The organism is Actinoplanes sp. NPDC051346, assembly GCF_040682215.1.
In the GTDB taxonomy this organism is placed as follows: Bacteria; Actinomycetota; Actinomycetes; order Mycobacteriales; family Micromonosporaceae; genus Actinoplanes.
In genome coordinates this window covers 1-46,123 of sequence record NZ_JBFBAJ010000027.1, presented here as the reverse complement: position 1 = coordinate 46,123, position 46,123 = coordinate 1, and the positions used below count along the sequence as shown (strand labels likewise).

37 protein-coding genes and 5 pseudogenes are annotated in these 46,123 nt (G+C 67.2%); 21 read left to right on the top strand and 21 right to left on the bottom strand.

Features of this window, described 5'->3' with window-relative positions:
* Positions 1 to 480: 480 nt before the first annotated feature.
* From AB0M36_RS37005 to AB0M36_RS36995, 3 genes and pseudogenes are all read right to left on the bottom strand, one after another.
* Positions 481 to 1,812: pseudogene (locus AB0M36_RS37005) on the bottom strand (RHS repeat-associated core domain-containing protein); the annotation flags it as partial.
* A 229-nt stretch (positions 1,813 to 2,041) separates the two neighbouring features.
* On the bottom strand, positions 2,042 to 2,689 hold the full coding sequence (locus AB0M36_RS37000) for a hypothetical protein (RefSeq protein WP_364167286.1): 648 nt from the start codon (positions 2,687 to 2,689) through the stop codon (positions 2,042 to 2,044).
* A gap of 176 nt (positions 2,690 to 2,865) precedes the next feature.
* Positions 2,866 to 3,720, bottom strand: a complete 855-nt coding sequence (locus tag AB0M36_RS36995; RefSeq protein ID WP_364167283.1) for a DUF6177 family protein — start codon at positions 3,718 to 3,720, stop codon at positions 2,866 to 2,868.
* Here AB0M36_RS36995 and AB0M36_RS36990 point away from each other — a divergent pair.
* The 3 genes and pseudogenes from AB0M36_RS36990 to AB0M36_RS36980 all read left to right on the top strand — a co-directional run.
* Positions 3,625 to 4,143: pseudogene (locus tag AB0M36_RS36990) on the top strand (class I SAM-dependent methyltransferase); the annotation flags it as partial. The gene AB0M36_RS36995 and the pseudogene AB0M36_RS36990 overlap by 96 nt on opposite strands.
* A gap of 37 nt (positions 4,144 to 4,180) precedes the next feature.
* Positions 4,181 to 4,633 (top strand): DinB family protein, encoded by a 453-nt coding sequence (locus AB0M36_RS36985; RefSeq protein ID WP_364167281.1) that lies wholly within the window; start codon positions 4,181 to 4,183, stop codon positions 4,631 to 4,633.
* Positions 4,634 to 4,699: 66 nt separating this feature from the next.
* Positions 4,700 to 5,026, top strand: coding sequence for an SRPBCC family protein (locus tag AB0M36_RS36980; RefSeq protein ID WP_364167279.1), 327 nt, complete (start codon positions 4,700 to 4,702; stop codon positions 5,024 to 5,026).
* 344 nt (positions 5,027 to 5,370) lie between these two features.
* Here the strand turns inward: AB0M36_RS36980 and AB0M36_RS36975 are convergent, their stop codons facing one another.
* Positions 5,371 to 6,282 (bottom strand): hypothetical protein, encoded by a 912-nt coding sequence (locus AB0M36_RS36975; protein WP_364167277.1) that lies wholly within the window; start codon positions 6,280 to 6,282, stop codon positions 5,371 to 5,373.
* Between the two features lie 740 nt (positions 6,283 to 7,022).
* On the opposite strand from AB0M36_RS36975, the gene AB0M36_RS36970 reads away from it, so the two are divergent.
* Positions 7,023 to 7,700 carry a hypothetical protein gene (locus AB0M36_RS36970; RefSeq protein ID WP_364167275.1) on the top strand — a complete coding sequence of 226 codons (678 nt, stop codon included), beginning with the start codon at positions 7,023 to 7,025 and terminating at the stop codon, positions 7,698 to 7,700.
* 210 nt (positions 7,701 to 7,910) lie between these two features.
* On the opposite strand, the gene AB0M36_RS36965 is transcribed toward AB0M36_RS36970, so the two are convergent.
* Both AB0M36_RS36965 and AB0M36_RS36960 read right to left on the bottom strand, forming a co-directional pair.
* Positions 7,911 to 10,544 carry a tetratricopeptide repeat protein gene (locus tag AB0M36_RS36965; protein ID WP_364167273.1) on the bottom strand — a complete coding sequence of 878 codons (2,634 nt, stop codon included), beginning with the start codon at positions 10,542 to 10,544 and terminating at the stop codon, positions 7,911 to 7,913.
* 894 nt (positions 10,545 to 11,438) lie between these two features.
* The gene (locus AB0M36_RS36960; protein WP_364167271.1) at positions 11,439 to 12,209 is read right to left on the bottom strand and encodes a hypothetical protein; all 771 of its coding nucleotides are present in this window, start codon (positions 12,207 to 12,209) and stop codon (positions 11,439 to 11,441) included.
* Positions 12,210 to 12,979: 770 nt separating this feature from the next.
* On the opposite strand from AB0M36_RS36960, the gene AB0M36_RS36955 reads away from it, so the two are divergent.
* Both AB0M36_RS36955 and AB0M36_RS36950 read left to right on the top strand, forming a co-directional pair.
* Positions 12,980 to 13,717, top strand: coding sequence for a hypothetical protein (locus AB0M36_RS36955; RefSeq protein ID WP_364167270.1), 738 nt, complete (start codon positions 12,980 to 12,982; stop codon positions 13,715 to 13,717).
* Entirely contained in the window at positions 13,653 to 14,684 is a 1,032-nt protein-coding gene (locus AB0M36_RS36950; RefSeq protein WP_364167268.1) for a hypothetical protein, read from the top strand. Before AB0M36_RS36955 ends, AB0M36_RS36950 begins: the two co-directional genes overlap by 65 nt.
* 180 nt (positions 14,685 to 14,864) lie before the next feature.
* On the opposite strand, the gene AB0M36_RS36945 is transcribed toward AB0M36_RS36950, so the two are convergent.
* A complete protein-coding gene (locus AB0M36_RS36945) occupies positions 14,865 to 15,557 on the bottom strand; it encodes a hypothetical protein (RefSeq protein ID WP_364167266.1) in 693 nt (230 codons plus the stop codon).
* 203 nt (positions 15,558 to 15,760) lie between these two features.
* A pseudogene (locus AB0M36_RS36940) lies at positions 15,761 to 16,549 on the bottom strand (ATP-binding domain-containing protein); the annotation flags it as partial.
* Between AB0M36_RS36940 and AB0M36_RS36935 the strand changes: the two are divergent.
* Positions 16,443 to 17,456, top strand: a pseudogene (locus AB0M36_RS36935) (BTAD domain-containing putative transcriptional regulator); the annotation flags it as partial. The pseudogenes AB0M36_RS36940 and AB0M36_RS36935 overlap by 107 nt on opposite strands.
* Before the next feature lie 102 nt (positions 17,457 to 17,558).
* On the opposite strand, the gene AB0M36_RS36930 reads toward AB0M36_RS36935, so the two are convergent.
* Positions 17,559 to 18,893, bottom strand: a complete 1,335-nt coding sequence (locus AB0M36_RS36930) for a Rieske 2Fe-2S domain-containing protein (RefSeq protein ID WP_364167264.1) — start codon at positions 18,891 to 18,893, stop codon at positions 17,559 to 17,561.
* Positions 18,894 to 19,400: 507 nt separating this feature from the next.
* On the opposite strand from AB0M36_RS36930, the gene AB0M36_RS36925 reads away from it, so the two are divergent.
* The 8 genes from AB0M36_RS36925 to mycP all read left to right on the top strand — a co-directional run bounded on the left by AB0M36_RS36925 (position 19,401) and on the right by mycP (position 27,461).
* Positions 19,401 to 19,775, top strand: a complete 375-nt coding sequence (locus tag AB0M36_RS36925; RefSeq protein ID WP_364167263.1) for a hypothetical protein — start codon at positions 19,401 to 19,403, stop codon at positions 19,773 to 19,775.
* A gap of 342 nt (positions 19,776 to 20,117) precedes the next feature.
* Positions 20,118 to 20,939, top strand: a complete 822-nt coding sequence (locus tag AB0M36_RS36920) for a hypothetical protein (protein WP_364167261.1) — start codon at positions 20,118 to 20,120, stop codon at positions 20,937 to 20,939.
* Positions 20,936 to 22,138, top strand: a complete 1,203-nt coding sequence (locus AB0M36_RS36915; protein ID WP_364167260.1) for a hypothetical protein — start codon at positions 20,936 to 20,938, stop codon at positions 22,136 to 22,138. Before AB0M36_RS36920 ends, AB0M36_RS36915 begins: the two co-directional genes overlap by 4 nt.
* A 7-nt stretch (positions 22,139 to 22,145) precedes the next feature.
* Entirely contained in the window at positions 22,146 to 22,799 is a 654-nt protein-coding gene (locus AB0M36_RS36910; RefSeq protein WP_364167258.1) for an ABC transporter ATP-binding protein, read from the top strand.
* Positions 22,786 to 24,015, top strand: a complete 1,230-nt coding sequence (locus AB0M36_RS36905) for an ABC transporter permease (RefSeq protein WP_364167256.1) — start codon at positions 22,786 to 22,788, stop codon at positions 24,013 to 24,015. The genes AB0M36_RS36910 and AB0M36_RS36905 overlap by 14 nt, the downstream gene beginning before the upstream one ends.
* A gap of 425 nt (positions 24,016 to 24,440) precedes the next feature.
* Positions 24,441 to 24,851 carry a hypothetical protein gene (locus tag AB0M36_RS36900; RefSeq protein WP_364167254.1) on the top strand — a complete coding sequence of 137 codons (411 nt, stop codon included), beginning with the start codon at positions 24,441 to 24,443 and terminating at the stop codon, positions 24,849 to 24,851.
* On the top strand, positions 24,844 to 26,325 hold the full coding sequence (locus tag AB0M36_RS36895) for a hypothetical protein (RefSeq protein WP_364167252.1): 1,482 nt from the start codon (positions 24,844 to 24,846) through the stop codon (positions 26,323 to 26,325). The genes AB0M36_RS36900 and AB0M36_RS36895 overlap by 8 nt, the downstream gene beginning before the upstream one ends.
* Positions 26,322 to 27,461, top strand: a complete 1,140-nt coding sequence (mycP, locus tag AB0M36_RS36890) for a type VII secretion-associated serine protease mycosin (RefSeq protein WP_364167250.1) — start codon at positions 26,322 to 26,324, stop codon at positions 27,459 to 27,461. The genes AB0M36_RS36895 and mycP overlap by 4 nt, the downstream gene beginning before the upstream one ends.
* 15 nt (positions 27,462 to 27,476) lie before the next feature.
* Here mycP and AB0M36_RS36885 read toward each other — a convergent pair whose 3' ends face one another.
* From AB0M36_RS36885 to AB0M36_RS36865, 5 genes are all read right to left on the bottom strand, one after another.
* Positions 27,477 to 27,929 (bottom strand): hypothetical protein, encoded by a 453-nt coding sequence (locus AB0M36_RS36885; RefSeq protein ID WP_364167248.1) that lies wholly within the window; start codon positions 27,927 to 27,929, stop codon positions 27,477 to 27,479.
* 251 nt (positions 27,930 to 28,180) lie between these two features.
* Positions 28,181 to 29,623: a hypothetical protein gene (locus AB0M36_RS36880; RefSeq protein WP_364167246.1), complete on the bottom strand. Its 1,443-nt coding sequence runs from the start codon at positions 29,621 to 29,623 to the stop codon at positions 28,181 to 28,183.
* Positions 29,624 to 30,525: 902 nt separating this feature from the next.
* Positions 30,526 to 31,755, bottom strand: a complete 1,230-nt coding sequence (locus AB0M36_RS36875; RefSeq protein WP_364167244.1) for an MFS transporter — start codon at positions 31,753 to 31,755, stop codon at positions 30,526 to 30,528.
* A gap of 38 nt (positions 31,756 to 31,793) precedes the next feature.
* Positions 31,794 to 32,741, bottom strand: a complete 948-nt coding sequence (locus AB0M36_RS36870) for a MerR family transcriptional regulator (RefSeq protein ID WP_364167243.1) — start codon at positions 32,739 to 32,741, stop codon at positions 31,794 to 31,796.
* Positions 32,742 to 32,803: 62 nt separating this feature from the next.
* A complete protein-coding gene (locus AB0M36_RS36865; RefSeq protein WP_364167241.1) occupies positions 32,804 to 32,974 on the bottom strand; it encodes a hypothetical protein in 171 nt (56 codons plus the stop codon).
* Positions 32,975 to 33,503: 529 nt separating this feature from the next.
* On the opposite strand from AB0M36_RS36865, the gene AB0M36_RS36860 reads away from it, so the two are divergent.
* From AB0M36_RS36860 to AB0M36_RS36845, 4 genes are all read left to right on the top strand, one after another.
* Complete coding sequence (locus AB0M36_RS36860) at positions 33,504 to 34,181, top strand: hypothetical protein (RefSeq protein WP_364167240.1); 678 nt, start codon at positions 33,504 to 33,506, stop codon at positions 34,179 to 34,181.
* A gap of 624 nt (positions 34,182 to 34,805) precedes the next feature.
* On the top strand, positions 34,806 to 36,467 hold the full coding sequence (locus tag AB0M36_RS36855) for a glycosyltransferase family 2 protein (RefSeq protein WP_364167238.1): 1,662 nt from the start codon (positions 34,806 to 34,808) through the stop codon (positions 36,465 to 36,467).
* A 26-nt stretch (positions 36,468 to 36,493) separates the two neighbouring features.
* Positions 36,494 to 37,474 (top strand): glycosyl hydrolase, encoded by a 981-nt coding sequence (locus AB0M36_RS36850; RefSeq protein ID WP_364167236.1) that lies wholly within the window; start codon positions 36,494 to 36,496, stop codon positions 37,472 to 37,474.
* Positions 37,471 to 39,006: a glycosyltransferase family 39 protein gene (locus AB0M36_RS36845; protein ID WP_364167234.1), complete on the top strand. Its 1,536-nt coding sequence runs from the start codon at positions 37,471 to 37,473 to the stop codon at positions 39,004 to 39,006. The genes AB0M36_RS36850 and AB0M36_RS36845 overlap by 4 nt, the downstream gene beginning before the upstream one ends.
* Positions 39,007 to 39,235: 229 nt before the next feature.
* Here the strand turns inward: AB0M36_RS36845 and AB0M36_RS36840 are convergent, their stop codons facing one another.
* Together AB0M36_RS36840 and AB0M36_RS36835 are read right to left on the bottom strand one after the other, a co-directional pair.
* Positions 39,236 to 39,418 carry a hypothetical protein gene (locus AB0M36_RS36840; protein WP_364167233.1) on the bottom strand — a complete coding sequence of 61 codons (183 nt, stop codon included), beginning with the start codon at positions 39,416 to 39,418 and terminating at the stop codon, positions 39,236 to 39,238.
* Between the two features lie 93 nt (positions 39,419 to 39,511).
* Positions 39,512 to 40,696 carry an Ig-like domain-containing protein gene (locus AB0M36_RS36835; protein WP_364167232.1) on the bottom strand — a complete coding sequence of 395 codons (1,185 nt, stop codon included), beginning with the start codon at positions 40,694 to 40,696 and terminating at the stop codon, positions 39,512 to 39,514.
* A gap of 217 nt (positions 40,697 to 40,913) precedes the next feature.
* Here AB0M36_RS36835 and AB0M36_RS36830 point away from each other — a divergent pair, with 217 nt between their 5' ends.
* Positions 40,914 to 41,051: a hypothetical protein gene (locus AB0M36_RS36830; protein WP_364167230.1), complete on the top strand. Its 138-nt coding sequence runs from the start codon at positions 40,914 to 40,916 to the stop codon at positions 41,049 to 41,051.
* Here AB0M36_RS36830 and AB0M36_RS36825 read toward each other — a convergent pair.
* Together AB0M36_RS36825 and AB0M36_RS36820 are read right to left on the bottom strand one after the other, a co-directional pair.
* Positions 41,044 to 41,751 (bottom strand): hypothetical protein, encoded by a 708-nt coding sequence (locus tag AB0M36_RS36825; RefSeq protein WP_364167288.1) that lies wholly within the window; start codon positions 41,749 to 41,751, stop codon positions 41,044 to 41,046. The two genes, AB0M36_RS36830 and AB0M36_RS36825, sit on opposite strands and share 8 nt — an antisense overlap.
* Positions 41,752 to 41,941: 190 nt before the next feature.
* Positions 41,942 to 42,478: pseudogene (locus AB0M36_RS36820) on the bottom strand (DEAD/DEAH box helicase); the annotation flags it as partial.
* Between the two features lie 50 nt (positions 42,479 to 42,528).
* Here AB0M36_RS36820 and AB0M36_RS36815 point away from each other — a divergent pair.
* Positions 42,529 to 42,819, top strand: a complete 291-nt coding sequence (locus AB0M36_RS36815) for a hypothetical protein (RefSeq protein ID WP_364167228.1) — start codon at positions 42,529 to 42,531, stop codon at positions 42,817 to 42,819.
* Positions 42,820 to 42,966: 147 nt separating this feature from the next.
* Here the strand turns inward: AB0M36_RS36815 and AB0M36_RS36810 are convergent, their stop codons facing one another.
* The 3 genes from AB0M36_RS36810 to AB0M36_RS36800 form a co-directional block, all read right to left on the bottom strand.
* Positions 42,967 to 44,217, bottom strand: a complete 1,251-nt coding sequence (locus AB0M36_RS36810; protein WP_364167226.1) for an MFS transporter — start codon at positions 44,215 to 44,217, stop codon at positions 42,967 to 42,969.
* Positions 44,214 to 44,801 carry a helix-turn-helix domain-containing protein gene (locus AB0M36_RS36805; RefSeq protein WP_364167225.1) on the bottom strand — a complete coding sequence of 196 codons (588 nt, stop codon included), beginning with the start codon at positions 44,799 to 44,801 and terminating at the stop codon, positions 44,214 to 44,216. The genes AB0M36_RS36810 and AB0M36_RS36805 overlap by 4 nt, the downstream gene beginning before the upstream one ends.
* A gap of 122 nt (positions 44,802 to 44,923) precedes the next feature.
* Positions 44,924 to 45,739 (bottom strand): hypothetical protein, encoded by an 816-nt coding sequence (locus AB0M36_RS36800; RefSeq protein WP_364167223.1) that lies wholly within the window; start codon positions 45,737 to 45,739, stop codon positions 44,924 to 44,926.
* Positions 45,740 to 46,123: the final 384 nt, after the last annotated feature.

Sequence of the window (46,123 nt, the reverse complement as noted above, 5' to 3'; positions counted from 1 at the left end):
TCCGCCGACGCCGCCATCAAGCCCGCGCAAGAAATAGCCACTACGCCCGACAAGCCCTCACCAAGCCGTGATCACGATCCCCGGCTGGAGTACTAGCTCACCGACTTATGTCACTGCCTGTTGTACATCTCAAAACGCCACCTAGTAGTTGCGAATGTTCCCCTTCGGGACTTCGGCGCCACCAGCCCGCAGTACATTAGCGCAGTAGGTAACACAGCTTTGCGATTCAAGATCATAGGGCCCGAATGTGTGCCCCTCGGTCGCCCTCTGGCAAGCCTGGGCACGCCGTGCATTCGGCAAGCGAATCTTAACCGGGAAGACTGGACCACTCGAAAGCTCACCGCTGAATTCAGCACCCGTCGCGGACGTCCCTTCCGAACCAATCTGCTCCGTGTGGAGCGAAGTTCCATTGTGCTCGACCTTGATTGACGCTTGGGGCGGAGAGGCACCCCTGTCAAGGTAGACCGTCGCAACACCCTCATCACAGTTGTGGACCAAGATCGGGGTGTTGCCTGCGAGTACATAGTACGTGTGTGTCGAGTCGACGGTGAGGTCGTACATGAGCTTGGCGCCGGCGTAGGGCGGAGACACTGCCGAGATCGTGAGTGATCCACCAGTGGGTGTTCGGAGGCTTTCGTCGGTATGCAGTTGTGACGCGTTCACCCATGCCTGGCGGCTATTACTCCAGAAGGGGTGGTTCGCGGTCGTCTGGAGCAGCGAGGGCTGACTTGCGGTTGTCACCGTGACATCCGTGAAGACGGTGTCCAGGTTGATGTGGGTGGCGACGACCGCCCGTACCCTGGTTCTTCCGGTGACCGGGTCGGTGGCAAGGACCTTGTCCTTGGGTTTGACCTTCTCGATGGGCTTCTTGGTGCCGTCGGCCATCAACACCAGGGTGCCCGCGGCGAAACTGTGGCAACTGCTGGCCTTGAAGAATCTCTTGAGCCCATCGACCAGGTCACCGAGCAAACCCTTGGTGCGAGACACCAGGTTGGCGAACTTCTTCCACTTCCATGGCGCCCCGTAGCGGGCGGCCAGCTTACCGATGGCGCCGCCCACGACCGAGGACAGGACGTTGATGGCGGTGCTGACGCAACCGCCCATGTCGCCCTTGGTGAAGCAGTCCAGGGCGTCCGTGATGCCCAGCTCGTCGGCGACGATCTTGCCTAGTGCTTTCGCCGCGTCAAGGATTCTCTGCTTTGCCTGTGCGATGCGGGCTTGACGTTCCTTCTCCGCCGCCGCTGCGGCCGCCTCCGCACGCGCTTCCGGTGACGCCTTCGGGTTGTTGAACTCGTTGACGCCTGGGGTGCTCGGATCGTAATCCTTCGACGCGCCGCCGCGGCCGTCGTTGTGGCCGGGGACGTTGTGGTACTTGCCGGTTGTGTCGACGAAGTCGGCGCCCGGGCCGCAGGCGTCGTCGGAGCAGAGCTTGAGGCCGTCGGGGTCCGAGAAAGAGATCGGGTTGTTGTTCGCGTACGCGTACCCGTTCATCTGCTGCGGATCGTTCACGTCGATGATCGGGTCGATCGAGATGAACCGGCCCGTCACCGTGTCGTACTCGCGGGCCCCGATGTTCACCAGGCCCGTCGTGGAGTCCTGGTTGCCGCCGACGAAGCCCTTCTCCGTCGGCCACGCGCCCTGCACCGGCGGAGTCCCACGGGTCTCCCCGTATGGGGTCGTGCGCCGGTGGGTGATCGCTCCGGTGGCGTCCACCGTTGCGGTGCCGGTGCCGTGGTGGTCGTTGGCGACGTAGTGCAGGCCGTCCTTCTTACGGACCAGAGAGGCACCACCAGGCAGCGCGTAGTAGCGCGTCGGCTCGAGCGCCGGTGGCCATTTCAACAGTGAGACGCCCGGCTGGTCGGGACGATGCGTCTCTCGGTCCGACGTAGCGGGAACGGTTAATGATCGATTGCCTTGACGGGCCATTCGACGACTAGCGGGGCCACCGCGCGAGCAGCACGGTGCGCCACGAGGCACAGGTCCCGGGCTGGCAGACCGCCGGGCGGCCCCCCCAGTAGCTTCAGAGGGGCTGCACTGACATCTATGGCTGGAGTTGAGCGCGAACCTTGGCGAACTTGTCGCGGCGGTCCTTCAGCGCCATGAACCGGACAGAGCCAACGCTGCCTGGTTCCGCCCAAACGCAGACGGTCAGCACGAGGGGCGGGTTGTAGTCACGCGACACCCCGCAACTGCCCACTCCCCCCGCAGTACCGGGATCCGCCGGCCGGACATCCTCCTGCCCGAGCGAGCCGCTCTGAAGCTGCCGCAGCGTCCACGCCGGATTGACCACCCGACCGGCCGCTGCGCCGATCTCGATCACCTCTGAGTGATCAGGAGCGACATACGCCGCGGCCAAGGAGCCGCCCGTCGGACTGAGCACATCGCGTTTGAGGGCGGTCTCCTCGCTCTTCGGGATCTTGAGCCATTTGTCGTCCGTCGACCGGGGAACTCCGTTCATCTCGGCTGGAACCACGAATCGAACGACCGGCGCCACCGAGGCGCTGGGCTTGGTGGCCGGCGTCTCGGTGGGTGTGGACGGCGAGGTGCAACCAGCCAGGATGAGCGCACCGCCGAGTAGTGCCGCCAGACCGACCGGAGCGGCGACGGAGCGGTGCGCGGCAGAAGCAGACATGAGTTCCTTTCGATCGATGATCGGCCCCACTATAGCCGTCGGCATCGTCAGGTCCACATGGGAACGCAGAAACAACTTCCGGCATTGGCCGCAACGGGGCGTTCATCTGCTCGCCAATTCAGGACCACCATTCACCGTGTCGGGATTGCCGCGTCCCTACGCGCCGCGGTCCTTGACGTTCAGTTCAGGTTGGCCCCAGCTTCTCGGGGTCTGCGGTGTCACTGAGGGGATGCTCAAGTGGGCAATGACCTGTTCCAGGCGGTTCCAGCCTTGGGCGGGGTCTTCGCCGTAGCTGTGTAGGGCGTACCAGTACGCGTTGCGGGCCCCGGATCTGAGCCGGGTGGTGGCGAGCGCGCCGATGTTGCCCAGGTCCTTCTCGGTGCGTCCGGCGATTGCTTCGGGGCCGGCGAGGAGGGCCAGTGGGTGCTGAGTCCGGTCCAGTGGCTGGCGTGGGTGGTGTCCGTCTGTCCCGGGGCCTGTTGCACGAGAAGTTGCCGGATGTCGTAGGCGGCCGAGAGGTTGCGGGCGGTGTCGGTAAGTGCGTGGGCTTCGACGGGTTCCGTGTACACGACCGTGCAGCGGATCGTTTCGAGTACGGATTCGCCGGGCCGGCTGATCACCATGGCGGCCAGCGCTGGGGCGCCGTCGCCGACTGCGCACAGCCAGGTGCGCCGGGGTGCGCGTTCACGGCACAGGTCCGTGAGGGTGTGCCGGTCCCAGGGCTGGGTAGCGGGTTCCGCGGTGCCCCACCCGGCCGGTGGCCGTTCGGTGAGCTGGGTGAACAGCTCCTCCAGAGCGCCGCCGAGCAGGAGCCGCTCGGACACCGGGTGCCGGACCTGCAGGGTGATGGTGAGGTGCCAGGCCGGCGCCTGCGGCCCGTTGGTGAAGTGCGGGGCCAGGCCCGATGGATCCAACGGTACGAACGCTGCACCGTCCCAGCCGAGAGGGCGCCCGGACTGTCCATCCGGTGCGCGCCTCCGGTGTGGATACGACCCGGTACGGCCCTGGACCTGGGCTGCGGCAACGGCGATGACGCCCTCTGGCTCGCCCGGCGAGGCTGGCAGGTCACCGCCGTGGACATCTCCCACACCGCCGTCGCACGGCTGCGAAATCGCGCCCGCGGGTGCGACAGGCGGGTCATCGCCGAGCAACACGACCTGGCCCGAAGCTTCCCGGCCGGCGCATACGACCTCATCTCCGCGCAGTACCTCCACACCCCGTTCACCCTCGACCGCGCGAACGTGTTGCGCACCGCCGCACACGCACTCGCCCCAGGCGGCCTGCTCCTGATCGTCGACCACGGCTCTACCGCGCCCTGATCATGGACTCAAGACCCCCACATCCACTACCCCACACCGCACGAGATCGCCGCCGAACTCGGCCTCGACACCGAACAGTGGCCCGTGATACGCGCCGACCTGCCCCACCGGCAGGCCACCGGACCCGGCGGCCAAAGCGCCGCAGTCACCGACAACGTCCTGCTCATCCAGCGCCGCGACAGGAACAACTGATGCCACCCACCCTCAACCGCAAGGACACCGGACCGGCGTGGACCGCCCCCGACGAGAAGGCCACCCTCGTGGATTCCTCGACTACCTGCGCACCGCGATCACGGACAAGGTCGCCGACGTGCCAGAGCCGGCGATCCGCACCGCCGGCGTACCAAGCGGCACCAACCTTCTCGGGCTGATCAAACACTTGACCGCCGTCGAACGGTTCTACTTCCTCGAAGAACCAATCACCAACATGCGCCGCACCCTCCGGCCCACCCGCGGCGAGACTGCCGACCGACTGCTCACCGAATACCGGCAGACCACGACCCAGTCGAACAACGTCATTCAGACATGGACCGACCTGGCCATGCCCGCACCGAGGCCGCCGGGCCGAGCACTGGCCCCGTCACGGCGATGGGTGCTGGTGCACATGATCGAGGAAACCGGCCTGCATGCCGGACACGCCGACATCCTCCGCGAGCAGATCGACGGCTCCACCGGCCGCTGACCCCCTGTCTCAGACGACCGAGTACTACCCCGGCATGCCCCCTCAATCCTTCGAGAAAGCCACGACATGTTGACCTATGACGCGACCGCAACCTCGACCGCACCTCCCGCCGTCGTATGGCGCCTGCTCGCCGACGCGCGCACCTGGCCCACCTGGTCGGCCGTCGACAGCCTCGTCACCGACCGCTCCAGCGGCCTCGGCCCCGACGGTCAGGACCTGGTCGGCGCGGTACGTGCGTTTCGCACCGGCAGGACAGTGACCGGAGAAAGGCTGACCGGACTGATCGAGCAGAAGCAACTGACCTACGAGGACGCCTTCAACCCGACCATCCGCGACTACCGCGCGGTTGTCGACCTCCTACCCACGCCCGACGGCGGCACCACCATCCACTGACACGGCAGCTACCGCGCCCGCTGAGGCCTGGGCTGGTTGATGAAGCGCTTCATGCCGCGAGTCATGCAGCAGATGGCCGACGGCCTCGCCCGCCACGCGGCGACACCTCCCAACCGGCCAACCAAGTGACCTTGATCGCTGTACCCGGGCGAGAGCGTGGGATCGAAATCAGGGCGCGGTGACTCACTCAGTCCGGCCCCATTGCTCGAGCCGGCCGAGGACCGGTCACTATTTAGCGACCGGCCCTCGGCGATCGGTACGGCTGAAACCCTGAGTACTGCCGTCGCCGTCGCCTACACGGCTGGCATCCAAGTCCTGGGCACGACGGCTTCGCCCAGCGCCGGTCAGGAGGGAGACGTGTACGGACGCTCGGGCATGTTGTTGAACCGTTCGAACAGAGCGACAACGGTCTTGGCGTGTAGCTTGCCCGGGTTGCCCATCAGGCCGACGTAGTCGCTGTCCTGGTAGAGGACATCCAGGATGGCTTCCCAGTCGTAGTCGGCGCTCGACTCTGGCAGCTGCTTCAACTCGTCGTCAAAGACGCCGAGTTCGAGGTCGACCTGGGCCCGGTCGGTCATCAGGTGCAGGGCGATCTCCTCGGCCATGGTGCGGGGGTGGGGTTCTACGCCATGGGCAAGATCGGCGGCGAGGTCGAGGAACGCGCTACGGAACCCGTCGACCGCGACCGCGGACAGGTGCGAGAAGAACGGTGGGAAGGCATCCCAGCCGTCCGGGTCCTCCACGGCCATGCGGATCTCATCGCTGAGGATGTCCCCTGCGGCGTGCAGCAGCAGCGCGGTCCGCGGCGTGATCACCGGTGCTATGCAGGTGCCACACCCGTCGGTGTCGCATGCCGGGCAGTCGAGACAATCGTCGCCGCAGGCGGTGCAGGTGCCGCACCCGCCTTCTGGACAGCCGGTGATCAGGAAGCTGGCGAACCCGGCAGTCTCCCGGCGTCGCAGATCCAGGGTCAGCGCGTACGGGTTGCTTTCGAGGACATCGAGGATGGCGGTGACCGATGCACGCACCGGTCCCGGTTCGGCGTCAAGCGCCGCGACCAAGCGCTCACGTGTGCCCTCGGGCGGGTATCCAGCGGCTAGCAGGTTCAACAGGTCGGTGACAGTGTTGGCGCGCTGAGCGGTCGGGAACGTGGCTAGAGCCTGCACCGTCTCGCCGTCGCCGTGGTCGACCACAGCGAAGACCCGGTGCGTGCTCGAGGTGTGCTGCGGCAGGAAGCCGCGATAAAGCGTGCTCATAGGAAGTCCTTAGGACAAGCGCGGCGTGCCCTACGTCGGCGACAGCCCCGCCAGTGAAAAGAGGGATGTGTCAGGGCTGCACATCGCGGTACGTCCACGACGCCGATGGCCGGTAGAAGATCTTGAGGCTGCCTGCCGGGGTCCAACCCCAGCCGCGTAACCGAGGTTCCTTCCTACCAGACCCAACCCCTACACGACAAGCGTGCTCCTCGCCGATGGCCGCCTCGTGGGTGTCACACCCACACCCGCCACCGCGGGAGAAGCATGATGGCCTTGCTTAGCCGACGCTTCCTCGACGCCGGCGCTGGCGCCCAGCCGGCCCGACGGAGAAGCGGCGAAGACCGCAAGCAAGCGGCCCGGCAGCGGCTCAGGTCGGTCAGGCCGACACGTCAAACGCCGCCAGCCCACGGGCTCCACGAGATGCGCCAAGCGGGCTTCGTCGCTGGCGGCGGCCCGCCGCTTAGGGCACGACTGATGGCATCTGCGGCGGCACGGCTGTGCTCATCGCGCCGCAGGTCGTATTTCGCTTCGCAGAGGTGAGACGACCATGGCCGTGACATGCGCGATCAGTTCGAGTCGGCCGTCGGGTGGCGGCTTCGGGTAATGTCTGTCCATCACCGTGAGGCAGCGCCCGCCGGTGGTGCCCACGCGGCCTCGCTGTAGCGGGTCAATCGCAGATGACGTCCCCGAGTGGCGGTCCACATCACCGTCGCTTGCCGTGACGATCTACCGTTCGCGTCATGGTGATCGATACGCTCAGGCGCGGCTGGCCGGAGCAGATCCTGACCGGGCGGTACTCGTTCCGCACCCGTCGGCGCGACGGCTTCGCCGCGATGCTGGGCTCCGGGGTGGGGCTGCTCAGCGATGAGCTGATCGAGCCGGAGAAGGCCCGGCAGCTGCACGTTCGCGCAGGCGACAGGTCGGTCATGGTGGTGATGAAGGACCCGGGCCGCGCCTGGTCACCGGCACCGCCTGGCCCGAAAGCGTGCGGTATCGATCCGCCCGGGCCGTTGCTCACCCTGCTGCCGATCACCGGTACGCAGCACTCGTGGTTCGAGCCGCGCACCTGCGACGTGCTCGACAACCGGCTCGGCACAATCATCGGGCGGCTCGTGACCACGGGCGGCTTCGTTCGGCCCGCCCGTACGGTGATTCTCGACCCCTCCGGACGGGTCGCCGGGAACATGGTGGAGCCGGTCTTCTCGTTCGTGTGCCAGTGGCTCCAGATCGGCTTCGGCTGGGGGATGCGCCGGCTCACCTTCCGGGTCGAGGGCCGGCGGGTGGCGCACATCCGGCAGGTCTCGCGGCTGTGGGCCCGGGAGTTCCGGGTCGATGTGTCGCGTGCGGGCGGCAGCCTGGATCCGCGGCTGGTGCTGGCCTGCGGCGTCCAGCAGTTCGAGGGGTTGAGCACCTACTGAAAAATGACGGCCACCGCGGCCACCTTGAACCTGCAGACGCTGCGCTACTACGAGCGCGGCGGCCTCCTCGCCGAGCCAGACTGCGGCCTGGGCGGACACCTGGCCGCTCAAGCGCCGAGCCGACCTCGACGCTGCAGGAGCGGAAGCCAGCGGCGAGCTGTAGCGCCGCGAAGCGGAGAAGCAGCTTGGTAAGCCCAGCGCAGACTGACGTCAGGCGCGGTGGGGCAGATCGGCGAAGGCTACTCGCGTTCTGAGGGTCTCCTGGTCCTCGGGGCCGAGGACGCGTTGCAGGACCGGCAGCAGGTCGGTGAGCTGGTCGCGGGCGGCCGTCGGGTTCCCGGCCCGTCCGGTCCAGCGGGCGAGGTCGAAACGGGCGCTCAGGGTGTCGCGGTGTTCGGGGCCGAGGACGCGTTGCAGGACCGGTAGCAGGTCGGTGAGCTGGTCACGGGCGGCTGCCGGGTTTCCCGCCCATCCGGTCCAGTACGCGAGGTGAGCGCGGGCGTTCAGAGTCTTGCGATGTTCCGGGCCGAGGGCTTGTTGGAAGCGCGCTGGCAGGTCGGCGAATCGGTCGCGTGCCGCCGCCGGGTCGCCGACTCTGCCGGTCCAGTAGGCAAGGTCGGAGCGGGCGCTCAGGGTGTCGTGGTGTTCGGGACCGAGGGCACGTTGCAGGACCGGCAGCAGGTCGGTGAGCTGGTCGCGGGCAGTCGCCGTGTCCCCCGCCTTGCCGGTCCAGATGGCCAGCTGTTGTTCGGCGTGCAAGGTCAAGTTGTAAATCGGGCCCAGTGTTCGTCGCATCGACGGCAGCAGCGTCAGATATTGGTCGCGTGCCCTCGTGGCGTCGCCGGCCTCGCCGGTGAAGCGGGCGAGGCTGTGCCGGATGAACAGGGTGACGAAATGCTCGTCACCCAACGCCTTCAGGGCGAGAGGCAACAGCCCTGCGCACTGGTCCCGTGCGGCTACCGCGTCGCCGACCTGGCCGGTGAACCAGGCGAGATTCGATCGGTACAGCAGGGTGTCTTTGTGCTCTGGCCCCAGAACGCGCTCGACTGTCGGGATCAGTGCGGCGTACTGGTCGCGGGCAGAGGCCTCGTCACCGGCGCCACCGGTGAACGACGCCACGTCGGCACTGCTGTTGAGTACGTCAGGGTGTTCGTCGCCGAGGACCTGTACCGCAGTGGCGCGGATTGTCCTGCCCTCGGCTGCGGCGGCCGTGAACAGGCCGATGGATGCCCGGTATTCGGTCACCAGGCTCGCCGCCTGCGTGACGTTGCTGATCACCTCCTGGCGAGGGCCGGGAGCGGCGGCGGCCTGGGCCAGCACATGGATCGGATGGGGAGCGAAGAGCCGGAAGAAGGCCCAGTTCGCAGGGTCACCGTGGGCCCCGTGGCGGTCTGCCGCGCGGAAGAGCAGCTGTGCGGCGAGGTCGAAGACCGCCGGCGTCTGCCCTGCGGCGTGCAGGTGAAACAGGCTGGTGTCGCGGATCAACGGGTGCAGCCGCAGCGTGGCCGACGCCCCGGGCTCGGGCGGGCCGAGGTCGAGCAGGCCGAAGGTCTCGAGGCCGGCGAGCAGCGACGCGAGGCGGGTGGTGTTCAGCCCGGAGAACAACGGCGATGCCGCCATCGTGGACGCGTCCAGAATCGCCTGGTACGGAATGGGCGCGTCGGCCAGCACGGACAGCAGACGCAGCAGATTCCGTGCGTGCGGGAGACTCTTTCTGGTCTCCAGAAGAGTGAGCGACAGTTCCCAGGTGTGGGCGATGACCTCCCGTGCGTGGACATCGGTCAGTTGGCCGTCGGGGTCGGGGAACACGGCGGCGATTCCCTCGGCGTCTAGCGTGGCCCGGTAGCCGGCGAAGGTGGTGATCTGGCCTTCCAGCGCAGGTCTACGGTGGGCGTCGGCGAGGTAGCGGCCGGCGAGGCGCAGCGCGAGGGGCAGTCCGCCGAGTCTGGTCGCGAGAGCGGCGGCCTGGTCGCGGGTGCCGCTGTCGGGCCCGGCGAGGTCGAGCAGGACCTGCGCGCCGTCGGCGGTGGAGAGCATCCCGACCGGGTGCAGCCGGCACCAGTCACCCCAGGTCTGCGCATCGCCGTTGCGACTGGTCACGATGATCGCGCCGCGACGCGTACCGACCGGACGGATCCAGCCGCGTTTCTGGGCGAGGCTATGCCCGTGGGGAGCGAGCAGGCTCAGGTCGTCGGCATTGTCGATAATCAGTAGCCACCGTCGCGAGTATGCCTCGAGATGCCGCCACAGCACGTCGGGCGCCCTGGCCCATCCGTCGGTGAGTTCGTACCTACTCGCCCCGAGGCTGTCGGCGAGTTGTCGCATCCCAGCGTCCAGATCGGCCTGCTCGGCGGCGGACACGAACCAGACCAGGATCCCGCGCCGGCGCAGGACGCCACCGACATGCCTGGCGATGGTGGTCTTTCCGACCCCTCCCATGCCATGCAGCACCCGGACCCGGACCATGTTCCGCGCTTCCCGCTCGTACATGCCGGTGAGTTCGGTGATCAGGCTGGCCCTACCGCGGATCTGCTCGCCCACGGTCGCCTCGGGAACGTCCAGCGAGGTCATCCCCGCCGGCGGCGCAGGGACCGGACCCGATACCGACTCCAGGGCGCGGCGGCCTTGCCGGGACTGGACGGCCAGGCCGATCACTGCGATCAACAGCGTGACGACGGCGACCGGAAGGCTGTAGACGCCGCTGTACTGGTCGCGTTCCGACAGGCCGGCATCACGGTAGGAGTCCACGGCCGAGACCAGCCAGTTCCAGACCACCGCCAGGAGCCCGACACTGCCGAGCACGATCCACGGCCAGCGTCGGCGATGTCGCAACGGTCTTCGCACCGGCATCTCCCGCCATCAGCGTGGCCAGGCCGAGGCTGAACTCGCCGTAGGGCGGCACGTATTGCCGGAACACAACGAAGCGAAAGCCTCCCGCGTACCACCCGTCAGGTCAAGACCCGGCTACAGACAGCAACCTGACACCGGTAGTGCCTTGCGGTCGCCGGCCGTCAGTGTGATGAGACGTATCGGCTTAGGACAGACCTGTCGTCCACGCGCATGCCTGATCGGCTCGCGCATCTCGAACCTTCAGGCGCAGGGGCGGGGCACCGTGTGAAATCGGCGATCAACTACGGCTACGGCACCCCAACCTACGTGCTCACTTCGGACCCGTGCCGATGTGCTCCGGCGGACCTGACCTACACGATGGCGTGACGTCAGAGCAGATGATTGATGTGCGCGTCCGTTTTCGGCTCCGTCGCGTTGCCAGGTGTGGCAAGCACGGGATAGGGACCGAGCTTGCGGGTCAGAAACTCTCCACAGGCAGGAGGAGGCCAGCCATGTTCGAGAGAATCCTGCGGGCGCTCAGCGGCACCTCGTCTGATCGCGTCAGCACCAAGACTCGGACGTCCTACCGGTGGCGCTGCTCGTGCGGCGCCCAATCTCGAAATGGCTGGAACATACCCTCGGACGCGGAGTATGCCACCCAACGGCACCAGTGGTCTGTGGGCGTTGGTCACCCGACGCCAGAGGTCTACTCGACCGGAGGAAGTCCCGGCGGACTGGCCGGACCTCGGGCGCTGAGCGTAAGCGCTTGGCATTGCGAGCCGGGCCAGGCCATGGTCAAACGTGACGCTCAAAACGGTCACTCCCCTTCCCTAGCTGCTCGAATTCCTGACGCACTGAGGGGATTCGATGCCCGCCGGGCGGGCCGGCGCTGCTGGTTGCGAGCCACAGTCATTCGGCAGGAGCGAAGCGATCGATGAGGTAGCGAGCAGCAGTTGTTAGCGCGTGGGCACGGAAATGCGCCTCACCAGCGGGCGACAGCCCCGGGTGTGAGCCGTTCGTCTGCACGATCTTCCACAGCCCACGGATGTAGGTGCCTCCGTCCTCGGCAGGCAGGGCGCCGTGGTCGATCAAGAAGCTGATCGCCCTGCCACCCGATCCCTGGCTGAGACGTGTGAAGCCTCGTTGAACGGCGAGGTGGGCGACGACTTCTTCGAACATGGCGCGCAGTTGGGCGTTGGCCGCCTCAAGCCGCCCGTCGGTCAAGCTGTCCACAGCTTGCCGGTAATGGTTGAGGGCGATGCTCATCCCGAGGCGATGGAAGTCCTGTTCGAGTGCGGATACCGCTTCCCCCATAGGGACGGCAGGCTCATCGAGCGGAAGCAGGCGAGCTTCGCCGTCTACGAAGCGAAGATCGAAGCCGGCTGATCGAGTTGCCTCACGCAGCCGACTGAACTGATCTTCGTCACAGCGTTCCGCGACCAGGGTGATGAAGCCCATCATGCCCTTGGCGACGTCCGAGTCCTTGCTGGCGGCCAGGACCGCAGCTCCGAGGGTGCTAGCGATCAACTCTGTCTTGGCGTAGCGCTGAGAGCCGGAGCGCGGCGGCGGCTGGAAGCGCTGCAGCCCGCAGCGCAGAAACCGCAACTCCAGCTCAGAACTGGTGAACACCGACGCGTACTCGCCGGCCATGCCGGCGGCTCGAGCCAACGCGAATTCCACAAGGCTGATGCTCTCATAACCCCCACTCGGCCGAGAGGATCGACGATCAGGCCGACGCGTAGCCTTTTCGCGCGCCGGCTGTGCAGATCCCGTGTTCGCCAGGGATGCACCTCGCGGTGGCGTCCCCGGCTTCGCGGTGACCACGTGCCGACACGCGATCATCCGAGGAGCGACTCAGCTCCATTGTCGACATAAGGTCGGGCGTTTCCGCAGGTAGACAGGGTTGTCGACTGCGCAGACCGAGATGAGGGAACGGATTAAAGTCCTCAGCTCTGCCATCGAGCCCGCCTCGGGAGGCGAGAGGCAGCATATCGGACGTGACGTCCGGTGGCGCCTGGTGGCGTCCGTCTACGTCCGCCCTGGTCCGGGCGCTGGGACGGCCGCATTAGCTGCATAGTTCCGTCGTTAGTCCGGCTGGGTCCGGTGGAGGTACGGAACATCCGAGCGACCACGGAGCAACCGCGCGGATCGTGAACGCAGACTGACCGGGCGCCCCGCCCGGCACGGGGGGACCGGGCGGGACGGGGTCCGAGCGTAGTTCATCGCACGATAGAGATGCGATCGCGTCCTGCGGTCACAGCGGGCGCTCAGTGGCCGAAGGATCACGGCGCATGAGTTCGCAGAGGGTTCGTTTTGTGTCCACGCCAGGGAATGAGTTGATCGGCAGATCACTGTGACTCCCGACAGGCACAGTGTCCATATGGGAGCAAGGGATCTCTCGTCGAGGGGTTGGCGGTAGGCTATCGCGGGCCACGAGGAGGTATGTGCGGATGACCCGCTATGCAGTCGACGAGACCCGAAACGCGTTGATCGCCACCTGGGACACCGGGCACGGCGCGGTCGCCGTCACCGTGGCTGACCTGCCCGCAGCCCTGCCTTCGCGGAAGCGGATGGCGCTCGCGACGGAGCTATCCGGGTTGTCGAAGGCGCTGTGGCGCTGCTACACCCACCCCGCCAGCGCCGCTGGCAGCGCGGAGGTCAACACCGAGGGCTGGCGGCGTCAGCAGACCCGCGACGGGTTCGCCGAGGTGGCCGATCACGTGCGTCGGCCGAACCTGCCGGACGACAACGGCACGATGAGCGTCTCGTACGACCCGGTCGAAGAGCGGGCGCACCGCATCGGGCGGGTCCTGCACGCCGCCGCCGACACCGACCTCAGCGCTGCGATCATCGGCGAGGTCGAGGCGGAGGTGGCCGCGGTCGAGCAGGCCGAGCTCGGCGACCTGTCCGGGCGCGCGATCCAGTGCGTGCAACTGACCCGCCAGGACGCCTCACCCGTGCAGGTCGCGGTCGCCGACGAGATCCTCGCCAAGGATCCGCTCGGCGGCGACGAGCTGTTCCTCGACCTCGACCCCACCGCAGCGTGCGTCGCCGCCGCGCACTGGCTCAAAGCGGCAGCCGACGTCGTCTCGGGCATGTCCGGTCGGCCGGCGCGAGGTCGTCATGGAGGCCGACAACATCGAGGCGATCCCGGTGACCACGCCGACGGACGTGCTGGAACTGCTTGACGACGAGAACCAGACCCCCACCGCGGTCATCACGTCGATGATCCGCGAGGCGATGGCCGTCGCGGACGGCACCGTGCCCGACCTCGACGGCCTGCGCGAGAAGCTCGACGACGCCGAGGAGCTTGCCGACGAGCACGGCAGCGACCCCGCCTCACGGGCGGCGCTGCGCACGGTCCGTCTGACCCCGCTCGACCCGCAGCGGCCCGCCCGCGACATGCTCGAAGACCTCGTCACCGGCATCCGGGGCTGCTGGCTGCTGTACCGCGAGTACGCCGACCGCTCGGACCTCGACGAGGACGCCGATGACCAGGCCTACGACGAGATGGATGACGAGATCGACACGGCGTTCTGCGACGACGTCCGCGCCGAAGCCGCCGCCCAGCGCCACCGCCTCGGCCTGGCCCCGGCACCCGACCGGACCGCCGACACGGCGCCAGGCCACACGACAGCAGACCACCACGACGATGACGACGAGGATGGAGTCCCATACACCTTCGACCTGGAGGCCGACGACATCTGCGAACAGATCACCGGCGCCGTCGTCGACACGCAGGAACCCGACCTGCCCCGACAGATCATCGAACAGATCCTGACGATCGAGGACGACGAAGCCGGCAGGGTCCTGGCGCAGATGATCGCCCGCGGGCTCGGCTACCTCGCCCACATGAAGGAAAGCCGCATGGCCACCGCCGAGTTCGACGCCGCCGTTAACTGGGTGGGCACCCAGTTCGGCGTCGACTACGCCGGCCCGGCAGCCATCATGGCAGGCGTGGCCGGGCACCGTGAGAGCCAACGGATTCTCGCGAAGCAGCTCGGAGTCAAGCACCCCACCATCGCGCAGCTTTCCGACTTCCTCGGCCCCGACCTGTTCCCCGCCACTATCTGGCTGTGCGCCGGGTTGGTCGAGACCGTCGGCGACGGCGCCGTCAGCTGGCTCCAGCAGTACCGCCCGAAATGGACCGCGTGACGCCACACGGGTACAAGGGGACTCCGTCGGATTGACCCTCCCCGGGGGAACAGGTCCCGGGCCACCGGCCGCGCACGGATCGGACCCGCCCCCGGACCCGCAGCAGCAGAGCGTCGCTGCGGGTCCGGGTCGGTAGCGCAGGGCCGGCACCGCACCGGGCGGCTTCACCCGCAGGTCAGGTCAGCGGGCGGTTCGTACCGACGCCGCTTCGTTCTTGCGCAGACGCTGGATCCATCCCTGCGCGGTGTACCGCGGGACGCCGTAATGGTCCGCGACCGCGCTCGCCGAGCCGGCCTTCTTGAACACCTTGGCCAGGTCGTCGGGAGTACGCCGGTACACCCGGCCCTTGCTCCCACTCGCGGTGCCTGCGGCAGCCTTCTTCGCCGCAGCCGCCGGGGCGGCCTTCCGGCGCCCCGCGGTGATGGCCTTCGCCGGCGCGACCGTCTCCCCTGCCGCGCCGGCGGTCGTCGCCGGTGACGCCGTCCGCCGCGCACGGGCCTTCTTGGCCGGGGCCGCCACCGGCTTTTCAGCCCGGCGCCGCCTGCCCGGTGTGGCAGGGGTTGTAGCCGGCGAGGAGGACTCGGCTGGCGTCGGCGCGGCTTCGAGCGCACGGGCGGGGGCGGGCGTGGCGATGGCGGCGGCGCGGCGGTCGGCCGGGGCCGTCTCGGACGGCGTCGGCGCAACAGCGGCAGGGTTGACGGCTTGCAGCAGCAGGCCGACGTCCACCGTGGGCATGTGCCCGCCCACCAGGCCGGCGTCCGCGTGCAAGTGCACGTCGGTGATCCGGACCTCGGTGCCGGAGGTGTCCACGATCAAGGTGGTGGTGGTTCCGCTATCGTCGTTCGGCGCGATCGTGATGGTGTACGAGGGCATGAAGGGCGTCCTTTGACAGTGCCAGTTACGAGGTCGATGCCACCTGGCCACAGCCCACAGACGACACTCAGGAACCCCCGCACCGGACATCTATGACGGTGACTCGAAGATGACGAGCGCAATGTACCGCAGCACGACTGCGGCCTTGGACAGCGCTCGATACGTCCATCAGCTCTGCATTGGCTGATGTTCGGCCGGCAGATTCAGCCGTGGAGGCGGTGGGTGAGGTTGGTGTGGCGGCGCCCGGCGCCGACGGTGCGCACGGCAGCGGCCAGGGCGCGGCGGGAGCCGACGAGGACGACGAGTTTCTTGGCGCGGGTAATCGCGGTGTAGAGCAGGTTGCGTTGCAGCATCATCCATGCGCTGGTGGTCAGCGGGATGACCACGGCGGGGTATTCGGAGCCTTGGGAGCGGTGGATGGTCATCGCGTAGGCGTGGGCGAGTTCGTCGAGCTCGTCGAAGTCGTAGTCGATGGATTCGTCTTCGTCGGTGCGTACGGTCAGACTCTGATCGTCGGTGGACAGGGCGGTGACGACGCCGACGGTGCCGTTGAACACCCCGGCCTGACCTTTGTCGTAGTTGTTGCGGATCTGGGTGACCTTGTCGCCGATGCGGAACACCCGTCCGCCGACCCGCCGTTCCGGCATCCCTTCCCGGCTTGGGGTGAGCTGTCGTTGCAGCAGGGTGTTCAAGGCGCCGGCGCCGGCGGGTCCGCGGTGCATCGGGGCGAGGACCTGCACATCGCGGCGCGGGTCCAGGCCGAAGCGGTTCGCGATGCGCTGACAGGCGACCTCCACCGTCAGGGCGGCGGTGGCTTCGGTGTCGTCGCAGGGGAACAGGAAGAAGTCGCGCATGCCCTGCAGGACCGGGGGCTTGCCGGCGTTGATGCGGTGGGCGTTGGTGACCACGCCGGAGTCCGCGGCTTGCCGGAACACCTGGGTGAGCCGCACCCGTGGGATCGTTTCGGCGGCGAGCAGGTCCCGCAGGACTTTGGGCAACCACGGATCGCTGCTGGCCGACCTTTCGGCGAGCTGCCAGGCAGCCCTCTTCGCGGAGGATCTGCACGCGGCGTGGATGATCGCCCTCTACCGCTGCGGCATGCAGTCCGACGCACTCCGGGTGTACCGGCGGATGCGCCGCAGGCTGGCCGAGGAGCTGGGCATCGACCCGGGTACGCGCCTGTCCGAGGTGCACCACGCGATCCTCAACAGCCAGGACCCGGCGCCGGCCGGACGAACCCTCGGGTCGGCGGCCCGGCTCGTGCCCCCACCGGCCACGGCCCGGCCGATCCCTCGCCAGCTCCCGGCGCCCACCCCCGACTTCGTCGGGCGGGCCACCGAGACGGCGCAGCTCTCCGCAGCCCTGACCGAGCACTCCCACGCCGTGGGGCTGGTGACCGGGCCGAGCGGCACCGGCAAGACCACGGTGGCCGCCGCAGTGGCCCGCACGGTCACCGAGCACTTTCCCGATGGCCAGCTGTGGGCCTCGCTCGACGCGTCCTCCGGGGCCCCGAAGCACGCGCATCAGGTCCTCGCCGCATTCCTGGACGCCCTCGGCGTGCCGGCCGGACAGCTGCCCAGCGGAACGCCCGAACGCGCCGCCCTCTACCGCAGCTTGCTGGCCGACCGCCGGGTCCTGGTCGTCCTCGACGACGTCGAAGACCCCGAACAGATCACCCCGCTGCTTCCCAACGCGTCCGGCAGCGCGGTACTGCTCAGCGCACGGGAGCACCCGGCGCTCGGCGTCACCGCCGCGGTCCGGCTGGAACCGCTGGCTCCCGCCGACTCCATTGCACTGATCACTTCGGTGATCGGAGCATCCCGGGCTCTCGCCGAGCCGTACGCGGTGCAGGCGCTTGCCGCCGCCTGCGGTCACCTCCCGCTCGCCCTGCGCACTGCGGCCACCCGGTTGGCCCGCCATCCGGACCTGACCGTGGCCTCGCTGGTGGCCCGGCCGGAGCGGTGCGCCCCACGGCCGGACCGCCCCGAGCCGGCGCCCCGATCACCCGGCTCCAGCAGAACCGAGAGCCGATCCGTCCACGATGCCGGCAGCCTTCTCGTACATCGTCTGGATGTGATCCGGTCGTCCGGCCTGGACCGCCAGGAAGCCACCGATGCCGAACAGCCCGCTCTTCTTCCGGGCGGCGAGCTTCTTTTCGAACTCCTCGCGGGGAACGCCCTCCGTGTAGACGAACTTCCTCGCGAGCGGGAGCGGGATCCGTACGTTCGCCGCAGGGTCGCGGACCGTTCCCGGGGGGTCCTCGCCTCTGGCGACCTGCTCGATCGCCTCCAGGTACCTGCGCCGCAGCAGCGTGATGCCCTTGTCGCTACGCCCCAGGCGCTCGGCGCTCCGATCGGTGACCGTGCCCTGGCCGATCCAGGCCGCGAAGTCCTGGTTACCGGTGTGCGAGGTGATGAGCCGGCCGCTCTCCGGTTCCGTGAGGGGGCCATACCAGTACGGCACCTCGTCCGACTCCGGCGCGCCGATCGTGACGTCGTCGGGGAGTACCGAGTATTGCCAGGTGATGTTGAGGGTTCGTTGGTCATCCATCGGCACACGGAACTCGACCGTGTTGCCCGAGGCGAGAATGTACGGCCACAGGCAGAGGATTCCGCCGTTGGCCGTGCTGCTGGACCGGGCGAACGCCCCCTCTGGCGCATTCTCGGTCTCGACCTCGCGTCCGTTGACGAAGCCGTGCTCGAACTCCAGGAAGTCGACCGCCGTGTGCCGGGGCGCATAGACGGGCGCTCCGGGATTGAGCCGCACCGCGTTGCCGTTCGAGTGCAGCCACTCGAAGTGGACCGGATCCATGCCGTTCTCGTGACACTGGAACCAGTTGCACGGTAGCTCGGTGAGGATCAGCTCGACGAAGCCGTGCTCCCAGCTAAAGGTCTCGAAGTTCGGCAACAGCGGCGCGGGCCCCGGACCCAGATACGCCCACACCAGCCCGCCGAGGGTCGCGGTCGGGTAGGACGTCACCCCGGCCTTGTCGCGGAAGCCGCCGGCCGACCCGGCTTCCTCGAACGGCTGCTCCACGCACCGTCCGTCGGAGTCGAACGCCCACCCGTGGTAAGCGCACCGCATGACGTCGCCGTCCACCCACCCCAGACTGAGATCTGTTCTCCGGTGCGGACAGACCCGGGAGATCAAACCGTGGCTCCCGTCCGGCTTCCGAAACAGGACCAAGTCCTCCCCCAGCAGCCTGACCGGCTTGACCTGCCGCTCACGAAGTTCCATGGCCGGGGCGATCGGATGCCAGTACCTGCGCAACATCTCGCCCATGGGTGTACCGGCACCCACCTGGGTCAGCATCCGATTCTTCTCAGGCGAGAGCACTCTGGAGCCTCCTTTGCATTCCAATACAGCGACCCGGAAGCCCACCCATCATTGGCAGGGTCCGACTCCCCTGCTTCCGCTTCTCTGCTCCATCTTCCGGAGCCGCGCTCTACTCCTGATCTACGTCGGCTCACCGCCGCCAGTACGGACGGATGTGGACCGTTGCAGTACCCACGAGGCATGGTTGCCGTACTGTGCGATTGATCGCATGCGATTAGGCCATTATTCGGAATCAATCGCCCTGCATCGGGCAGATCCCTCCCAAACCGGACGGTTTGATGTTCCGTCTTGGGGCCGGGTGTCGAGGTAGCGCTCGAATATCAACTGCGTAGCGCCTGAATATTCATGGACGCTACTGTCGTGTCGCTCGTCAGGACGAGCTTTGCATTACGTCCGCCTATCGACTTGACCGCACGAACCAATGCATATCTGAACTGCATCTTGTTCACGCGTAGCTCAAATCGGTGGGCCTATCACGGGAGATGCGACATGAGGGCAGCACGATCTATGGTTCTTGCGGGGGCGATCACCGCAGCGGGAGTCTTCGGAATGGCCGCACCGGCCCAAGCGGCTCCTGACCGGAACTGCTACAGCGGCTATTTCTGCGTCTGGGCGGGCGCCAACTTCAGCACGTCCCACCCGATGTACCGCATCAGCTACGAGTACGGTTCCAACCACAACTGGGCCAGCTGGCTGCCGGAGATCTACCACGCAGACAGCGCGTGGCGGAACCTCCGCTCCGAGAAGTGGCTGGTCTGCGACTACGGCCTGGTGAACGACACCAAAACCATCGTGCTGTCCAGGGGGCAGGAGATCGGCTACAGCTCGTCCGCGAACGACCGCGGCGAGGGTAACGAGTTGTACACCGATAACCAATGCTGACCTTGTGGTCGGATGTTGTCTGGGTCAATCCCAGCCGCCGGCTCGGGTTCGATGCCGGTCTTGCCTAGCGGGCGAGCAGGGGTGATCATCCGCCTTCGGCGCTGATCGAACGCTGTGCCTCCATGCTGGGCAGGTGCGGCACCCAAGGCGGCAAGAGCGTGGCATCTTGCCCGCGAACGATAGACTTCCGCGGGCAAGATGCCCATCTTAGTAGGATAAGCGTAGGGAAGACTGGTAATAGTGATGGGGCGACGTCGAGCGCTGTGCGCGGCGGCAGCGGTATTGGTAGGTCTCAGTGGGTGCAGCGGTGAAGAGTCCTCTCCGGACACGAAAGCTGCCGCCGTGCGCGCGCAGATGGCATGGGATTCCGCTCAACAGCAATATGAAGAGGTTCAGGAGATCGAGCGCAGACTTGTTCGGCGCTGCCTGACCAAACAGGGCTTCGAAACCTTCCCTGAGGAAACCCTGCCGGCGAAGAATTCGGACGACGATCAGCGGTCGCTTTCGGATCCCGTCCAGGCCGCTCGTGCCGGGTATGGTTACGACCCCCGCCGGAAATCTCAGCAGGAGGTGGTCGACACCTCCGCATACGCGCGGATGCCGACTTCCTACAAGGCCAAGCTCACTCGTGCAGAGTTCGGGCCTGATTCCGAGAGGGTCACGTTCACCACCCCGGACGGCACCACCGTCGGCGTGCCTCGCGCCGGTTGCGTCGGTGAGATACGTACGAGCCTTTACGGCGACCTCAAGGAGTACCTCCGCCTTTCTTTCACGGCGGATAATCTCGTCCGGATCGAAGGGTCCGACGACATCGAAAAGGACCCGAAAGTCGTAGCCCTTCTCGATCCATGGCGAGAATGCGTCAAGAACGCGGGCTACCCTGGAATGCAGTACCCACGGGACATGCGGGACAAAGCTCGCGACCTCTACAAGGGCATCGCCCGCGAAGACGACAAGGCGCTAGACGCCGCAGTCGCTAGCGAGATCAAAATAGCGACGACCGAGGCGACGTGCACCAAGTCCGTCGGCCTCAGCGAGGCTGTCGCGGCCGCGAAGGCCGCCGGCTCGGTAAAGTCTCTGGCCAAGTACGAGACCGACATGGTCGCGTGGAACGAGCTGGCCCGCAAGGCGCTGGTCAAGGCTCAGGAGATGTTGAAGGTATGACAGGCAGGCGCCGGCGGGCAGTCGTCGCCACGGCGATAGCGGTTGCCGTCGTCGCGGCGACGCTGTCCATGTGGCTTGTCGCGTCTCGCGCGCGGACACCGGCACAGCGGGCGGCGGAGGCGGCACCGCCTTCGCCGTCCGATCTGACCGCCGTCGTGGAGGAGGGGCCACTCTCCGATGCGTTCGCCCTCGACGGCAAGCTGACCCGCCGGTCACGGGCCTCCATTGTGGGCGCCGCCGTCGCCGAGGGGCGGTCCGTCGTCACGGATCTGCCGGTGAAGCGCGGCAGCCGGGTGGAGAACCGCGATCTGGTCGCGGTGGTATCCGGGCGGCCGCTCATCGCGCTGGAGGGGAAGTTCGCCAGCTACCGTGACCTTCACCTGGGTGACGAAGGGCCCGACGTCCGCCAACTGCGGCTGGCCCTCGGCCTTTGGGACGACGACACCTACGATCGCGAAACCGCCGCGAGCGTGGCGCGTCTCTACAAGAATGTCGGCTATCCGGCGCCCACCGCCACGCCGGCCGGTAACGCGGACCCGGCTCCCGCGACGTCAGCCCGCGCCAGGTCCGAATCCGCGACGACCACTGCCCAGAAGACCACTACCCCGGTACGCGGCGCGCTGCTTCCGATGAACGAGGTCGCGTTTCTGTCCACGCTGCCGGCGACCGTGGTGGAGGTGACCGCCTCGATCGGCGACAAGGGCGACCAGCCCCTGCTCACCGTGGCGTCAGGTGGGTGGCAGGTGGTGGCGTCCGTGACCGAGGAGGAGCGCGCGGAGCTGCGGGACCTGCCGGCCGGCACCGCCATGAAGATCAGTGAGGGTCCGGCCGAGGGAAAGAAGGTCACCCTCGCCGGAGTCAAGACGACCAAGTCCACCACGCAGGACGAAACGAGTTACGAGGCGACGTTCACGATCGCGGCCGGCTTGGGGGGCGGCCTGACCGAGGGCGCTCCGATGTCGGTGCGGGTCGTCCGGCGGGAGAGCCCGCCCGAGGCAGTGGTCGTCCCGGTGTCGGCCCTGTGGACCAAGCCGGGTGGCCAGACCGAGGTTCGCATCTGGTCGGCCGGTGCCGGTGCGACGGTTCCGGTGGCGGTCCTGTTTGTCATCGACGGGCGGGCCGCGGTGACCGGCTCGGCCGAGCTAGCGGCCGGCGTACGGGTAGCCGTCGGATCTCGGAACGGCGGCCCCATTGGGTGATGCGGTCGTGCAACTGGTGGACGTCACCAAGACTTTCCCGGGACCCGTGGCAGTGTCGGCGCTGCGCGGCGTCGACCTTGAGATCCAGCGTGGCGAAATGACGGCCATCGTCGGACCATCGGGTGCCGGGAAATCGACTCTCCTCAACATTCTCGGGTTGCTTGACGTGCCGACGTCCGGCCGCTATCTGCTCGATGACACTGACACATCGCAGCTCGGCGAGCGGGAACTGACGTCCCTGCGCGCTGTCACGCTCGGATTCGTCTTCCAGGCTTTCCACCTGGTTCCGCACCTGAATTGCGTAGGGAACGTGATGCTGCCGCTGGCACATCAGGGTTGGCCGCGCCGTGAGCGAACCCGGCTCGCGACGAACGCTCTCCTCCAGGTCGGGCTGGGTCATCGGCTCGACGCCCGGCCGGCGACGCTGTCGGGGGGCGAACGGCAGCGGGTCGCGGTGGCTCGGGCCATTGTGCACTCACCCGCGGTGATCTTGTGCGATGAACCGACCGGAAACCTCGATCGGGAGAACTCGGTACATGTCATGGACCTGCTCCGGCGGTTGGTGACCCCGGAACGGTCGCTGATCGTGGTGACTCACGACGACACCGTGTCGGCGCGCGCCGACCGCGTGGTGAAGGTGGTCGACGGTGTCGTCTGCTGACCTATCAAAGCCCCGCCGCGCCACCACCCCGGCCAGGGATGTCGTCGTCCAGGCCGTGCAGGCCATGGGCGGGCGTAGCGGGCGCGCCGCACTCACCGCGCTGGGCATCGCGTTCGGCATCTGCGCGGCCGTCGCCACCCTGGGAATCACCGCCAGTGCCTCGCAAGCGGTCACCGCCAAGTTCGACGAATTTACGGCCACCGAAGTGAAGGTGAAATACCCGACGCCCGACGCAGGCCGACACCTTCCCGGCCCCGAGGTTACCCAGCGCCTGCGGGTGACTGAACTGAACGGCGTACGGGACGCGGGCCTCATGGCCAGGGCCGACGGGCACCCCTCGATCTCGAATATCCGTCACGACGACGCGCCGTGGACCGAGGCGACGGTGTTGGCAGCTCAGGAAGGCGGCCTGACGGCCGCCGGCGCAACGCTGCTCGCAGGGCGCATGTTCGACGCCGGCCACGAGAGCCGGCATGACCGGGTTGCGCTTGTCGACTCGGTGGCCGCCGGCCGGCTCTTCGGCGGGGCGGAATCGGGGCTCGGGGCCATGGTGTTCGTCGCCGACGTCCCTTACGCCGTTCTGGGTGTCTATCAGGCGCCACCCGGCAATGCGGGCATGACCGGTGCGGTGGTTCTGCCGTACTGGCCCGCTGCCACAACCACGCCGTCCGCCCTGCGGTTCCCCGACTCCGAAATGATCGTCAGAACTCAGCTCGGGGCAGCAGACCAGGTGGCACGTGAGGTGCCGTACGCGATCGCCCCCGAGGCGCCGGACGACCTCGCTGTGCTGGTGCCGCCGGACCTGCGCTCGCTGCGGGCCGGCGTCAAAAAGGAGACGCAAGCACTGTTTCTCGGTCTCGCGCTCGTCTCGTTGGTGATCGGCGCGCTGGGCGTCAGCAACGTCTCCTATGTGTCTGTGCTCGAACGTCGATCCGAGATCGGCCTTCGCCGTGCCGTGGGCGCCTCCCGCCGTGCCGTCGCCGCGCAGTTCTGCTTGGAAACCGCTGGGCTTGGGCTGATCGGCGGTGTGGTGGGAACCATCGCAGGCGTGCATGTCACTGCGGCAACCAGCCTGGCGAAATCCTGGCTGGTCATCCTCGATCCGATGGTGATCGGCGGCGGCCCGGCGGTGGGCATGGTCACTGGGCTGGTGGCTGGCGTCTACCCCGCGATCGCGGCGGCCCGAGTGCAGCCAGCCGATGCCCTACGCTCCTGAAAACGCGGGCCTTCCGGACTTGAGTTCACGCGGCTCCTCGACCGAACCGACAGGTGGACCGTTATATCCGCGTCCGCTGCGGAGTCCGCCCAGTCAGCGCCATATTGATGCCATGTCCGCAACCATGGGCGAGCTCCGCCAGCCGTAGTTCGGTGACGACTCGCTGCACGTGAGTAGCCACCTCCCACGCCCCTCCTTCAGCGATGAAGTCGGCGGGCGACCAGCGCAAGCCTCCGGCTCGGTGTCGTCCCGTCGGCGCCGACACGCCATGTGAGCACCACCCGACGGACTGTCCAAGCATCGGCGCGTCCCGCAACCCCGACCACACGGCCCTCGACGCATCGTGGCAGGCAAGACCGCAGAGCGTACTCCGGTACCATGACGTTTCTCCATGTACGCGCTGCCACCTGCGGGGAGGGGTTGCGATGTTGCCGGCCGAAGCGCTCATGCGCCAGATCAGCGTCGAGATCGACGGGCTGAAGAGCGTGGCCGAAGCCATGCGCCAGGAACTTGAGTCGAGCTTCCGCACCCAGGTGACACCGATCCACGACGCTATGCAGCCGGGGGCGAGTATCGGCGGGCCGATCGCGGGTTCCAGCTGGGTCGCCTTGCAGGACAGGTACAGCGTCAACATCCAGGCGACGCTGGACGCCTTGTTCAACCTGGATCTCGGCAGTCAGGCGGTCGCTGACGCCGCGCATGTGATCGCCCGCGACTACGGCGACGCGGATGCCTTCTCCGCGACCCGGGTCACGGATGTGCAGCAGGTCATCAGCTACACCCCGCCGGAGCCCGGAACCGACGCGGCGAGCACGGGGGCGGTCACCGGTGAGTGAGTATTCGTCGTACGACATCAAGCAGCTGTTGGCGATGGTCACCGCCGGGAAGCAGACGCTCGGACAGAGCCACGAGCAGATTCAGGCGTGGACGCGGGCGCAGCAGATGCTCGACCGGCACTGGACCGCGTTGCAGGGCTTCCGCCAGCAGCTCGCCGCGAAGTGGCCGCCCGAGCAGAACGCCGCCTCGGCCGCGTACCTGCTCGAGCTGGACCGGCTCCTCAACGCCGTGACCCAGACCGCAGAGGCGGCGAGCTCCAACGCGGTGCAGATCGGCTACGTCACCGAGGCGATCACCCAGGCGCACACGACTCTGGAAACGCTGCACCGCGAGTACGTCGACAACGAGGCGAAGATCGCCGACTACAACGCCAAGGTCGACGCCGTCGGCACCGGGGTGTCGGCCGTGCAGGGACCGATCGCGGGATTCATCGCCAAGGACGCCACCGAGTTGTTCACCTCACCGCCCGTGGACGACGGCCGACAGGACCAGCTCCAGCAGCAGGCCCGCCAGGCGATGGACACCCTCAGTGGCGCCGCCCACGACGCCAGCGTCAACATGACCACCCCGCCGGATTACATTCCGCCGCGGGTCGAGAAGGACGGCGACACGCACCTGGGAAGCGACTCGACGGGCGGCGGGGCGCAGCGGCCACCGACCATCGATCCTCCCGCGCATACTCGCGCCCACCTGACGGTGCCCGGTCACGTCGAGACCGGTGGCGGGGACGGCGGCTCGGCAACGGGTACCGGATCGCATCCTGCTGCGGGCGTTGTCGGTGGGCCGAGTGGCGGTGCGTCGCAGCCGCCCTCGAGGGTGACCGGGCCGGAGCTGTCGGGCGTGATAGCGCCTCCGCCCGTCCCACCGACTCCCCTTCCGCCCCCGGTGACCGGCCCGACCACACTGCCCAGCCCGACGCCGCTGCCCGCGATACCTGCGACGCCCGGCATTACGCCGCTGCCTGGGAACATCAGCGGCGCACGGGCTCCACTGGGTACGACCGCAGGCGGCGCAGCACGCACCGGCATCGGTGGTAGCACGGGTGGTGCGGGCGTCCGCGCGTTGCCGCCCGGCGGCCGGATCGATGGGGTCACCGGGCTACCCCAGCAGCGCGCGGGCCAGCTCGGAGGCTCGCGAACCGGCGTTCAGCGAGTGAATCCGGTCGGTGGTGTGATCGGCACCCAAGGCGGAAACCCGGTCGGCGGCGGGACCGGGGCCCAGCGCGCGAACGCGGCCGGTGGCGCGATCGGCGCGCAGCGCGGACCGGGCGGGGCCAGCGGTCCTGCGCCGGCGAACTCGGGCGTCACGGGCATGACGCACGGCCGCCGGGCTGGTCGCTCCGAGACCGACCAGGGCCGCCACTGGGATCCGGACAATCCGTGGGCAGTCGCCGAGGGCGTGGCACCCGTGATCGAGCCCGACCCGGCCGACACCGTCGACCCCGGACCCGGGATCATCGGACTCCACCGGTGAGGGCACGCCAGCCTCGCCGGATCGCCGCCTGCGTGGCGGGTGCGCTGAGTGTCCTGCTCGCCGGGACGCCGGCGGTCGCCGACTCCATGCGTAACCGGCAGTGGCACCTGAGCGCGCTTGACGTTGCCACCGCGCACCGGATCAGCACCGGTGAGGGCGTCACCGTCGCCGTGATCGACAGCGGGGTCAACGCCAAGCACCCTGATTTGGCCGGCAGCGTACTGCCCGGCATCGATCTAACCGGCGATCGTGGCGACGGGCGGACAGACACTCACGGGCACGGCACCGGGATGGCCGGACTGATCGCCGCCCACGGCCACGGCCAAGGCGGCGCAGACGGCGCGCTCGGCATCGCCCCGGGCGCGAAAATCCTGCCCATCCGCGACGCGGTCGGGAAAATCGGCAACCCCACCAACCTTCCCAAGGGCATCGGCCTGGCCGTCGACCGCGGCGCGAAGGTCATTTCGATCTCTTCGGTGGCAGGGACATTCCCGGCCCTCAAACAGGCGATCGCGAACGCGGTCGCCCGCGATGTCGTCGTGGTGGCCGCCGTCGGTAACCGCCCCGACGACTTCGCCGTCGGCTATCCGGCGCGTTACCCCGGAGTCATCGCGGTCGGCGCCACCGGCCGCGACGGCAACCTGGCCAAGGTCAGCATCACCGGCCCGGAAGTCATGCTGACCGCGCCCGGCGTCGACGTCATCTCCACCGACGGTCCGGGCGGCTACCGCATCGGTACCGGCACCAGTGACAGCACCGCCATCGTGGCCGGTGCCGCAGCCCTGATCCGATCCCGCTACCCGGACGCGACCGCCGACGAAGTCATCCATCGGCTGACCGCCACCGCCACCGACAAAGGCCCGCCGGGCCGCGACCCCCGGTACGGATACGGCACCCTCAACCTCGTGTCCGCCCTGACCACTGCCAACCTGCCCGCCGCAGAAAGCCCCAGCGCGTCGGCATCGCCAGTGGCGCCCGCACCGACCGCAACCGCCAGCGCACCACCGGTCGACACGTCCGGCCCAGCCTTCCGTTTCACCACCGCGTTCTACGTGGCCATCGCCATCGCAGCCCTCATCGTCGTCAGCGCAGCCGTGCTCCTCGTCTGGCTGATCACTCGCCGACGACGACCTTGAGCAAGGCGTCGCTCATCACCCGTTCCAGCGCGCGATCCCGTGAACGACGAACCATGCGGCCTGTGCGCGCAGCAGGCCGCGGCTTGGTCGGGCTCCACCGTGGCGTAGGGCTACCCCTGCCCCGCTGATGCTGCCCTGGCGAACTGCTTGACGGCCGCGACGCGGCCCCGCAACTTTCTTGCCCTCGCCGGTCGGGTCGCCCGCGGCCTCGATGGCCTCGATCTCGCGGCCCAACTCGGCGGCCTCGGCCCAGAGTGCACCCGCTACTTCCTGAGCGGCTGTACGGACCTCGTCGAGCTTGTCCTGACGCCACACGCCGCTCTGAAGAAGGAAGAAGCCCGCCTCGGGGGAGTACCTCACGCCTGAGCCGCCAGTCTCGAAGTGCTCGCGTAGGCGACGGGCCGAGGCGACCTCGGTCAGGTCCGCATCAGTCCAGGCGCCAACCCGGGCAGAGACACCGCCGAGCATCGGCGCTGCCGCTTACTGCGCGGGTCAGATCAGCGGCGAATGCCTCGGGGCGGGCTTTAGATGGTTGGCGGCTTCGCGGGGGCAGGCGGTGTGGCTACGGACCCTAGTTGGCGAGTACGCGCATGGTGGTTGTCGGCGTACGGATGCACGCGTACTTACCTGGACACATTCTTCAGTACGTCGACAATGTGGGAGTAGCGGCGCCTCGGACCCTCGCCGACATGGTGGCGAGGGTCCGGGGCGCGTGCTGCTCAGACGGCGGGGCTGGTGGCGGTCATCATGCCGTAGCCGGTGTTGACGGCGTTGGCCCCTGCGTCCCGGATGTACAGGAAGCCGGTGTTGGCTTGGAAGACGATCCGGGCACCGCGGATGGCCGGGCTGGTACCGGCTTTCATCCCATAGCCGGTGTTGACGGCGGCTCCCGCGGAACTCCGGGTGTAGAGGAAGCCGGTGTTGGCCTGGAACGCCACTGTGTAGCCGGTGATCGTGGCGGCGATGGCAGGACTGCTGCCGGCCGCCATGCCCAAGCGGGTGTCGCTGGCGGCGCCGGTGTTCATGACGTACAGGAAACCGGTGTTGGCCTGGAAGGCGATCGCGTACGTACCGTTGGACAGCTTGGTGATCGACGGGCTGGTGCCGGCCATCATGCCGTAGCCGGTGTTCACGATCGCGCCGTTGGAGTCGCGGGTGTAGAGGAAGCTGTTGTTGGCCTGGAACGCGATCCGCCAGCTGCTGGTGGAGCCGGCGATGGACGGGCTGGTGCCCCGCATCATGCCCAGGCCCAGATTGGCGGTGGCCCCGGTGGCGGTGTTACGGCTGTACAGGAAGCCCGTGTTGGCTTGGAAGGCGACCAGACCGCTGGAGATCGCGGGGCTGGTGCCGGCCATCATGCCGTAGCCGGTGTTGGTCATGACGCCGCTCGCGCTGCGGGTGTAGAGGAAACTGGTGTTGGCCTGGAACGCGGTCTGACCGTCGGAGGTCGCGGGGCTGGTGCCGGCCGCCATGCCGTAGCGGGTGTCGAGCATGGCGCCCGTGGCGCTGCGGGTGTAGAGGAAGCTAGTGCCGGCCTGGAACGCCGCCGGGAAGGCGGTGGGGTCGGTCGCAGGGCTGCCAGTGGGGGCTGTGCCCACACCCTCCTGTACTCCGACGCCGAAGCCGGTGTCGGGGCCGGCAATGCCGCCGCTGACGAAGCAGTCGATCTTCTTGACGTAGACCCGGTGCCAATCCTCGATCTTGTACCAAACGCTGCCTTGGCCGCGCTGGTCGTAGTGGCCGGTCTTGTAGAGATCGCCCTGCTCGTCTCGGACCTCCACGTCGGTCACGCAGTTCTGGTACGCGCGGAAGGCGTCGACGTCGAAATACTTCAGGTAGGAACTGTCCTGAGCGGAATTCAGTCCCGGCGCGAGCTCGTAATCGCCGGGCCAGGAATCCTTGTTGTTGAAGCCCGAGGTGGGGATGCAGGGACCGGGCTCGCGCCACGGCAGGTCCAGGTGGTCGTAGCCGTCCCGGGGCCAGGAATCGGGCCAGCACCAGTTGTTGGCGATGAGGATCGAGAAGTTCGACGTCTGGTTGTAGACCTTTCCCCCGCAGCCGGGCGTGTAACACCGACCGGCAGCGGCGGGGCCCGCCGGCAGTACCGCCACAAAGGTTCCGGCCACGAGCGCGGCAAGCGCCGCGGCCGCCCTCCCCCTCATCCTGATCCGACCCACGCCTACCCCTTCCGGTTCGTAACTCTGAGTAATCGACGGGAGGGCGCCCTATGTCGCCGGCTCCCTGCGAGCGTCGAACCGTAACACCGCGGGCTGCGGGAGCCAATCCCTGCTCAGCAAGGGAAATCGACCGGCTAGACGTCGCGAGCAACAGTGGCATTCTGACGCCACACCAGACACGGCGCTGCGGACGTACATCACAATCTGTGAGTGGAAACGTACGTCCGTCACCACGTCCGGCCCATCGTGCGCCGCGATCGCGGCCATGACCGGGCGCACCCAGACGCCAGGATCAACGCGGCGGATCGCGGTGCCGTACCGCTGGAGCGTGCGCCGCACCTCGGGGGTAGAGGCGGGTCAGGACGGGCGTCAGGGCGGACACGATGGCGGCGAGGGCGGCGAGTGCCGTAGCGCGGCCCGAGGCTGAAGCGGCGCAGGATCATCAGGGTGACAAGCCGGGCGTCGGCGAAGTACGTCACGAGCGACCCCTGCGCGATCGACGAGTCCGCCTCTGCCGGGGGCGCTTCGGCGGGGCAGCGTTTACATCGAGGCGCGCTGCCCGCGCCGCGTCGGCGAGCGTGCCGTACTTAGCCTCGACGCCAAGTCCGCCAGGATGAGCGATCGTCACCGCCTCGGCGGCCCTGTCGGTCTCGTAGTCCAATGAAGGCCGTGGCGCCGCTCGGATGCCGAGCCGAGCACCACGAACCGCACACCCGCCCGAACGACGTTGTGACGCAACGGCTATTGCCGATGTCGGCGCCCCGTCTCGCCGACGTCGCGGTCACTATCGCCGTGGGCGCAACGGTCGATGCTGCGACCAGCGGCCCTGACCGAAGTTGTGACATGAGTCCCGCAAGCCTTCTCTACATGCATTCGTCCTATTGGGACTATTCGGGCGTGCCGCGGCCAAGCAGTTCTGAGTCGGGCCCGGCAACGCGGTACCGCGCGTTCCGGCTGATCGTCGCGGCCGCGAGGAGTAGGACTGGTATCACGGCGAGCGCGGTCCGGCTTCCCTGGGCATCGGCGATGTATGCGAAGACGGCTGCTCCTGCCGCACCGCCGGCCATGTCGAGGCTGCTGAGCCAGGACATCGTCTCGGCGACGCGCCCTGGCGGGGCCAGGTCGCCACCCAGGCTGCGCAGGGTGGCGAAGAGCGAGCCGATCATCAGTCCGGTGGCCGGGCAGACCAGGAGCACCGCCAGGGGGGAGAACCGCGTACTCAGCGCCAGCGCGGCGGATCCGGCCGTGAACACGCCGAGTTGCACGCAGAGTCCGCGACGGCGGGACAGCAGATTCGGTGCCGTACCCAGCGCGAAGCTGCCCAGCACGCTGCCGACGGACAGCACGCCCAGGTACACGCCGGTCAACCCGGCCGTGTGGAACTCCCGAGCGTAGATCGGCAGCACCACGTCCAAGGCGGTCACCGCCGTGACGAAGAGGCCGTTCGCGGCCAACAGGCACCGCACAGGCGCGGCGGCCAGCAGACCCGGCCGGCGTCCGGACCACACCGGCCGCGGCGGCGCGGAGGGAACGCCAATCAGCAGTACGACCGTGCCGATGGTCAGCACCGCGACAACCGCGAACGGGGCGAGGCGCGACAGTGACAGGCTGAGCCAGCCGGCGAGTATCGGACCGGCGATCAACGCGCCGCCCATCATGGACGAGTCCAGGGCCATCGCCGCGGTCAGCGTCCCGGCGTCCACGGCGTGGTGCCAGACCGTACGCATCATGACTCCGATGGGCGGGCTGGTCGCGCCCATGGCTGCGGCGGATGCCAGCACCGTGGCGACCGATCCGGCTCGGCTCGCCGTCAAGACCAGCACAGCCATGGCCGTCAGGTGCGCGGCAAGGCAGCCGAGAAGGACCGGACCGGTGGAAAACCGATCGATGAACCGTCCCCGAAGTGGGGCGCTCAACCCCTGACCCACAGCCGAGCCGCTCACCGCGAGGCCCGCAATCGCGTACGAGTAGCCGTCGCCGACCAGGAGCAACACGCTCAGGCCGACCATGCTGGGTGCCAGCTTCGACGCCAAGCCGACGATCGCGAGCCGCCAGAAGCCGGGCACGTCCAGCAATGTCCGGTAGTCGGCGAGGAATCGCCGCGGCGGGGTGGCCATCGGCGTAGACCCGACCCCGGGCGGTCCCGGGCGGCCCACTATTGCCGCATCCCGGCGCGGAGTGCCTCGACGGACCATTCGAGCATCGGTGCCAGACTGATCGGCACGGGCCAGCCGTTGATCACTGCCAGCAGGGACAAGTACCGGTCTCTGCGCGGGTCGTTCATGCTCTCCAGAAGCGCCCCTAGGCGCCGGCGCACCTCGGCGTCACCGGGTTCGGCGGGGTAGCCGAGGATGTGCGCGTAGTGCGCCGTGAGCCCCGCGATGATCGGCTCGGCCCCGGATGAGGCCGGGTCCACGCCGGCCGCCAGCGCCGGAGCGACCTGTGCACGAACCGCTTCGGCGAGGACGCGGGGCAGACCCGTGGTGTCGTCCGCGGCCCGGTCGCTCGCCAGGTCCCGGGCCATGCCATGCAGGGTGGCGCGGAAGTCGCTGTCCTCGAACAGTTCGGCCAGATCCACCCATGCCTCGACCTGTTCCGGCTCCGGATTGTCAGGCAGTTCGGGAGTCATCGAGCGGGTGACCGCCGCGAAAGCGGGGTGCTCGTGAAGGCCGTCGAAGACGGCGCCGAGGAAGTCGTCGATCAGACCCTGTCGTTCGGCGGCGGACAGCCTCGCCAACCGGTGGATCACATCCAACTGCGCGGGGGTGGAGCCGCGCCGCGCCGCCACCGTCAGCACCGCGCGGCGTAGCCGCAGCACCCGGATCTGCACCTCCAGCGCCTCGGCGTGCGCCGCGGCTACCTCAGGCAGCGAGGCCCGCCGGTCCACCACCTTCCGGATGGTGGCAAGGTCGATTCCCAGCTCACGCAGGGTACGTACCAGGTCCAGACGGGCGACGGCGTCCGCACCGTATCTGCGGTAACCGGCCGGGCTGCGGTCGGTCGGCGGCACGATACCGACATCGGAGTAAAACCTGACGGCCTTGACCGTCAAACCGGTCCGCCTCGCCAGATCACCGATCGAGAAGAGCATGTCGCCGTTCATGCCCCTACCCTTACGTCTCCCCCTACCGGAGACTCAAGCCGTGTGCAGCAGGTCGGGAGTGGTCAGACGTCCTGGGTCCAGACACCCTGCGCATGCTCGCCGGGTGCGATCCAGAGGTGTGGCTGGGAGAGGCTGCCGTTCTCCCAGGGGAACGTACCGTCCCGCTCCGGCCAGACGACCTCGAGAAACGGGATGGGCGGGTGCCGGGTAGGACCAGCCCGGCCCCTGCTCATCCGCGGGAACGCCAGTGACGCTCCACCCGAACTTCTCCACGTTGCCGATCACGCCGCGGTCGGCAACGTCGTAGTCGTCGCGATCGCCGTAGTCGTGGCACATGACGCAGCGGCAGACCCGCGAAGCCTCGAACACGCGCAGAGCGTATGCGATCACCGCCGTATAGCGGTAAACGGCCTGGCTCGGCCGTGGCGACCCTGATTCATCGGATGCAGTTTCTCGGCACGAGCTCACTGAAGTACTGTCCCGAGGCCGAATCAACAAAGTCCTCGAATATGAAGCCGTCACCGACTCGCTGGTCGGCGCCGAACAGGAAGGCACGATCACGGCCGAACAGGCTGCCCGTCATAGCGCCCTGATCGGTCACTATGAAAGCCGCCGAACCCGCAGCTAATGAGGTTCCAGCAAAGAGTTTGGCACGCCGAGACGGTCGTACGGAATGTGACGCTGCGGCGGAGCCGGCGCGCCCGATCGGCCAGATGTGCTCACCTGAACGGGACAACGCGGCGGCGACTACGATGGCGGCCTATGACTGCGCCGATCCTGGACGACGAGCCCGCCGCGACCGGCGCCCGGCCGTCGGTGGTCGTCTGGATCGTGCTGCTCGTCGTCGCCGGGCTGTGCTGCTGGGGCGGGATCGCGTTCGTGCGGTACATCGGCGGCTACAACTCGCTGCGCGACGCGGGCTCGCCGGTCCCGTCGCCGATGGACCGGCCTACCCCGACCCCCTCGTGGTCGCCGACCCACCCCGCGGACGAGGACTTCGAGACCAAGCTGCGCCACGAGCTTGAGAGCGGAGTGCTCGCGGCCGCGATCACACCGGCGCCCGTCGCCAGCGGATGCAGCGTGGTCGTGCGAGCTCAGGCATCGTTTCCGTGCTGGGTGACGTATGCCGGCTCGAAGGTCACCTTCACGGTCACGATCAACGAGTCCTCCACCGGCGGTGTTCTCACAGTGATCAAGTACGACATCAAGGCGAACGAGGTGATCCTCACGCGCGAGGCCGTTCTCCGCAAGGCGTACACGGCCCGTGGCGACGACCCCATCCGCTGCGACGAGTTTCCGGAGGTTTCGGTGGTTGGGGTGGATGCGACGATGGCCCAGTCCTGCTATTGGGAGCCGCGTAAGAAGGAGACACGCCGGCTGACGGTGCGGGCGACGAGGTTCTGGAGCAGCGCATACGGCGTCGTCGACGTCGACGAATGAGTCCCCTTCGGCTTTGATCGCGGGCCGGCGTGGCGGCGGGGCCGGGCCAGCACCGATCCGCCGGGACGAGCACATACCCGGCACCGAAAGGTCTGATCACCGCCGAACCCGTGACCGGGCGTCACCGACGCCACCGGCGGAGGTGCTCCGGTGCAAGACGTCCTGAACGACGCGGATTTACATCGAGGCAGACTGATATCCGGCTCGCCGAGCAGAGTTCCGCCGTTTACTATCCGACGCGCTTGCGCAATTGCGGCTGGAAATCGCGGGCAGCCCGCGAGAAGACTCTACAGCTTGGATTGTCCACACCCATTGGGGGGTCGACGCTCGATAATCGCCTTTGTCCGTGTTGAGACGATCTTTCTTGTCGCCGCGGCGGCAGGTGCTGCCGCTGGCTCACCTCCGACCGTGGGGAGGTGATCACAGAACGCATTGCGACCGTGTCCGTACGGTGCGCCAACGTGACGTAAAACCTAGGCCAAACGGCGACTCATCAATTGACATGAAGCCCTGGTCATGTCGATGATCGATGCCGTTGACGGGACGCCAATCGTCGGCCCCGGAAATCGTTGAGACGGTGCTCCGGTGTCTCGACCCGTCCTGTGCAAAACGGGGGATGAGCGAGTGCAGCGGGTGGAGTCTGTCCAGGCCGATCAGGCGGTTCCGTTTGAGACGGCCGTTTTGGGGGTTCCTGAATCGTTTCGAGTTCCGCGTCAGCGTGGCCAGCGTGACAGCGGCGGCAAGCGCCCGATGTATGCGCCGGTGCCTCTCCCGCCAACCGACGCGGAGAAGTACCTCTATGCGAAGCGGCGTCTGTTTCCACTCACCTTCGCTTCACTGATCAGCTTCACCTCTCTGCTGCTCAGCCAGGTGTCGTTCGTGCAGACCGCCCCGTGGCTGCTGGCGATCGCGCCTTTCCTGATCTTCACCGTCGTGTACTACCTGGTGTCGCTGGCGGTGAACGCGTTCACCAAGGGCTTCGACCTGAAGGACCACAAAGCGCTGGTCCGCTCGTGGAAGCCGGCCCGCTACCCGTCAGTCGACGTGTTCCTGCCGGTCTGCGGCGAGGCCCCGCACGTGTTGCAGAACACCTGGGAGTCGGTTCGCCAGATGGCGAAGTTCTACCCGGGCCCTGTGGACGTGTACGTACTTGACGACTCCTCGGAAGCCGTCATGGAGCGGATGGCCCTCCGGTTCGGGTTCGTCTATCAGCGTCGTCCGAACCGGGGCTGGTTCAAGAAAGCCGGCAACATGCGGTACGCCTTCGAGCGTTCGCTGAGCGACTACATCCTCGTGCTGGACGCCGACTTCGCGCCGCGCAAGGACATGCTGTACGAGATGATCCCGTACATGGAGCGGGAGCCTGATTTGGGCATCGTGCAGTCGCCTCAGTTCTTCCGCGTCCACAAGGGCCAGGGCTGGCTGGAGCGCGGCGCTGGTGCAGTGCAGGAGCTGTTCTACCGCTCGGTGCAGGTGTCCCGGAATAACCACGAGGCCGCGATCTGCGTCGGCAGTTGCGCACTCTACCGGCGAGAGGGATTGGCGGAGATCGGCGGCAACACGCTGATCGACCACTCCGAGGACGTGCACACCGGCTTCGACCTGCGGCGCTCCGGCTGGCGGCTGCGATACATCCCGGTCGCCTTGGCCGCAGGAGTCTGCCCGCCCGATGTGCCGTCGTTCTTCACTCAGCAGTACCGGTGGTGTGCCGGTTCGATGAGCCTGCTCGGCTCGAAGAAGTTCTGGGAGCAGAAGCTCAGCTTGCGCGGACGCCTGAGCTACATCTCCGGGTTTTTCTATTACCTGCACACCGGGTTGTTCGCCGTGGTGGCGCCGATCATCCCGTTGCTCATGCTGACCGTCTTTCCGGAGCAGGTCAGCGTCATCAACTACCTGTACATCGTGCCCAGCCTCATCTACAACTTCGTGGTCTTTCCCCTCTGGCACCGATGCAGGTACGGGCTGGAGACCTTCACCGTGAAGATGATCTATGGCTGGGCGCACTTCTTCGCCATCGTGGATATCATCCGCGGACGTCGGATGGGCTGGCAGCCCACCGGCGGCACCAAGAAGAAGTCGAAGACACGCAGGCTGAGCATCGCTCTGGGCGGGTGGACTTTCGCCACCAGCCTGATCTGGGTCGCCTCCGCGGCGTACAGGATGGTCGCCGACGACGCCTGGACCTACACCCCGCTCTTCCTGACCGGCATGTTCTCGCTTCTAGTCGTGATGCAGGCGCTGTTCATCGACCCGATCGAAGACCGTGACGAGGTACTCACCGCGTGAAGACTCGACACCTTCTCGTCTCCACGGTGATCGCCGCGCTGGCGATCGTGGAATTCGCCCACTTCCGTGGCGTCACGTTGACCGACGGTAAGCCACCCGCGCATGCCGACACCGGCATCGTCGCGTCGGCCCCTCTCGACACTTCGCCGCCGCCCGCGTTCGACGTCACGCCCCTGATCAGGCCGAAGAAGAAATACTTCGGGGTGGCGCTGCCGGGGGATCCGACCGGTCCCGCCGGCGTATCGAAGTTCTCCAAGCTGGCAGGCGGCAAGCAACCGAACATGCTGACCATCTATGCGGCCTTCGACGACGGCTTCGCCGCCTCGGAGGTGCGAAAGGCATACCAGCAGGGCGCTCTGGCCATCGTCCGCTGGGAGCCTTTCGACGCCAAGCTCAAGGATATCGCGGCCGGCAAGCACGACGAGTACGTGCGGAAGTTCGCGACTGCTATCCGCACACTCAACCTACCGATCGCCATGACGTTCGCGCACGAGATGAACGGCAGCTGGTATCCGTGGGGCCACTCGAAAAATGATCCAGAAGACTTCGTCGCCGCCTGGCGTCACGTCCACGATATCTTCGCCGAGGTTGACGCCACCAACGTCATCTGGACGTGGACGCCCAATGTCATCAACCCTGTGCCGAAGGTCAAACTCAAGCCGCTCTACCCGGGTGACAAATACGTCGACTGGATTGGCATCGACGGCTACTTCACTCACAAGGGCGCGCATACCTACGACACCCTCTTCGGTCCGACCATGGACTCGATCCGAAAATTCACGAAGAAGCCCTTCCTGATCGTCGAGACCGGCGCCGAGCCAGGGTCATCGCGACCGGCATGGATCAAAGGGCTCATCCGGGGCACGGTCAACGACGACGAGTCGCTCGGGTTCGTCTACTTCAACCAGAACGGGTCCGCCAAGTGGCGGATCGATAATGACTCCAGCGCGGTGGCAGCCATGCGTCAGGGCCTAAAGACCGCCGAAATCGGGTTCCAGGTGAAATGAACGCCATCCTTCAGCATCCGACGAGCCAAGACGCCGAAGTCCGGCCTGCACCGTCTTCGAGCAGGACGACACCATCCCGTTACTCTGCGCTTCTTGCCGTCATCCCGGGGGCCGCTGCACTAGCCATCTGTCTGCACGGCCTGGCCGACCGCTCGATGTGGAACAACGAGTACGCCACGTGGCACGCGACCTCGATCTCCCTCGCGGATTTCGCGGAACTTCTACGCCGAACGGACCTGGCCCATGTCCTCTACTACATGATCATCCGAGGGTGGATGGCAGTAGGTGGCGACTCTCCGTTACAAATGCGGCTTCTCTCGGTCGTGTCGATGGCACTCTGCGCCGTGTTCATCACGTTGATCGGGCGCCGACTGCTTGGAACGCCCGTCGGCGTGTTCGCCGGCCTGTTCTTCGCCGTCATCCCTGCCGTCTCCCGATATGGCCAGGAAGCCAGGTCCTACGCACTGGTAACCGTTGCCGGGGCCTTCGCCACGCTAATGTTGCTGAGGGCGCTGGAAAAACCGAGTCGCACGCGGCTCATACTCTATGGCATCGGTGTCGCGTTGATGGGCCTGATCCACTTCGTCTCACTGACCCTGCTGGCCGCGCACTTCATACTCTGGCTCAACCGCACGCGCGGAAACACGGAGCACCGCTGGCGAGTCGCTATCGCGGTTGGGTTCGGCATGCTGGGAGTGATCTGGCTGCCGGCGCTGGCCTCGCATCAATCGGCCTCGATCTCCTGGATCAAGGCGGACCGGGCGGCGATCATGGCGTTTCCGGCGGACATGTTCCTATCAGGCCCTGTCGCAGTGGCGCTCGCTGTCCTCTCCGTTCTCGGCTTCAGCTACCTCATGTTCGTTCCTACGGTGAGGAACCGCCCGGTAGCGACGATGCTGGCAGCCTGGGCTGTCGTTCCTCCGATCTTTGTGCTGGTCACCTTCCCGCTCCTGCACATGTTCCTTCCTCGGTACGTATTGGTCGTGCTACCAGCCTGGTCCCTACTCGCGGCCGTCGGCGCCTACCTGAGCGGTGCACTGATCTGGCGATACCTGGGACCCGTCACGGCGACGATCTTTGTCACCGCACTGCTGTGGGTGGCGCTGCCGGCGCACGCCGTCGTCCGTCAGAGCCCCGTCTACGGGCAGCCGGACTACCGTGCCGCGATCATGATGATGCAGGAACGCCAGCAACCGGGCGACGGGGTCGTCTTCAACGACGTCTTCGGGAAGCTCTCCGACCTCGCCCGGGAGGCGTTCGACTACGAGCTACGGGACGCCGCTAAGCCACGTGACGTATTTCTCGACAAGACCGCAGCACAGCGCGCCTCATTCTCTGCCTCGGAGTGTGCGAATCCGGCTCCATGCCTGCGTGACGAAAAGCGAATCTGGCTAATCCACACGGGTTGGTCGAAGGACCCGTTCGACGGGATGCCGCCAGCTCGTTCGCAGGTGTTGAAGCTTAACTACACAGTGGCCGAGACGATCGAGTTCACCGACGTCAACCTCGTTCTCTTGAAGCGCCGCCCGTGAGCCACGAGGAAACCGCGCCCGATCGAGCGGGTGCGAACCGGGCTTCAGAAGCGCGGAGACGCGGCCTTGGCCCCACGGCAGCGGACGGCGCTCGCGGCGGAGCTGTCCGGGTTTGTTGAAGGCGCTGTGACGCTGCTACACCCACCCGCCAGCGCCACCGGCAGCGCGGAGGTCAACACCGAGGGCTGGCGGCGTCAGCAGACCCGCGACGGTTCGCCGAGGTGGCCGATCACGTGCGCAGGTCGAACCATCTCGACGTTGATGCCGTGCCGGGCTCCGCGACGCCCGCGGTCAGCGCGTCGCGGGCCCGTACCCCGCGCGGATCCTGGGCCAGTTCGTCGACCGCCTGGCGCAGCAGGGCGCGCAGTTCCCCGCGCACGCGCTGGCTCGCCGACGCCCGCCAGATGGTCATGGCGGAGCCTTGGCGCCGCCCGGCCGGCTGGCCGAACACCACAGCCGGCGGACGGTCGTCAGCGGAGAATTCGCACTTCGGCGGAGCGCGTGGTTACCGCCGATAGGTGCGTTTCGGGGAGTAGCGGACGTTGCCGGCCTTGTCATACGCCCGGAGTTCCACGGTGAACTTCTTGCCGTACTTCTTGGGGTTGAGCGTGAACTGGTATCCGGCCTTCGTGTCGGTCGCGGCCACCTTGCCGTTGACGAGCAACTGAACCTTCGCCACGCCGTACCTGTCGTTCGCCTTCGCCTTGAGCGTGACCTTCTTCGTCAGCTTGGCCTTATTCTTCGGCGCCTTGGTGACGGCGATCGTCGGGATCGTGTTGTCGATGTAGACGGTCCGCCGCGACACACCGGTGTTGCCGGCCAAGTCGGTGAGCTCGAAGGTGAGCGTGTGCTTGCCGTCCTGCACCACACGGCTGTTGACACGCACGTTCAACGGATGGCGGTCGGTGCTGCCACCACCTTTGTGATCGTCAAGGTAGCTGGCCATGGACCGCACCCATACATTGTCGTGCGCTTCATAGGGCCACGCGTCAAATGTCCCCCGCAGATGCGTTCCCGACGGGCGGAAGACCCCGGTCGGCCGGTCATTGTCGACGACCGCATGGGGGAAGTCGTTGAAGGCCACGTTGCCGAACCGGTCGACGAGGCGGATCGTAAGCGTGACACGACCGTTCTTGGTAAGAGGGTCCAGCGCCAGGCTCACGTTCCCCGAGAGGGCGTTGTCCAGTTTGACGGTCCGCACCAGGCGGCCGTTCTGCAGCAGCTCGACACGGTCCAGACCCGCCCGGTCAGCGGCGGTCAGTGTGAGAGGTTTACGGACGCTGACATACCAGCCGCCCCACCCTGGCTCGGGCAGGCTCGAAAGCTGATAGGTCGGCCCCCAACGATCGACGTACACCTTCACCGGAGCGCTGCGCGTCCAGTGGCCGGCGCTGTCAACGGCGATCAGGGTGAGGGTCACCTCCTGATCCAAGAAGTTCTGCGGGTTCCAGCGCACATCCCACGGCGCCCCGGAGGCACCGTCGGCTATCTCACCGAACCTCTCCGCGGTGGCGTCGATTTTGATCGACCGAACGTCGGCACCGTCGGCGACTGTAGGCCGAAACACTATCGGTCCGTTGATGACCGTGCCCTCGGCGATGCCCACATTGGTGATCGGTGCGTCCGCTGCCTGGGCAGGCGGCGACACGAACAAGATCGCCGCGACGGCGGCGAGGACCGCCGTGGTCACGGCCGTCAGCCTTCTGGTCACTTGCTCCCCCATCGATGATCACCGCGATCATAGATTGAGGCCGGCCGGTGATGCGTCCTGCCCTTGTATTAGGTATCCGGCTGCGAGACTCCTGGGCGTCTAGCCGCTCGCCGTGGAGTCACCGCGTGACGCCAGTAGCGACCCCGTTACCCCGTGGTGCTGGCCAGGGAGCGAAGTACGACGAACGGTCCCTCCCATGGTGGAGAAGGACCGACATTGGCACCTGCGGGCGCTGCTTGCTGCCGAGCTACTGGTCAACGCCCGGCGCAGCCGCTCGGTCCTCTGCCGCCGCTCGGACCTAGCCGCCCGCATCGTCGAGCACACGGTCACTTGATGATCAGCTGTTGGATAGGCATCTCCGGAGCCTTGGTGGTGCCGTAGCCGGACACGGACGTCTGCCAGACTCCGGCCTCCTGTCCCTCGGCCGCCGGGACCTGCAGCTCGATGCGGGTCAGCAGACCCTTCTTGTCCACCGTCGCGGTGAACGGCAACGGCCTGCCCGGCTTGGCCAGCGCCCGCGGGATGGTCCGCGCGGTGGAGCCGGTGAAATCGACCGTGCCGGTGATCGTGTTGCCGTCCCGGGTCGCACCGTCGACGACCTGGTCCAGGACAGCGGCGATACCACCGAGGTCAGCGCCGAGCGCTTCGGCGAACTCAATGTCCTGCCGCACGTACGCGGCATCCTTGTGTTCCAGGCGCCACCAGTGCTCGCCGTCGAAGATGTCCCCGCCTAGACGAACGTAGCGCCGCTCACCGGCGCGCCGATATTCGTACAGGGTCTGCCCGTCGAAACCGCGCTTGTACAGGCCGAAGTTCAGCCCGTCCGGCAGGGCCAGGTAACCCTGGCGACGGTAGTCGCCCCAGATCGTGTAGAACGCGTAGTTGCCCTTGCGGATTTCCTCAGCGGTGTGGCGCAGGGTGACCTTCGGGCTCTCGGCGGGCGCGACATCCGGCGCGGGCTCCTTCGAGGTGGAGCAGCCCGCGGACACCATCGCGACGGCTGCTAGGACGGCCAGAGCACGTCTTATGATCATGGCGGAATGCTATCGGCACGGATGTTCGCCGACAGGTTCCTGGACTCTGGCGCAAGAGAGCGTGATTGACCTGGTTGTGGGCAAAGTGTGCCTCTGCCTGGGTCAGCGGAACCAGCCAGGCGAGCACGACGGGCGCGTCGATCTGGATAACCCGGTCGAGGTCGCCCACGTCGATACCGAGTTCGAGGGTGCTGGTCGAGACGATGACACAGTCCCGGGCCTCCGCGAATGCCTCTTCGGAACGCAGCCGCTCGGCCATGGACAGCGACGCATGCGACAGAAATGTGGTGATGCCGTGACCGCGGAGCAGTGTCCCGAGTTCTTCGACTCGCTGGCGGGACTCACAGAACACGAGCCGCTTCTCACCGCGGTGCAATCCGGCGATGATCTTTGCCGCGTTCTGTAGGGATCCGACGTAGTCGAGCTCGACGTCGCCGGGCGGCGGTCCTGACAACGGGAGTGGTGGGCCCGGCGCGATGACGACCGACGACCTGGTTTCCCGGCTCGATCCTTGCAGCCAGAGAAGTAGGTCGGCGGGATTGCCGACAGTCGCTGACAGTCCGACGCGCTGGATCGGCCTGCCTGCTATGCGGCTGAGGCGCTCCGCGACGGCCAGGAGATGCCAGCCCCGGTCATCGCCGGCGAAAGCATGCACCTCGTCCACAACGATGACCCGCACATTGCGGAAGAAGTGCCGGTACCTGGACCACACCGGCTCTCGCAGCATTATGGGACGTAGGGACCGTAGCGCGTACTCCGGTACCATGGCGTTTCTCCATGTATGCGCTGCCACCTGCGGCTCTCATGCGCCAGATCAGCGTCGAGATCGACGGTCTGCAAAGCGTGGCCAAGGCCATGCGCGATGAACTCGAGTCGAGTCTTCCGCACCCAGGTGGCACCCATCCACGACGCGATGCAGCCGGGCCGATCGCTGGCGCCAACTGGGTCGCCTTGCAGGACAGGTACAGCGGCAACATCCAGGCGACGCTGGACGCCTTGTTCAACCTATCGACGTCGAGGGCCGCCGCCTCGCTGATTCGTGCCCGCTGGCCCCGAAGTGTGAACTAACAGGAGATCGGCGCCCGCGTCACATGGCACTGCCCAGAACGGGCATGGTGCGAATGGACGCCGTTTGACAGATCTGTCGGCCGTGGCGTTAAGCGGGCAGGCCGTCAGTGCCTCGTCGGGCTATCGCCGGCGCTCAGCGGCACAGTGTCAGGCCACAGGCGCAGGCGCGGCCTCAGCTTCGGCTTCGGCTTCGGCTTCGGTGAGCGGTCGCATCTCGCGGATCCCTCTTCCCACAGTCGCGGCGATTGCCGAGATCGAGGCCGCCGCAGCGAAGCACAGGATCGCGGCGGGCCCGCCCCAGGTGGCGACGAAGACGCCAGCCAGCATGGGAGCGGCGGCGGCCGCGGAGTTCGCGACGAGGAAGATGACACTCACCACGCGGCCCTGAAGCCGGTCGGGAGTGATCGCGCTCTGGTAGCTGAACAGGGCCGCGTTGCAGGCCGGACTGAGAAACAAGGCCACAGCCACGGGTACGGCCGCCGCCACGCTCGCGGTGAACAGCGCGCTGAGCGCTATCAACCCGGTCGCCGCCCAACAGATCGTCCTGACCAGAACGGTCAGGCGCAGCCACCGTTGCAGCGCTGGCGCCGCGAACGCGCCCAGCAGCCCACCCACGCCGATGATCGTCTCGGTCAAGCCGATGACCGCCGGGGGTGTGCCGTGGCGCTGCAGCGTGAGAATGATGGCGAAGATGGCGCCGTTGAAGGCGAGGTTGAGCGGTGCGGAAATCGCCAGCAAGGCGCGTCGGAACGGGTCGCGGAAGACGAACTTCACGCCTTCAGCCAGTTCGACGCCGTACCTGGCGGGTGTCTCTTGCCGGTCGCTCTGCAGCGGTTTGCGGATCAGCGCCACCCCGACGAGCGAGCCCAGGTATGACACGGCGTTGCCGAAGAACGGCAGCGCGTGGCCCAAGCCGAACAACAGGCCGCCCAGCGGCGGACCGACCAGAGAAGCGCCGTAACTACGAGCTTCATTGCGCGCCACCGCTTCAGGCAGCTGAGTGGTTGGCACGATGCTGCGCAGCGCCGCGTGTTCCGCGGTACCGAACAGCGACCCGCACGCCGCGTCGACGATCGCCACGACGATGATCACGGCGAGGTTCATCCACCCGGCGACGACCGCTACGCCCAGGCCGACGAAGGCGGCCAACCGGACGACGTCACAAACGATCATCGCCCGGCGTCGGTCGACCTGATCGACCAGCACGCCGATGGGTAGGCGACACAACAGCCTGGTGACCAGGGCGATCGTGCCCACCAGGCCGGCCTGAACCGGCGAGCCGGTGAAGGTGAGCACGAGCAGAGGTAGAGCCAGTAATGCGACGGTGTCGCCCAGCTCGCTCAGCGTCTGGCCAGCCCAGAGAAGGTTGAACTCCCGGTTGCGCCACAGGCTGCTCACTGCGCCGCCCGGTACGGGTAGGCCTGCACCACGACTATGACCTTCTCGGCATCTTCGCCTGATGCCTCGCCCATGTCGTACTCGTTGATCAGCCGCCATACCTCGGCGCGGAGTTGTTCCAACCGTTGCGGCGTGGTCCGGATGACACCGTCTCCGGAACCCGCGGCCTGCCGCCAGGCCGAACTCCACTCACGGCGTGCCAGCTGCGCCCGGTAGGCCTCGATCGCCTCGTCCCATACCCGGCGTGCCGCTCGGTCCATAGCGGCAACCGCTTCTTCACCGCCCGGACCCAGCTCGTCCGCGTTCTCCGGGAAGTGGGTCGAAACGTGGCTTGCCTTCCACCACCGTTCCCGACCGTGAGCGCCCTTGCCGAGCTCCGTCGCCTCTTCGATGAAGCCGTACCGGGCGAGCAGGCGCAGGTGGTGACTCGTTTGACCGGAGTCCGTCGCCAACTTACGGGCCAGGCTCGCCGACGTCGCCGGCCCGTCGATCCGCAGCGAGCCGAGGATCCGCAGACGCAGCGGGTGCGCCATCGCTCGCAACATCTCCACATCGGTCAAATGCAGCTTACCGGAGTCCACCATAGATCGCAGAGTATTTGATGCATAGGATGTTTGCAATAGGAGTCCGGCCACAGCCGAGATGGCACGAGTAGCTGCGTCGTTGGGTTTGAGTCAGCTCGCACGCACGACGTGGCAGGAGGCGGTTACGGGCGCCTTCGCAGGCCGGTGGACAGTGACACCGCCCATCGACGGCTGGACACTCGTCGCCTCGAGCAGCATGCCGACCCCAGAGGACCATGGATTCGAGCCGTGGCCGGCCGGGCGTTGAGGTGTCGATCCGCGAATTCTGGAAGGTGCTCACATGGCAGGGTTGCCTTGGATCGCAGAGTCCTCCGTGCCCATGTGAGGAGGCGGAGGATGGCGACAGCAGCACCGCTCGCCGCCGCAACCCATACGGTTGCCTGCGCCCAGCCGGCTGCCGAACTCTCCCCTGGCAGGCCGCTCCGCAATGGAAAGACCACCATGTTCATCGCGGCGCCCACAGGAACGGTAAGGGCGGCGAGAAACCCCACCGCGCCTCGTCGCCGTGCCAACGCTCCCGCGATGCCGAGCAGCAGCCCGAACACCACAGCGCGCACCAGCCAGTAACCCACTGTCCGCCAGTACGCATCGATACCAAACAACAGGTCCGTCGCGTAGTACGCCACAGTGGCGATGAGAAGGCCGGCCGCACCAGCCGCCGCCCCGGCGATGGCTGCTTTCACCGGCCGGACGGCGGTACCCGTGAGACATCCGAGAACAAAGGCGAGCGCTGCCCACGCCCACCCGGAGTCCAGGATCAGGCTGATGAAGATGGCCGCCCAGGTCGCTGCGCTGTCCTCGCTATGAGCTTGGCCCACCTCCCCCAACATGCCGGGCACATTGTTGACCAAGGACGTGAGGGCACCGAAAACGGCGCCAATGACCACACCGACCAGCAATCTTGAGAAGACGGGCACGCGCAGGATCGTATCGATCAATCACGAAGTGTTGGTCCATCGCGTCCCAGCGGCAGGTTGCACGCAGCAGCTGCAAATAGCGGGGCCACAGCTGAAGCTGGAGTTGCCCCACAGCCCGGTGCCCACCAGGAAGCAGTAGGCCAGCGAGCCCATCGCCAGGCGGGCCCACACCGTACCGGCGTGAGCAGCTCAATCGTCGCTTCCCGAGCCCTTGGATAGCGGCTCGGCTACCGTCGCCGACGGTCGTGCTCAGCTATGCCGACCGCCTCGACCGCCCGCCTCCGTGCCCGCACGAAAACATATCGGCCGGCATGCGGGGGCATGCCGGCCGGTCTTTCGGGGGGCGGGAAAAGCATTCGGTGCGGGGTCAGCGGCTGCCGAACTCCTGCGTGTAGTACGGGTTGC

Coding starts and splice junctions, on each gene's coding strand:
- AB0M36_RS36845 (WP_364167234.1), top strand. CDS start 37,471: ATGAACGCCATCCTTCAGCATCCGACGAGCCAAGACGCCGAAGTCCGG.
- AB0M36_RS36885 (WP_364167248.1), bottom strand. CDS start 27,929: ATGCTCGGCGGTGTCTCTGCCCGGGTTGGCGCCTGGACTGATGCGGAC.
- AB0M36_RS36830 (WP_364167230.1), top strand. CDS start 40,914: ATGGTGGAGAAGGACCGACATTGGCACCTGCGGGCGCTGCTTGCTGCC.
- AB0M36_RS36925 (WP_364167263.1), top strand. CDS start 19,401: ATGGTTCTTGCGGGGGCGATCACCGCAGCGGGAGTCTTCGGAATGGCC.
- AB0M36_RS36875 (WP_364167244.1), bottom strand. CDS start 31,755: ATGGCCACCCCGCCGCGGCGATTCCTCGCCGACTACCGGACATTGCTG.
- AB0M36_RS36955 (WP_364167270.1), top strand. CDS start 12,980: ATGACCCGCTATGCAGTCGACGAGACCCGAAACGCGTTGATCGCCACC.
- AB0M36_RS36840 (WP_364167233.1), bottom strand. CDS start 39,418: ATGACCATCTGGCGGGCGTCGGCGAGCCAGCGCGTGCGCGGGGAACTG.
- AB0M36_RS36980 (WP_364167279.1), top strand. CDS start 4,700: ATGTTGACCTATGACGCGACCGCAACCTCGACCGCACCTCCCGCCGTC.
- AB0M36_RS36860 (WP_364167240.1), top strand. CDS start 33,504: ATGACTGCGCCGATCCTGGACGACGAGCCCGCCGCGACCGGCGCCCGG.
- AB0M36_RS36945 (WP_364167266.1), bottom strand. CDS start 15,557: ATGCCCTCGTACACCATCACGATCGCGCCGAACGACGATAGCGGAACC.
- AB0M36_RS36950 (WP_364167268.1), top strand. CDS start 13,653: ATGGAGGCCGACAACATCGAGGCGATCCCGGTGACCACGCCGACGGAC.
- AB0M36_RS36865 (WP_364167241.1), bottom strand. CDS start 32,974: ATGAGCAGGGGCCGGGCTGGTCCTACCCGGCACCCGCCCATCCCGTTT.
- AB0M36_RS36970 (WP_364167275.1), top strand. CDS start 7,023: ATGGTGATCGATACGCTCAGGCGCGGCTGGCCGGAGCAGATCCTGACC.
- AB0M36_RS36880 (WP_364167246.1), bottom strand. CDS start 29,623: ATGAGGGGGAGGGCGGCCGCGGCGCTTGCCGCGCTCGTGGCCGGAACC.
- AB0M36_RS36870 (WP_364167243.1), bottom strand. CDS start 32,741: ATGAACGGCGACATGCTCTTCTCGATCGGTGATCTGGCGAGGCGGACC.
- AB0M36_RS36900 (WP_364167254.1), top strand. CDS start 24,441: ATGTTGCCGGCCGAAGCGCTCATGCGCCAGATCAGCGTCGAGATCGAC.
- AB0M36_RS36915 (WP_364167260.1), top strand. CDS start 20,936: ATGACAGGCAGGCGCCGGCGGGCAGTCGTCGCCACGGCGATAGCGGTT.
- AB0M36_RS36805 (WP_364167225.1), bottom strand. CDS start 44,801: ATGGTGGACTCCGGTAAGCTGCATTTGACCGATGTGGAGATGTTGCGA.
- AB0M36_RS36975 (WP_364167277.1), bottom strand. CDS start 6,282: ATGAGCACGCTTTATCGCGGCTTCCTGCCGCAGCACACCTCGAGCACG.
- AB0M36_RS36815 (WP_364167228.1), top strand. CDS start 42,529: ATGTATGCGCTGCCACCTGCGGCTCTCATGCGCCAGATCAGCGTCGAG.
- AB0M36_RS36825 (WP_364167288.1), bottom strand. CDS start 41,751: ATGATCATAAGACGTGCTCTGGCCGTCCTAGCAGCCGTCGCGATGGTG.